We start from the raw sequence: 56,295 nt of genomic DNA on the forward strand, positions 1-56,295 counted from the left end.
GTGCACGCCGATCTCCTTCGGGTCCAGGACGGGGTCCTGGCCGGCACGCCTCTGACGGTCGTAGTCCTTGACCAGGCGGATCGCGATCGGAGACAGCAGCACCAGGGCGAGGATGTTGACCCAGGTGTAGAGGCCCACGCCGAAGTCCGCCATGGCCCACGCGAACGCGGAGGTCTGGGTGGCACCGAAGACCATGGAACCGGCGAGCAGGATGTGGGCGATCGCCTCAAGGACCTTCAGGACCGGCTTGCGCTTGACCAGGTACGCCAGGTTGGTGACGGCGTAGAAGTCGAAGGACAGCAGCGTGGTGAACGCGAACAGGAACACGGCCACGGCCACCAGAGACGGGCCGAAAGCCGGGATCACAGAGTCGATAGCGGTCTGGGTCCAGGCCGGGCCCTCCTCCACACCGGGCAGGTGCTCCACGATCGGCTCGCCGTCCGGGCCCTGCACGTTGAAGCTGTCGGTGGCCAGGATCATCAGACCGGTGATGGTGCAGACGAACAGGGTGTCCACGTACGCGGAGAACCCCTGGGCCAGGCCCTGCTTCACCGGGTGGGTGACGTTCGCGGCGGCCGAGGCCTGGGCGCCGGAGCCGGTGCCGATCTCCGTGGAGTACACGGCGCGGCGGATGCCCCAGGCGATGGCGGCACCCATCATTCCGGCATAGGCCGAGTCCAGGGCGAAGGCGGAGGTGAAGATCAGGGAGAACATCGCCGGGACGTGGGTGATGTTGAAGATCACCACGATCAGGCCGACGAGGATGTAGACGGCGGCCATGAACGGCACGATCAGGCCGACGGTGCGGCCCAGGCGGTGCATGCCGCCGAACACGATGATCAGGAAGAACGCTGCCATGGCCAGGCCGACCCAGAGCGGGTCCCAGCCCCAGGCCTCGGAGGTCGCCGCCGTCACGGCGTTGGCCTGGATCTGCGGGCCGGTGATGGTGGTGGCGAAGACGGTGGCGGCCGCGTAGGCGACGGCGAGCCAGCGCCAGTTCCGGCCGAGGCCCTCCAGGATGTAGAAGGCCGGACCACCGCGGAACTCGCCCTTCACCTTGTGCTTGTACAGCTGGGCGAGGGAGGACTCGGCCACGGCCACGGGGGCGCCGAGGAACGCGGTGACCCACATCCAGAACAGGGCGCCGGGGCCGCCGACGAACATCGCGGCCGCCACACCGGCGATGTTGGCGACGCCGATGCGGCCGCCCAACGCCATCGCGAAGGCCTCGAACGAGCTGATGCCCGCGGAGGTGCGGCCGCCGTGGATCAGCTGCCCCACCATGTCCCCGATCAGCCGGACCTGGGGCACCCCCATGCGGATGGTGTAGTACAGGCCGATGGCCAGGATGATGATCACCATGGGCAGCGCCCACATGATCGCGTTCGCAGATTCGATGAATGACTGCATGGAGTCCTCGGGTCGGTGACAGGGCTCACAGAACCTTAGTGAGAGCTGGGCGGTGACCGCGAGGTCTCATCTGCGGCGGAGGGGAATTCGTTCGGGGCAGGGCCTTCCCGGGACCCTCGTTCGCCTTCACGACGACGGCCGTTCGCCGCCTCGCCTTCTGCACTTCCGCCGAGCCAGCGCCTCCCCTTCCGCCGAGCCAGAGGAAGTGGTCGCTTCACGCACGTGTGTAGTGACCACTTCCTCTGGTTCGGCTCGGAGGGAGTAGCCACCGCCTGCGGATCACCGCGAAAGAGGAGCGTACTTGAGAGATACGAGCGCTCACGCGCATAATTTGTGACAAGCGCCGTCGATTGGATCACCATGCTCTTCTCCACTCCTCCGCTGACGGACGACGACCGCGCCGTACTCGCCGCCATCGACGCGCACCGGGAGGCCATGCGCTACAGCCTGAGCGCTCCGCATCGCTGGGTCGGCACGCTGGCACGCCAGCAGCGCGCCCGCGACACGGTGGGGTCGAATTCGATCGAGGGCATCCACGTCAGCCGTGAACAGGCACTGGCCATCCGGGCAGACTCGGCCGATCTCGTCGAGGTGGACGAAGACTGGCTGGCAGTAAGGGGCTATTCGGACGCCATGACCTATGCACGGATCATGGCGGACGAGGGACGAGACCTCACCCTTCCCGACCTCCTCGCCCTGCACTTCATGACCACGGCCCACGACCTTGGGCAGCGACCCGGGCGTCTCCGCCTGACCGACATCTACGTGCAGCAGGAAGGCAGCGGACGCACGGTCTACACCGGCCCCGCCCCGGAGGAGGTGGACGGCCTGCTGGACGAGCTGCTGTCCTCGCTCGCCTCCAACTCCCCGGACGAGCACCCGCTGGTCTCGGCGGCCATGGCCCACCTGAACCTCGTGATGATCCACCCCTTCAGCGACGGGAACGGACGCATGTCCCGGATCCTCCAGTCCTGGCGGCTCTACTTGGACCGCCTGGCGGAGGCGGCCTTCGTCTCCGTGGAGGAATACCTCGGGCGGAACACGGAGGCCTACTACGCGGTGTTGGCCGAGGTGGGCGCCGGGCGGTGGGCACCTGAGCGGGATGCCTCCCCCTGGCTGGAGTTCATGCTGACCGCCCACTATCGCCAAGCGATGACCATCCGCCGCCGGATCGACGTGATGGAACAGGTGGCACGGCGCGTGGACGAGTTGATCGACACCCTCGCCCTCCCAGAACGCGCCGCCGCACCGCTGGAGTTCGTGCTCACCGACTGGCGCCTCACGAATGCGCTGTACCGCGACGCGGCCGGGGTCACCCGGCCCACCGCCTCGCGGGACCTGAACCTGCTGACGAAGGCCGGGGTGCTGGTCCGTGAAGGGGACAAGCGCGGCGCGGCCTACTCTCCAAGCGCAGAGCTGCAGCAGTGGGTTGAGCTGACACGCCGGTCGGCACGCCAGCGCTTCGACGTCGCCGCCGACCCGTACAGGTCGCTCCGACGGGGCAGGAAGCTGTAGACCGGCAGGGTACGACGACGGCCGCTCGCCGGAGTGAGTCAGATGGCGCTTACCGTGTCCACGTCCTCTGAAAGACTCACCTCATGACTTCACTCGCGGTGGCGCTCCAGGTCCGGCGGCTCGTCCAGGACGACGCAGCCCTCCGCATGCTGCGCATGGACTCGCTGCCGCTGGTTGCCGGGGTCCTCGAGACCCACCTCAGCGCGCCTAACGCCACCATGCCCACCCATCAGCTGCACGACCTCCTGGATGCGGAGCTGGACCCCCTCCGCACCCATCTCGATCTCTCCGACCGCACGGCCAAGGGCTTCTGCGAGGACTGGCGCCAGGCGGGTCTGCTGGAACGCCGGCTTCACGGCGAGTCCCGCGAAGAGGTCTACGCGCTCACCCCGGCGGCCCGCCAGGGTCTGCGCCTGATCGAACAGCTCCTGGAGCCACGGGCCAGCGTCACAGAATCGCGCTTCGTCGCGCTCCTGACCGCGCTGCACCGGCTCGCCGTCGAGACCGATCCGGACGTCGACCGCCGCGTGGCCGCCCTGCAAGCAGAACGCGATCGCTTGGACGAGCGGATCCGGCGCCTGTCCTCCGGCGAGGATGACCTCCTGGACGAACGCCGCGCCCGGGAACGACTGGAGGACTTGCTCGGCCAGGCTGCGGACCTGCCCACGGACTTCGCCCGGGTCCGCGCACGCTTCTCCCAGCTGAACCAGGAGCTGCGTCGGCGCATCCTCACGGACGAGGGCCTGCCTAAGGAGGTGCTGGAGAACGTGTTCCGCGGCGTGGACGTCATCGAGTCCTCGGACGAGGGACAGACCTTTGCCGCATTCTCCCGGCTGGTCCGCGACCCCGCCATGGCCGCGTCGTTCGAGGCGGACGTCCGCGCCGTGCTCGGTCGCGACCTCTTCACCGACCTGCCGGCGTCCGTGCGCAGCACCCTGCGAACCCTGCCGCGCACCCTGGACGACGGCGCCCGTTCCGTGCAGGACAGCCTCACCGAGTTCGCCCGTGGACTGCGTGGGTACGTGCTATCGCAGGAGTATCAGCGCGACCGTCGCCTCCACACCGCCCTCCAGGAGGCCCTCGCGGCCGCCGCCGAGGCGGCCCCTGCCACCCGCCCGTTCCATCGCACCGGCCTGGACATGGAGCTCACCGGCATGTCCCCGCGCTCGCTGGGCACCCTCACTCTGCATGACCCCCGAGAGTTCGACGTCGGGGCTGCGCTCGAGGAGGCCGAGGTCGAGACCGTGGACGTCGAGGCCCTCCGGCTGCTTGCACGGGAGACGGAGATCGACTTCGCCGAACTGCGCGAGAACGTCAACGGCGTCCTTGCCGATCACTCCCCCGTCAGCGTGGCCGAAGTGCTCTCCTTGCACCCGGCCACGCAGGGCGTCGCGAGCGTCGTCGGGTTGCTCTCACTGGCGGCGCGCCACGGGGTGATCGACGACGACGCCACGGACCTCCTTCGCTGGCCCGTGGAGACGGAGAACTCCGAGACACCCGGCTCCGGCCTCCCCCACCGCTCCGCCCGGGTGGTCCGTCACCTGTTCACCGAAAGGCTTCCCTGATGACCTCGATCCCCGAGAACGAGCTCCACGAGACCCCCGAGAACCCGCATGCCCTCTGGGAGGGAGACCTGGGCACGCTCGGCGAGCAGTCGCGCCGCGCCCTGCTCGAGCTGCTGAAGGGGCCGTACCTCTCGGGCCGTCGGCGCCCACAGCTCTGGCAGGCTCTCGTCGCAGACGAGGCGGTCATCCGCTCCCGGCTGCACGAGCTGTTCCTGGACGTGGTGATCGACCGGCAGGACGAGTTCGCGTTCACCCGCCGCGTGGACACCGACGAGCTCACCACGCCCTCGGCCCTGCGCACCGAGGCCATGAGCTTCCTGGACACCGCCATGCTGCTGGTGCTCCGCGGTCACCTGCTGGCCTCCGCCGGCGAGCGCCGTGTGGTGGTCGGCAAGCAGGAGATCTACGAGCAGCTCGCCGTGTACCGGGAAGGAGACGACGCTGCCTGGGCCAAGCGTCTCAACGGCTCGTGGACGAGGATGCTCAACCGCTTCAACGTGCTGCACAAGGTCGAGGAGGATCGCGCGGAGATCTCGCCGGTGCTCAAGGTCGTGATCGGCCCGGAGCAGGCGGCGTCATTCACCGAGCTGTACCGCGGCATCGCTGAGCGAGGAACCTCCACCTCCGACACTGACGACTCTGCCGAGACCGAGGAGGACACCGCATGAGCACCCTGCAGATGACCGACCAGAAGGCCTTCGAGCTCGGTCCCCAGCTGGATGTTCCCCCCGTCGAACCGGCTCCGCCGAGGCAGTGGCGCCTCGCGTCGGTGCAGATCGCCAACTGGGGCACCATGGACGGTCGGATCTACCGGTTCCCCGTGTCCCGCCGGGGCCATCTGATCACCGGCCCGTCGGGGTCAGGCAAGTCTTCGGTGCTGGACGCGATCGCCTCCGTGCTCACCCCGGACAAGTGGCTGAAGTTCAACCAGGCGGCGCAGGCCGGCGGCGAGCGTGCGGCCACCCGCAGTGTCGTCTCGTATGTGCGTGGCGCGTGGACCAGGCAGCAGGACGAGCAGGAGGACCGTGTGGTCTCGGCGTATCTGCGGCCCCGCGCGACCTGGTCCGGCGTCGTGCTGACGTACCGGGACGGAACCGGTGGTGTCGTCTCTCTGGCACGACTGTTCTTCCTGCGGGGCACGTCCATGTCCAGCGCAGACATGCGGGACCTGTGCCTGCTGGAGCGTTCTGAGGTTGACCTGGCGGAGCTGCAGACCCTGATCGACGACGGCATCAAGACCCGCCGCGTGCAGGACCGATGGCCCAAGGCAGTGGTGACCACGAACGGCACGCACGGCAAGTTCTACGCTCGCCTGCGATCGGTGTTCGGCATGCGCGACGACGCCGCGCTGCGGCTTCTGCACCGGACCCAGTCCGCCAAGGGCTTGGACTCCCTGGACCAGCTGTTCCGCCACCACATGCTCGAGGTGCCGCAGACGTTCGAGATGGCGGACAAGGCGGTCGAGGAGTTCGGGGCGCTGCGTACCGCATACGAGCATGTGACGGACCTGCGCCAGCAGCGTGACCACCTGCTTCAGGTGCGCACCGTGGCAGACGAGTACGAGACCGCGCTCTCGGATACGGAGCGTCTGCGGCGACTGCAGGAGGCGATCCACCCCTACCGGCAGAGCCGAGAGCTCGAGAATCTGCGCCGGGAAGTGCAACAGGTGCGCGGTTCCCTGCGCGGCCTGCGGGCACGGCAGGAAGAAGCCCGGGCAGCACTGGAGAGAGCGGAGCAGCGTCGTGCCGGGACCATGCTGGCCCTGCACCAGGCCGGGGGCGGACAGATCGAGGAGCTCGGACGCCAGATCTCGGCTGAGGAGGAGCAGCGACAGGACCGGGAGCGTCGGCACGCCGTGCTGCTGTCCCGGCTGAGCGAGGCAGGGCTGGAGGCCGTGCCGGGGAGCGTCGCAGAGTTCGGCGAGCTCCACGCGATGATCGAGACCGATCTGGCCCGGAACCCGGAGCACGCCGGGCCGACGCACGAACAGTTCGACGAGCGGAGCCGCCTGAAGGAGGCGGTGGCGGAACTCGATGAGGACATCAACGCGCTGCGTCGGGTCCGCAGCTCGGTACCGCGGCGGCTTCTGGACGTCCGCAAGGCCCTTGCAGAGCATCTGTCCGTCCCTTACGAGTCCCTGCCCTTCGCCGCGGAGCTGCTGGAGGTCTCCGAGGAGCATCGGGAATGGACCGGCGCGATCGAGCGCGTGCTCGCACCACTGTCCCTGACACTGCTGGTGCCCACACGGCTGCTGGCGCGGGCGCAGGAATGGATCGACGGCCGGCACCTGGGGGTTCGGCTGCGGTTCGACGAGGTGTCCGCACGCTCCGTGAGCGTTCCCCCGGCACGCAGCCAGGACTCGCTGGTGCACAAGGTGACGGTGAAGCGCGGCGAGTTCCACGACTGGCTGCAGGCCCGCCTGGTCGACCGGTTCGACCTGGCGTGCGTGACCTCGGCTGCGGAGCTGGCACGCCACGAGCGTGCCGTCACGCTCGCCGGTCAGGTCAAGCACGGGCGCGGCCGCTTCGAGAAGGACGACCGTTTCCGGGTGGACGACCGCTCCCGCTGGGTGCTCGGAGATCCAGCGGCCAAGCTGGAGGTCCTCGTGGCGGCCCGGCAGGCTCGCACCGAGGAGCTGTCACGCGCCGAGGAGGCGGTCGATCGAGCCTTGCACCTGGCCGACAGCGAACGTCAACGTCGCGCCGCGCTCAAGGCCGTCCTCGAGACCGAGTGGAAGGACGTGGACCGGGAGGGTCCGACTCGACGCATCGCGGAGCTGCAGGCCAGGATCAAGGAGCTCAGCTCTGTCGATTCGGACCTCGAACAGGCCCGCCTCCGGAACGACGAAGCGGAGGAGGCGTGGCGAGAAGCACGCGAGACTGCGCGAGAGGCCGATGTCGCCGTCGACTTCGCCGAGAAGACCGAACGAGAGCTGACCGGGCAGGTCAAGGAGCTGACCGCGGTCTGCGCGCAGCACGAGCCTCTCGACGACGCCCTCCGGGCCGACCTGGACGCCCGCTTTCGAGCGGTGCGCCGTTCGTCCTCCCCCAATGCCCTCGCTGACGCCGCCGAGTCGGTGCGCCACGAGGTGACCGCCCAGGCAGAGCAGGCGCAGACAGAAGCGGCCAGGGCCGCGCAGCGCTGCACGATGCTCACCACGGAGTTCTCGCGCCAGTGGGCCTCGGCAGCTGCAGACGCCTCCCCCGGGGTCGAGGACCGGGGCTCCTACCTGGCGATCTTGGAACGGATCATCGGCCAGGGCCTGCCGGACCACGAAGGGCGATTCCAGACCCTGCTGCACGACCGCTCCTCCGTGCTCTTCGGTGAGCTGCACAGCGCTATCCGTTCAGCGCCGGGCGACATCACGGACCGGGTGGAGCGGATCAACACATCGCTGCGCCGCTCCCCGTTCGACGAGGGTCGGTTCCTGCGGTTGCGGGTCCGCACGCGGCGCACCGAGACGGTCACGCAGTTCTTGCGGGACCTGTCCACGGCCGCCACGCATGCGTGGGAGGATGACACCCTGGAGGACGCCGAGCGTCGCTACGCCGCCCTGGCATCGATCATGGACCGTCTCGCCTCCTCTGATCACGTGGACCGCTCGTGGCGCCGGCAGTGTCTGGACACGCGGGAGCACGTCACCTTCCTGGCCGAGGAGATCGACGCCGCCGGGGAGGTCCACGCCACCTACGACTCGGGCGCCGCGATGTCCGGCGGGCAGCAGCAGAAGCTGGTCGTCTTCTGTCTCGCGGCGGCGTTGCGCTATCAGCTGGCGGCCCCGGAGGATCCGCTGCCGGTGTACGGCACGGTGGTCCTGGACGAGGCCTTCGACAAGGCAGACGCCCGCTACACGCGTATGGCCATGGACGTGTTCGTGGAGTTCGGCTTCCAGATGGTGCTTGCGACCCCACAGAAGCTACTGCAGACAATCGAGCCCTACGTCGGTGGCATCACCACCGTGGAGAACCCGACCCGCAGGCTCACCCGTCTCGCGGACATCACGTGGGAGGACGACAAGTGAGCGCTTCCCGTCCCATCATGCTGACACCGGCCGATGCACGGGAGTCCGCCCGGGCGAAACTGATCCGTTCCCACCGGTCCTGGACGGTCGGCGAGCGCCCTGATCCGGCCTTCAGTTGCGGTCTGAGGCCGCCCACGGAGCAAGCGGTGCTCGCGGACCTGCCCAGGGCGCAGGCCTGGGTGCGTCAATGGCGGGAAGCCGCACTGCCGGAGGACATCGAGGTGCAGTGGCAGGAGCGCACCTGGCGGAGTGTGGGCCGGCAACAGATCCCGGTCCGTCTCACGGCTCACACGGTGGAGGCTGTGGCGGCATGGGTGGGCGGAGCCCCGGCTCGGGAGCAGCGCGTGTTCGCTCAGCGGGTCGCCACGGTGCGGCGTCATGCAGAAAGGTGGGCACGATCGGCCGCCGCTCACGGTGCGCCCTGTTCCCTCCACCTTCCGGACGACGGCGCGGCTGCCCGTGAGGCATCCCCCGATGACGCAGTGACCCCTGTCCTGCGGCGCCACGCACAGCGGCTGACGGACTTGGACGAGGCGGACTTCCGGGCCGTGGTCGAGGTGCTGGACTGGCTGCAAGAGCATCCGGTGGCGGGCATGCGGCCGCGGCAGCTGCCCATCCGCGGCGTGGACTCGAAGTGGTTCGGCCGGCACCGGAGCCTGCTGGAGGCGTTGGCTGCACCGTTTCGACCATCGGCCTCGGATCCGGTCGTGGGCTCGGCGAGAGGGGTGCTCGGCGTCGTCGATTCCCATGCCCTGGTGCGGCTGCGGATCCTGGATCCGGCGCTGCGGCCGGCGGGGATCCGGGACATGGACGTACCGGTGGAGCAGGCGTCGGAGTGGGCGGTGACACCGGCGCATGTGCTGATAGTGGAGAACAGCGAAACGCTGCTGTGCCTGCCGGATGCGGCCGGGACGATCGCCGTTTGGGGGCACGGTCACGACACCACGCCGGCGTCTCTGCCTTGGTTGTCCGAGGCCGACCTGACGTATTGGGGAGATCTCGATTCGCAGGGTTTCGCGATCCTGCACCGGTATCGCGCTCGCCTGCCGCAGTTGCGCACCGTGCTGATGGACGTAGAGACCCTGGAGCAGTTCAAGGACCTGTGGGTCGCTGAACCAACGCCGTTCCGCGGTTCCCTCAGCACCTTGACCTCTGCTGAGGTCAGGGCATTGGAGCGCCTTCGAACTGCCGGCGATGTCCGCTTGGAACAAGAGCGCATCCCCTGGAGCTATGCGCTGGCTGCGTTGACGTCGCGACTGCGCCTCCTGCCCTGACACTTTGGTGGCCCCGTAGTGAGACCAGGCCGGATAGCCGGTGTAGTTGCCGGTGATCGAGCCGGTGACCACGATCCGACCCCGGCCGGAAGCGCGTCGGCGGAGCCCGGGGCCGCCTCAGACCTCCAGCAGCACCTTGATCTCGCGGCGCTCGTCCATCGCCCGGTACGCCTCGGCGGCGGCGTCGAGCGGCATGCGCGCGGTGAACACGCGGCCGGGCTGGATCTGTCCGGACTGGATGCGCTCGATCAGCTCCGGCAGGAAGCGGCGCACGGGCGCGGGGCCGCCCTCGAGGTGGATCTGCCGGCCGAAGAGGTCGGAGCCGTCGAGGGTCTGGTCGTGGGAGACGCCCACGAACCCCACATACCCGCCGTGGCGGACGGTGGCCAGCGCCTGGTCCATGGACTCCTGGGTGCCCACGGCCTCGATGACACCGTGCGCCCCGAGGCCGTCGGTGAGCTCGCGCACCTGCGCGGCGGGCTCAACGTATACCCGCGCGAGATCGAGGAGGTGCTCTACGAGCACCCGGCCGTCGCGGAGGCCGCCGTGGTGGGGGTGCCCCACCCGGAGCTCGGCCAGGACGTCGCCGCGCACGTGGTGCTCGCCCCCGGCGCGCACGCCACGGAGGACGAACTGATCCAGCACGTGAAGTCCCAGGTGGCGCCGTACAAGTACCCCCGCACCGTGAGCGTGCGGGACGGGCTGCCCAAGACCGCCACCGGCAAGATCCTCAAGCGGGACCTGACGCCAGCGGAGTGAGCTCGATTGACCGCCGGCCGGGCACACTGCTACGAGTCCGGGAGCACGTAGTGCGCTGCGCGCCGCTCCCCCCGCAGTTCGAGGAGACCCTCCTCCGTCATGCCTTTGAGCACCGTTCGCGCGGCCGTGGGCGCGATCTGGCACAGTTCCGCAGCTTTGCTTCGGGTAATGGACCCGAACTCGCGGACGTAATCGGCGATCAGCCGCCGCTGTTGGATTCGGTCGACCGGACGCAGGCGCAGGTAGGCGGCTCGGTCTTCGGCCAGCTCGTAGAACCGCGCGGTCAGCATGTACCGCTGTGCCCGGCCGTTCCCCCGCGATTCCAGGACGCCGGCCTCGACGAGCGCGGTGGCCGCTGCGCGCACGTCCGCCACGGGCAGTCGAAGCCACTCCGCCACATCCGCCGAGCTGGCAGGCCCTCCGTGCTTGATCTCGTGGACCATTCGCAGCTCTGTCAGTGTCAGTGCGCGCTGACCCTCGTTCTGCCTGCGGGCAAGGAAGATCAGCAACTCCCTGTCCTCGTCACCCAAGGGGACGTCGACGATCACGGACCGCTGCGTGGAACGGCCGTAGTCCGGTGCGCCACGGCCGGCGCGGAGCTGCGAGGCGAACATGTCCTGCACGCCTTTTCCCCTGCGCTCGACGAGACCGGCGCGCTTGAACACGTTCGCCAGGGCGGGGCTGCGGGGAGCCGAGCGATTCAGGATGTTGACCGGTGAGACGTCGCGAGGGAACCCGCCAGGGCTCGCGACCGAGAACGTCGCCCCGGTGAAGGTCACCTGAATCGGCCCCACTTCGGCGTAGTCGCGGTGTACCAGTGCATTGGCGATCGACTCGCGTCGCACACTCTCTGACAACAGGGGGACATCCACACGGACGAGACCCACCTCTACGGGTGTGACGGAGTTCCGCAGTGCCAAGCGCGCCTCGATCTCCTCGAATGCACTCAACAGGGGAAGCAGCAGGTCTTCGTTTGCCTCTAGACCATGGGGCCGGGAGTCCTGGAAGAGGACTTCTGCGGTGGGCGCCCACCGGCGCAGGGCCTCTGACGTGCCGAAGACAAGAATCGCGCCGAGGCTGATGCCGCCGTCGGGGGTGAGGAGGTCCAACGCCCGCAGCAGCTCCGCATCGGCGAGCTCCGCCAGCCCTTTGTCGCCGGCGGACTGGGCGGCGAGCCTCCGGAACCGATCGAACTCGCCTGGATCGAGGTGTGCCCACTCTGCTCCGCGCGCTTCCGCCCGGGCATAGTCCAGCCCGATCCCGTCGAACCCGGCCCGCAGGACGTCCATCGGTGTCATCGGCATGCACGCGGGGCGACCGTCCGGCCCCACGAGGCGCTTGACGAACAGCCCCTTGCGCGTACCGACGAACGAGGACTTCGCCTGGGGGACGGTGATGACCGCCACGTTTTTGCCCTCCCAGGGGACCACCTCGACGTCCACGCTCAACGGTGGCTCGATGCCGTTCTGGATGCGTCCAGCCAAGAGGTCTGCGTCCACAGGGCCGCCGTGGTCCCCCGTCGCCCCGACGACGGTGCCGTCGTCATCAACACCGACGAGGATCAGGCCCCCGGTTCCGTTCGCCATGCAGACGACGGCCTGGTAGAGGTCGTCCTTCCCCAGCCGTCGCTTGAACTCGACGTCCAGGGTCTCGCCCGCGGCGAGGAGAGGTCCAAGATCCATGCCATAAGTATCCATAGTTATGGAGCGATGAACCATCGTGCGCTTATGCTTGCCATAACTTTGAGCATCTTTGGTGCGCGAAACGCCCCGTAGCTCCTCTCGCGCCCCCTTTCACCCCGCCGGGCGCAGCCGCTCCGCGGGCAGGGTCAGGGTGATGCTCGCGGCGGGGTCGATGCTCTTGGCGACCTCCCCGACGGCGCCGTCCACCGTGGGTGCGATGGTCACCTGCGTGCGCGTCACCTCCTGGATGCGCACCCGCACGGGTTCGCCGATGCCGTCGGCCGGGTCGAGCAGCCAGTCCTCAGCGAGCGCACGCAAGCCGATCGTGTCGAGGACAGCCTCAGCCTCGTGCAGTTCCATGGGCTCGCCTCGGCGTCGGTGGAGGAGGTCGTGCGGCACGAAGAGGTCACCGACCATCTCGATGTAGCCGACGTGCTCGCCGTCGTCGGAACGCAGGTGGTCGAAGATGGCGGACATGGGGCCAGAGTAGCCGCGGGGATTGAACGTCCGAGGGGAGCCGTTCGCGTCACAACGTGCGCGTCACCCGGGGCGCGCCGTCCTCGTTCCACCGGAACAGGGTCAGGTGCCACAGCCCGGGGGCCGTGCGGGACGGGTCGATCAGCCCGTGTGCGCCGGCCTCCTCCAGGCGGCGGCGGACCGCCCACGACGACGGCTCCTCCCCCACTTCCACGGCCGGCTTCCACGGGGCCATGGCGTCGGTGAGGTCGACGCCGAGGGCCGCGAGCGCCTCGGCGTCGCGCAGATCCACGATCCGTTCGGCATGAACGTCGAAGGTCAGCAGCTCGCGCGGCGGGGTGGTCGCGTCCGTGTGAGCAACCATGGCCGCGTCCACTCCTTCCGGTGAGGAGCTGAGGTAGAGCGTGGGTGCGTCCGGTGGCGAGTACCGACCGGCGGAGCGGGAGCCGCGAAGGGCGCTATCGACGAACCGGGCGTCCACGGCACGGTAGAACGTGCCAGCGACCACGGTGAAGGACGAGAGGGTCATGGGGTCATGATGCCGGGGAGATAAACCGGCTGTAAGCCGGGTTCTGCGCGCCCGCCTCACTCCCCCAGCGGCCGAATGGCATCCTCGAGCCGCTCGGGGCTCATGTGCACCTCGGGAATGAGCAGCAGGCTGGGCTCGTCGGGGTCGATGCACTCGCGCCAGTAGGCGGCGTGGCGCTCGTCGAGCCAGTGGGTGGAGTCGCTGAGCTCGGCGCCGTCCTCGCCCTGGAGGGTGTACCACCACAGATACAGGGCGTCCCCGACGGTCTCGGAGAAGACCGTCTCCACGTACATCCGCTCGGGCTCCAGGGTCTCGCGGAACGCCTCGGGGTTCTCCCGCAGAAACGCGATCCACTCGCGGGCGCGCTCCTCCTTGCCGGCGCGGACGGGGAACCTCCCCATCTCGATCCTCATGGCCGCCAGCCTACGGACCCTCCCGACGACGGCGGCGCGCCGCGTGCCTCTCCCCGGGATGAAGGGCTCCTGCGCAGACCGCGCTCATCGAAGGTGACGAGACCAGAACGGATCCGAGGACCATCCCACCGGAACGCCCATCCCGTGGAGGTTCATCTCGGGCCGGTCATGCAGGAGCTGGTACAGGCGGTCGGCCCAGCGGCTGCGCGGCGAGACCGTGTCCAGAAGGGACTGGAGCGAGGCGAGCACTGGGTACAGACGCTGGCGGGACGCCTCGGGAACGGCCTCGTCACCGGAGAGCCACGAGATGGCGGGTGACTTGGGGATCATGGGGGTCACGCCGAGGCCCACATTCCAGAGGCGGCCGTGGTGGGCGCAGATGTTCCGCACGCGCACGTAGACCTGCAGCCACGAGGTGAGCACCGTGTCGGTCGACCCCACGCTGGCCGCCACCGCCACACGATCTGAGCGACGCGCGAGGTTGCGGTACAGGCCCGCCAGCTGCCCGATGGTCAGAGACTCCATCATGAGCCAGGACGGGGGCAGCTCCGGCTTCCGATAGGTCATCAGGTAGTGCTCCAGCGCCGAGGGGTGGTGGATCCGGTCATGACCGGACTCGGCCAACCCCAGCAGCCGGCTCCGTACCAGACGGCGGACGATGTCTAGGAGGTCAGCGTGCCGCTGTCGGTCGCGGAAGTGCGCGGCGTCGATGTACCAGTGGGCGTCGTCATAGGTCGTGGACATGTGGTCGGTCAGGGCTGCGCGGACCGCGACTTCCACACGCTCGAGGGCGTCGAGGCAATGAAGCCGCAGCTTGCGATCGAAGACGTACAGGTCCAGGACGTCATCGAACTCGGCACCGGGGGCGAAGGTGTGAGTGGAACGCTCCGCCTGGAAGGGGATCGTGTAGGGGGAGAGCCGGTAGTACCCGAGGTGTCGCAGGTATCGGAGAGCGCGGTCCCGGTCCGGAACCACGAGCCCCCGGCTCTCAAGCTGCTCGAGCATCCGCTCGTGGGAGAGCGGAGGCTTTGCGAAGGTCTCCGACCCCCGTGCCCGCATGGTCCGTCCCACTTCACCCTCCCGTTCCGGCACAAAGCGGCGCCAGGCAAAGAAAAATCCCCCAAGTGCGCATCGTGGAGAGGCGTGGGGGATGTAGTGAGTTCAGTGTAGCACCTGAGAACTCCGTGTCGCTGCCAGGCCGATGGAACGGTCTGGGCACCCGGCCGCGCCCCTCGCAACGCCAGGATCCAGCGGTCCTCGGGGCCAAAGACATGGAGGTCATCGCACGTGAAGCCGCGCAGCCTCGGGACGTGGTCCACCACGCGCAGGTACAGGCCGCGGTACATGCCGGGCTCGTCGCCGAGGGACGGGCTGAGCACATGCGCGGAGCCGTCGGGCGCGCGGCCGTGACGGAGCACCGAGTCCGGCGCGTTCGCCTGGCCCAGGGTGGCCATGCGCAGCAGCGGGGCGACGGTGGGCGGACACTCCCGCAGTCCCGCCGCCTCAACCGCTCGCCGCAGCTCGGGGAGCGTGGCGCCGTCGGGCAAGCCGAGCTCGGCGAGCGTGCGCTCGACGACGGTCACCCGGATCGGCGCGTCGACGCGCACCCACGCGTCGGTGATCAAGCGCTCGGCGGACGCGTTCATCTCGACGCCAACTGCGCGCAGGCGGGCGAGGAGGTCGGCAGGGTCCTCCGGTGCAAGGTCGAGCGTGAGGGAGTCCCCCGAGAGCAGGCGCGTCATGGGGCCATCCTGCCTGGAGGGGGAACCGACTGTCAGCCGGGTTCCGTACGGGTCAGACGCGGGATTCCCCCGCAAACGGAGAGGGGAACTGCTCCAGGCACTCGGCCAGTGCCGCCTGCAGCATGGTCCCACCCAACCAGCAGTCCCACGGGAAGTCCGAGCCCACCACGTCCCCGGCCACCACGACGTCGACCATGCCTCCGCCACTGAGCCGCACCTCCAGTGAGGAGCCGGGCCCGCCGTGCCCCGGGAGCAGGCCCAGCCGTCGATGGGAACCGCCGCCGACAGCCCGCAGCCAGGCCACGCGTCAGCCAGTGCCGCGTCGAGCATGCGGCACGCCCACCTCTGCCGGCCGACACTCCGGCGGGCGGGGCTTCATGCCTCGTCGGGCGCCCGATCCTCCGCGTCGGCGACGACGTCCTCCAGAGCCTGCAGGTGGGGCTCGGCGTCATCCCCGGCGCCCAGGTCGGCCAGCGCGAGGCGGAGGGCCTCGAGCAGCTCGCCGGCCTCCGGGTCCGCGGCGACGGAACTCCAGCTCTCCCGCCAGTGCTCCTGGGTGGCGTCCTGCTGCTGGAGGAAGATGAGCCGCTCGACGTCGTCGGCCGGGATCTTGAGTTCCTCACCCCACGCCTGCATGGTCTCCACGTACGTGGCGTACTTGCGGGGGTAGGTCCAGCCGCCGCCGATCCGGACGTCGATATCCTTCGCGTGCTCGTCGAACCAGGCGCGCACCACGGAGTCGAGGACGGGGGCGATGTCGGACTCCCGGTGGGCCTTGGTGAGGAAGTAGAGGTACTTGGTGCCGAAGGCCGCGCCGAGGTGCTTGAGGCAGCCGGCCCCGCTCTTGCGCTGCTGCCGGATGTGCTCGAAGGCCGCGGGCCCGCCCTGCTCGAGGGTGATGCGGGTGACGTCGGCGAGCTGCTCCTCGAACCCGGGCTGCGCCATGATGCGCTCCACCCGGGAGGGACCGTAACCGACCCGCCCGTACCCCCACACCATCGCGGCGATGAAGGCGTCCCGCTGCACGGCGCGGTCCTCGGCGGTCACCTTCGCGGCGTAGCCGGTGACGACGGCGCGGGTCAGCGGCTCGCGCTCGAGGCAGGCGGGCAGGTCGGGTACATGGGCCGCCCAGTGGTCGAAGGACCAGCGCGTGGGCTCGTCGGCGGGCCTGCCGGCGGCAGCCCACGCGTCGAATGAGCGCTGGAGGGCAGGGGGTACGGCGGCAGCGGGAGTACTCGTCATGGCCACACCGTAGGCCAAGAACCGGCACGAGAGGCATATGCCTTCAGTTCCGGCCCGGCCCGTCGCTCCCCTGCGCGATGGCGGTCAGACGGCCCACGTGGGCGGCCCAGCGGTCGGCGTCCCACGGGGGCAGGTTGTTCCCCGGGGCGCGCAGGCCGGCCTGCCCGTCGATCTGCTCCCGCAGGATGTCCGCGTGGCCGGCGTGCCGGGCCTCGTCCAGGGCAACATGCGCGATGATCTGCGCGAGCGTGACCTCCGCCTTGTCGTCGGGCCACCACGCCACCCGCCCGGGGGCGTCGACGCCGAGGGCCGTGATGGTCGCGTCCGCGTGGGCGAAGCAGCGGCAGGCGAACTCGAGGACGTCCTCGAGGGACTCACCCTCGGCGGCGAACATGTCCACGTTGTCCTCCTCCGGCTGCCCCGCCGCCGCCCAGGGCAGCTGCACCTCGGCGGGGCGGCCGAACGTCTCGCCGAAGTACTCCAGCTCGATGACGGCGGCGTGCTTGACCAGTCCCAGCAGGTTGGTGCCGGTGGGAGTGCGCGGCAGGCGGGCGTCGCGTTCGCTGAGGCCCTCGAGCTTCTGCAGGAGGGCCGCACGCTGGCGGCGCAGCCCGCCGTGGAGGATCTGCTTGTGGTCCATGGGGTGATCCTACCCCAGATCAATCAGGCCGCGAACCCCCGCACGAGCTCAGCCACCCGCTTCGGCGCCTCCAGGTGCATGTCGTGCCCCGCGCCGGGCACCTGCACGTGCCGCACATCCGGGCGCCGCCGCATCTCGTCCAGCTCCCCCAGGACAACGAAGTCCGTTCAGTTCATTGAGTCCCTGATAGTGGTGTCACCCTCCCTGGTCGCCAGCACCGGCCCCCACACTCCACCCCGTGCTTGGATAAGCTGCGGACGCGCCCCGCACGGCACCGAGGAGACACCACCATGCCCGTGGAGATGAAGATGTGGCGGATGGGCGAGGGTGGAATGCCCCAGCCCCTGATGCATACCCGCATGCCCTCCGAGGCCGAGCTGCAGCGGTTCCTTGTGGAAGACCCCACGCTGCTGGGCGATCCCCTGCTGGTGATCGGCCGCGAGGTACCGACACCGCACGGAACCCGCATCGACATCCTCGCGATGGACAGCGAGGGCAACCTGCACGTCCTCGAGCTGAAGCGCGATCGCACTCCCCGCGAGGTGGTGGCCCAGGTCCTGGACTACGCCTCCTGGACGGGGCAGCTCCCGCGGGAGGAGATCCGGGAGATCGCCGCGCGGCACCTGGGCAGAGAGCTGGAGACCGCGTTCGACGAGACCTTCGGCGTGCCGCTGCCGGACGAACTCAACGAGGAGCAGCGCCTGACGATCGTGGCCTCCTCCCTGGACAGCAGTTCGGAGCGGATCGTCGCTTATCTGCGGACGTTCGGCGTCCCCATCAATGCCGTGTTCTTCACCTATCTCGAGGATGAGGACCGCCGCTACCTCGCGCGTTCGTGGCTCGTCAGCTCCGAGGAGACGACGACGGCGACCTCGTCCGGCAGCGACCGACGCAAGCGGGCTCCATGGAACGGCGTCGACTGGTATGTGGCCTTCGACCGCGGCTGGGAGGACGCCCGCCGGTACGGCTTCGTCTCCGCCGGCGGCGGGCGGTTTCACACGCGGACCCTCCGGTCCGTGCCCGAGGGCGCCCGCATCTGGGTCCACATCCCGCAGACCGGTTACGTGGGGGTCGGGACGACGACGGGCCCGGCCGTGCGGTTCGACTCAGCCGCCGTCCCGACGTCGGGCGGGGTGCGCCGGCTCGCGGACCTCCCCCTGGTGCACGACTACCCCGACGCCCGGAACCAGGACGACGACGAGACCGAGTGGGTGCTGCCGGTGCGGTGGATCGACACCCGGCCCGAAAGTGAGGCGTACTGGGAGAAGGGCATGTTCGGCAACCAGAACAGCGCGTGCAAACTGCGTCAGGAGTTCACGCTGGCGCGACTGGCGGAGCACTTCGACACGGAAAGTGACAGATCAGACTGACACATCGACATTGCCGGTGTCACTTTGCTGCCTCAATGGACACGACGCCACTGATCGCCGTCGATTTCTTGGGGATCTGATTCTTGGGGATCTGAGTTGTCAATGTGAAAGTGACACAGTGACACGAGCGGAACAGACGCGTCACCCGCGGGCCAACGACCCCGACGTCATCACCCCCGCCCGCGATGCTCCGAAGCGAGCATGGCGTAGGTGACGCCGTCGATCCACCCGCGGGAGAGGTGCAGCGACTCCTCCCGGAACGTGGCCTCGTGGCGCAGCCCCACCTTCTCCATCACCCGCCGGCTGGCCGCGTTGTCTGCGAACGCATGGGCCTCCACGCGGCGCACCCCCAGCCCGGTGAAGGCGATCTCCAGTAGGGCGCCGGCGAGCTCGGTGCCGTAGCCCTGCCCCGCGCGGTCCGGATCGATGGTCCAGCCGATCTCGGCCAGCGCGTCCTGACCCTCCGCCCGCGGCCCGCCCTGACTCCACGCGTCCAGCACCTGCAGCTTCCCGACGCCGACGATCGTCTCCCCCGCTTGCACGGTGAGTCGGTTCCCCGCGGCGAGGTAGTCCTCACACAGCTGCTCCGCGGAGCCCGGTCGCCCGGAGGTCCACGTCCAGACCTCCTCGCGGCGGTTGAATCGCCAGACTGCGTCGGTGTCCTCGGCGGTGAAGGGCGTCAGGCTCAGCCGCTCGGTGTGCACGGGAAAGGCGACGCCGCGGCGTGCAGCGAGCTCGAACAAGGGCGTGGACATGCGTTCACGATAGTGGGCGGCCCCTGACCTCGCCGCGCGGCGGCCTCACCCGACCCCGCCGTTCGCGCTGCGCGTCAGCCTGCGGGCAAGCCGCGCCACGGCGTCGACCACCTCCTGATCCCCCACCACGGTGAAGTCGTGCTCCAGCATGGCGAGCCAGCGGGCGGCGCCGTCGGGGTCGTCCGCCCCGGTCCGGAACTCCGTCTTTCCGTCCTCGAGGGGGCGGAGATGCCCGGCCAGGCGCGGCAGGTGGGCGGCCACCTCCTCGAACGGGGCGTGGATCCGGACGGTGACCTCGTGCCGCCACGCCGACGGCGGGGCGGGCTCGTCGAGCCGGGCGAGGACCTCCTCTGCCCCGGGCCGCGGGACGAACCGCCACGTCCCCAGCGCCGGTTCACGCAGCCGATCCAGCCGGAACGTGCGCCAGTCCTCCCGGTCCAGGTCGAACGCCACCAACACCCACCGGCCGTGCACGGGGACCAACCAGTGCGACTCCACCCGCCGCTGCGTCGAAGCCCCGTGCCGGTCCGTGTAGGCGAAGGTGAGGCGGAGCGTCCTGCGGATGGCGTCGGCGCAGGTCAGCAGGTCCGCCGGATCCAGGGACTCGGCCGCATCGGGACCGGGCGGGGTGCCCGCCTCGAAGGCCGCTCGCAGGCCCCGCAGTCGTTCCCGGATGCGGGCGGGGGTGACGGCGTCGATGGTGCGCAACGCCCTCAACGCGGCCTCAGCGTGGGGACTGCCGCCGTCGCCGGCCACGCGGGTCAGCGCGAGCGTGACTGCCACAGCCTGCTCCTCGTCCAGGGTGAGCGGGGGCAGCGCCCCGCCGCGGCCCAGGCTGTACCCGCCACCGGAGCCGGCGCCGGCGTCCACGGTGTACCCGAGCTGCCGTAGGCGGCCGACGTCGCGGCGCAGCGTCCGGGCGGTCACACCGAGTTCGGAGGCGAGGTCCTCGCCGCGCCAGACGGGGCGGGCCTGCAGGAGGCTGAGCAGGGAGAGTGCTCGGGTGGTCGGATCGGTCACGGGACCATCCTCACTCAAGATCGCGGACAGGATCCGTCCTCGGAACCCGGGACGCTGGAGTCATCGCCCGGGCCCGCCGGGTGCCGACCTTCCCAGGAGGAATCACCATGGGTTTCCTGACCCCGAACGCTGCGGGAGAGCATGCCGTGCTGCGCACCTTCGCCCTGCAGCAGCTCACCCAGATGCGGACCACCGTCGCCGGTCTCACCGACGATCAGGCTCACGCCGCTCCCACCGTCTCAGGGCTGAACCTCTCCGGCCTGCTGCTGCACACCGCCGCCGTGGGTGTCTATTGGTCAGCCAGTGCGGCGGCGGCGCCCGGGCAGCCGGAGCTGCCGGAGGAGATGCGCGAGGACCTGTCCCTGGACGCGATGATCGCGGACCTCCGGCCCCTGGTCGACGTCGTCGCCCACTTCGACCGGTGCGTGGCGCTCACGGAGGCCAACATCGACGACGTCACGGACCTGGACGCGCTGGTCCCCGTGCCGCCGGCGCCCTGGCACCCCGAGGACCTCACGCACTGGGAGGCGCGCTGGTGCCTGGCGCACATCGCCGCGGAGGTCGCCCGCCATGCCGGTCACGCGGACATCATCCGGGAGACGTTGGACGGCAAGGGCGCGTTCGAGCTGAACGGAGACGCCGGCCATGACTGAGCAGGCTCAGGGGCCGCCGGCCAGAGCGGCGATGACCAGCATCGCCGGGATCCCGAAGATCGCGACTGTCAGGGCCGCGGCCGCCGAGGCGATCACGGCGACGGCGCGCACGCTCAGATGCCCTCGAGAGCCGCGGGCTCCTCAGGAAGGATCTGCCCGCCGTCGACGACGATGCCCTGACCGGTGACATAGCGGGCACCGTCCGAGGCGAGGAACGCGACGGCGGCACCGATGTCCTTCGGCTCACCCAGGAAGCCGGCGGGCACGGACTTGGCCATGTCGTCCAGGTACTCCTGACCCATGGCCTCCAGGCCCGGGGTGACGATGTTGCCCGGCAGCACTGCGTTGACGGTGACGCCCTTGCGGGCGAGCTCGATCGCGGCGGAGCGGACGAAGCCCATCTGAGCGGCCTTGGTGGCGCCGTAGTGGGACCAGGCCGGGTAGCCGGTGTAGTTGCCGGTGATGGAGCTGGTGACCACGATGCGACCGCGACCGGACTTGATCAGCTCCGGCAGGGCGGCCTGCACGGCGTGGATGGTGCCCTTGACGTTGATGTCGAAGATGAGGTCAATGTCCTCGTCGGTCATCTGCTCGATGGAGGACTGCGGGTAGACGCCGGCGTTGGAGGCGAGCACGTCCAGCCCGCCGAACTCCGCGACGACGTCGGCGACGACCTGCGTGCACGCCTCGCGGTCGCGGACGTCCAGGACGTGGGTGGAGAACCCGGCCTCTCGGGCCTGGGCGCACTCCTGTTCGGTGAGTCCGGTGACGGCGACCTTCGCGCCGTTTTCCCTGAGCTGGGTGGCGATGCCGAAGCCGATGCCCAGCGTGCCTCCGGTGACGAGGGCGGTGCGGCCGGCGAGCAGTGCGGTGGCGGTCATGGCAAGGGTCCTCCAGGACGTCGGTGCGGGTGCGGGCGGGGCGACGCGCGCCGACGGGGCGCCGGTGCTGCTCCGCCGCTGTCAAGCCTAAGCCGGGGTCCGCGGAATGCCCAGGCCGATCCTGTCCTGTTCTCAGGAGGCCACCGCATGTTCTGCTGCCGTTCACACCAGGGCCCTACGGTGCCACGTGTTGCCCGCCCGGGTTGCTCGAGACGCACGGATGAAAGGCCACGATGTCCTCTCCTTCACCGACCCTCAGCCGCCGCCGCCTGCTCGGCCTCAGCGGAGCGAGCGCCGCCGTCCTCGCCCTCGGGGTCAACGCGCCGGACGTCGCCTCCGCGGACCCACTGCCGCACCGGGAGAACCTGTTCGGTCTCGGGGTGGCCAGCGGCTATCCACGGGAGGACGGTGCAGTTCTGTGGACCCGGTTGGCGCCAGAGCCGCTCGCGGAGGACGGGCACGGCGGCATGCCGCTGCGGTCCGCTCCGGTGAAGTGGGAGGTTTCCGAGACCCGGGATTTCCGGCGGATCGTCAAGCGCGGCACGGCACTGGCGCAGCCGGAGTTGGCCCACTCCGTGCACCCCCGGGTCGAGGGGCTGAAGGCCGCAACGGACTATTTCTACCGCTTCACGGTGGGGCCGCAGAGGAGCCCGGTGGGGCGCTTCCGCACCCTTCCGGCTGCCGGGGCAGCGACCGAGCGCTTCACCGTCGGGATGATCTCCTGCCAGGCCTGGTACCACGGCCACTTCGCCGCGCACCGGCACCTGGCGCAGGAGGAGGACCTGGACCTCACCGTCTTCCTCGGCGACTACATCTACGAGTACGGCATCACCGCCGCGAACCTGTGGCGTCAGGGGGCCGAGGTCACGCCCGCGCACGCCGTGGAGATCGAGACCCTCGAGCAGTACCGGCTGCGGTACGCCCTGACGAAGTCGGACCCGCATCTGCAGGCGCTGCACGCCCGAGCGGCCGCCGTCGCCATCTGGGACGACCACGAGGTGCAGAACAACTACGTGGGCGCAGCCTCCTCCACCGGCATCCCCGAGGAGCTGTTCGCGCACCGCATCGCCGTCGCCTACCGGGCCTTCTACGAGAACCTGCCCGTGGACATCGACGCCCTGCCGGAGGGGCCGGAGTCGGACATCGTGGCGGGGCTCGACGTCGGCGCGCTGGCCCGCATCTCCCTGCTGGACACCCGCCAGTTCCGAGACGCCCCGCCGGCCGACTCCGCGGACCGCGAGCGCGAGGACCGCACCATGCTGGGCGCGGCCCAGGAGCGGTGGGTCACCGAGCGGCTGCGCACGTCGCAGAGTCAGTGGAACGTGCTGGCCGGCGGCGTCGTGCTCGCGCCGATCTCCGACGACCGCACCGACCAGTGGGACGGCTACCCGGCCGCCCGCCGTCGCCTGCTGACGGAGATGAAGCGCGCGGGCAACGCCGTGATGCTCACCGGCGACATCCACAAGCACGTGGCCGCCGAGCTCCACGGCGAGTCGGCGGGCCTGCCTGCCGGGCCGGCCGGCGTCGAACTGGTGACGACGTCCGCGGCCTCCGACGGCGACGGCGCGAAGACGGACAAGTACACGCCGGACTGGGTGCGGCACGACTACGTGCGCCACTACGACGGGCGGCGCGGCTACCTGCACCTGCGGTTCACGCCGGCGCAGCTGACGTCCTCGTTCTGGGTGGTGCCCTGGGTGGAGTCGGACGACACCGCGCCCAAGGAGCTCAGCGCCCGCTTCACCACCCCCGCCGGCAGCAGCCGCTTGATCGAGGCCTGAGGAGAGCACCGATGAGCAAGAACCCGCAGACCGTCACCGGCGTGGTCGCCACCGGCGCCATCTCCCGCGTCGAGCTGACCTGGACGCCCCTGCCGTGGGAGCCGCTGATCGACCACTATCGCGTGTACGCCCTGCCGACATCCGGCAGGGGCGCGACGCCCGACGAGACGCACCTGGTGGGCAAGACCGTGTATCCGCGCTTCGTGCACCACGGCCTCGACCCCGCCGGGGAGGACTTCCGGTACGTCATCGTCGCGGTGTCCGACGCGGGCCGGCGCGGCCGTCCGTCGTCGGCGGTGGTGGGCGGATCCCAGGCGTCCGTGACCGCGACCGGCCGTGAGCTGGCGCGGATCGGCGAGTTCGACGGGAAGTCCCTCGAGCTGCGCTTCTCCCCCGCCCAGTACGCGCAGATCCCGAAGGCCCACCCCACAGCCGTGATCGACTACGTCCAGGGCGTGGACACCCCCGCCGCGGCGTGGCCGTACCTGCTGCCGGGTCCGGGCGACGCCTGGGCCGGTCGGAAGGCCTACCGCGCCCGCTGGACGGTGACCCTCGACGCCGCCCCGCAGCGGGACGTGGACCTGGCGCTGTGGTTCGTGGACACCACGCGCCTGGGCGGTCGTCTCGACGTAGCGGTGAACGGGCGGGACGTGCAGTCCGTGGAGCTGGCGAAGGGGGCGACGCGCGGCTCCCGCGAGGGCGACGCGACGCTGCCCGGGTCCACGCTGCTGCGCTCGTACCACGAGTTCACCCTGCCGACCGGGGCGCTGGCCGCAGGCGAGAACGTCGTGGAGTTCACCGTCGCCGAGGGTGGCTGGGTGGCCTGGGACGCGCTGGGCCTGTACGAGCGGAGGTCCTGAGGCGGCCGGGGAGACGTCCTTGGCCGTGCGGGGCTCACCTGATGCCGTTCCACACCGACGGGATCAAGTCGGGCTCATCCCGGTCGCGCGGTGCTCACGCCGGCCGGTCCATGGAGTGGCCGATCGGTACGGACTCATCCCCGCTCGCGCGGGGCTCACACGGGTCTGGTGACGGTGAAGTGAAGCGTCCTGACCTCGGAACGAAACCCAGGGCGCTTCAGCACGAAGCAGCGGAGACAACGGGTCCCGGTTCACGACGGTCGCGACTTCTGCCGAGCCTCAACGAAGTCCGCTGCACGAAGCAGCGGAGACTGGCACTCATCGGCTCAAGATGCCGACTCAACGCGGCCTCAACGAAGTCCGCTGCACGAAGCAGCGGAGACACACCCTTGCCACGGACAACCAGACCCGGTTCTCCGCCTCAACGAAGTCCGCTGCACGAAGCAGCGGAGACTGCAGACCCCGACCGGCATGGTCGCCTGCGTCCCGCCTCAACGAAGTCCGCTGCACGAAGCAGCGGAGACTCGGGTCCCGTACTTCCGCGTACACGCGCCGCCGGCCTCAACGAAGTCCGCTGCACGAAGCAGCGGAGACCGCGCTGGAACTTCACCCATGCGGCCTTGTCTGGTCCTCAACGAAGTCCGCTGCACGAAGCAGCGGAGACTTCTCGGACAAGGTGACCACGTGCCGGTGCAGGGTGCCTCAACGAAGTCCGCTGCACGAAGCAGCGGAGACATCATCGCCTTCACCACCGACGACCGCACCACCCGGCCTCAACGAAGTCCGCTGCACGAAGCAGCGGAGACAGGCCGGTAGCGTCACCCCGCAGGCTCGCACTGACGAGCCTCAACGAAGTCCGCTGCACGAAGCAGCGGAGACCTAAGAACACTGCCCTGATCGAGGAAGCCTCCAAGCGGCCTCAACGAAGTCCGCTGCACGAAGCAGCGGAGACGCGGTCGTGAAGGTGACGGGACTGCTGCACGAATAGGTGACATCTGATCTGTGACGCTGTGAGGCGTTGCTGGAAGGATGAACACCGTGCCCAAGCCCTACCCCCAGGAGTTCCGCGACGACGTCGTGCGCGTCGTCCGTGACCGTGAACCCGGCCAGACCATCAAGCAGATCGCCGCGGATTTCGGCATCGCCGAGTCCTGTGTGCGCAACTGGATACGCCAGGCCGACGTCGAGGACGGCGCCAAGCCCGGAACGGGTGCCCCCGAGCACGCCGAGCTCAGGGAGGCCAAGAAGCGCATCCGGCTGCGTGAGCAGGAGAACGAGGTGCTGCGCCGCGCCGCGGCCTACCTGTCGCAGGCCAACCTGCCGTCAAAAGGCTCTACCCGCTCGTGAAGGAGCTCGCCGCCGACGGTATCCCCGTCACGGTGACGTGTCGGGTCCTGAAGCTCTCCCGCCAGCCCTACTACCGCTGGCTCGCCACCCCGGTCACCGACGCCGAACTCACCGAGGCCTACCGCGCCAACGCCTTGTTCGACGCCCACACCGATGACCGGGAGTTCGGCTACCGGTACCTGGTCGAGGAAGCGCGCGACGCCGGTGAACCGATGGCCGAGCGCACCGCCTGGCGGATCTGCTCGACCAACGGCTGGTGGTCTGCGTTCGGCAAGAAGCGCGGCAAGAACGGCACCAAGCCCGGCCCGCCGGTCCACGACGACCTATGCGCCTACCTCGACGAGCACGGCGCGAGGCGTCACCGCTTCGCCGCCCAGGGGCCGAACGAGCTGTGGCTGTCCGACATCACCGAACACCGCACCACAGAAGGCAAGCTCTACCTCTGCGCGATCAAGGACGTGTACTCCAACCGGATCGTGGGCTACTCCATCAGCGACCGGATGAAGTCCCAGCTCGCGGTCGCGGCGCTCAACAACGCCGTCGCCCGCCGCGGTGACGTGGCCGGCTGCGTGGTCCACACGGACCGAGGGTCTCAATTTCGATCCCGGAAATTCGTGCGCGCCCTGCACCGCCACGCCATGGTCGGCTCCATGGGCCGGGTCGGAGCGGCCGGGGACAACGCCGCGATGGAGAGCTTCTTCGCGCTCCTGCAGAAGAACGTCCTGGACCGCCGCCAGTGGAAGACCCGCCAGGAGCTGCGGATCGGGATCGTCACCTGGATCGAACGGACCTACCACCGTCGCCGCCGGCAAACAGCCCTGGGCCGCTTGACCCCCATCGAATACGAGACCATCATGACCACACCGGCCGCTCAGGCAGCCTAACCCACCCTGTCACCTATCGGTGCAGCAGTCCCGATTGCACACGGCCCGCGGTGACCTCTTCATAGTGCGGGCCAGACTCGTGGGGCACGAGCAGCAGAGGGTGGTGCGATCCCTTAGTCTCGAACGGCTTCGATCCACCCATGCCGACGTACGCCCGGGTCCTGGCGCGTGCCATGGTCGGTCACGGTGAACCCCGCTGCTGTCAGCAGCCGTGCGAGCTCCTGGTGCGGCCAGTACCAGGCCGTGGTCACGGCATGGTCGAAGGGCTCCACTCGGTCTCCAGCGAAGAAGCCCACCAGCAACGATCCGCCCGGGGACAGCGCCCGGTGAGCGTGCTCGAGCAGTTGCGGCAGCTCCCGGGGAGGCGTGTGGATGATCGAGTACCAGGCAAGGATCCCGTCAAAGGCGGCGGTGGGGAGGGTTTCGAAAGAGCCAGACTCCAGACGCACTCCGGGGTGAGTGCGGCGAGCGTGGGCTATGAACTCCTCCGCCGGATCTATACCCGTCACGTCATAACCCAGGGCATCCAGGTGGGCGGTCCAATGGGCCGGGCCGCAGCCGACATCCGCCAGAGCCCCGCCAACCCGCCTGGCCCACGCCTCGACCTGCGCTCTGTCCGCGTCTGCCACCACGGTCATGGCCCCAAGTAGCTTGGCGTATTCGGCGGCCCGGGTCCCGTATGCCTCCCGGATGGAAGGGCTGTGCTGCTGCACTCCTTCGGATTCTGCGGTCATCGTTGGCCCCGGTCGGCGCTCCGCTCGCCGTGAACAAGTCCCAGCGCTGTGCAGCGGTAAGGCAGGGGAACGAGGAAGGACTGCTCCCCGGTCACCAGGGCCGCCCCGGGAGGTCGATCTCCCCAGCCGGCCAGAGCTGTCCGGCCCCGCGCAACGGCATGACCAGCAGAGGGTCCCCCTGAGTGCTCCGCGTCGGTTGTCCGTCGCGCCCGATGCAGCGTTCGGCTGCAGTAATGCGCCGCCATCCGCACGAGGCGTAGAAAGGCACCACGGACTCGTCGCAGCCGAGATAACCGAAGTCCGCGGCGGAGTGGGCGCGCATGGAATCGACGGCGGCCCGCATCAGCCGTTGGCCCAGGTAGTGGCCGCGGCCGTTCGGGGCGACCAGCACACCTCCGACGCCGGCGATCTTGACCGTGTGACCGCCCACAGTGATCGAGCGTCGGGCCCATCCGATGTGCCCAACGGTCTGTGCGTCCAGGGTGGCGATGACATGCATGTCATGGGGTGCGTACCCGTAGGGCTGGTCGGGATCCCACTCCCCGAAGTCCTCGCGGTACTCGGCAGCGAAGAGGCGGCTCAGGTCATCCAGCTGATCAGGCGTCAGGTCGGTATGCCAGCTCAGCCCGATCTTGGGCGAAGACGAAGGGTCCAGATCCATGCGCGAATTCTGGCACGTGGCTTGGATACAGGGCCGCGCACAGTGGCTATCGAGTTGCGCTTCCCATAGGAGGGCCATCATGTCAAGGGGCTAGACGCTCAAACCGGTATTGTCGAGCTGCAGCGAAGATTGCACGACCGTGTCATCCCGCAAGCTCCATCACGGCGTCGGTTGGCCCCCCGCTCGCACGGACTCGTCTCACCGGGCAGGCGAAGGCAGTCCACGTCCTAGGTCGAACTGCGTATCTGCCGTTTCCAAGATCTGTGCCCACTCCCCGGGCGTTGGATGGTGACCCATCCCGGCGACCTCGAACAGTGCGCTTGCCGGGGCGGCGCCGGCGAGTCTGCGCCCCTGATCAGGTGGCGTCATGGTGTCTTCTGTTCCGACCACGACCAGCAGCGGATGGACTAGCTGATCCGCGTGATGCAGCGGGGACGAGTCTTGCCACTGCCGTGGCTGCAGGGTCTTTTCCAGATAGCGACGGACCCCGCCGAAAGCCGTGTCCTGCGCGAAGGAGGACAGCTCCGTTGGGGCGTTGACCAGGACCACGCCGTCGAGGGCCCCTGCAGGCTGATCCGCCGCGGCCAGGGCTGCCATCAGCCCGCCCATGGAAAACCCCACCAGCACGATGCCCGACACCTCCGGCTGCCAGCGGATCCAGGCCAGGACCCGTGAGATGTCAAGGGAGGCGCTGAGCCCGTAGTCGTCGACACCGGTGGAACCGTGCCAGCCGCGCAGGGAGATGCCCACCGCGTGCCATCCACGATCGAGCACCTGGCGTGCGACCGGGGCCATGGTCGAAGCATCCTCACCCCACCCGTGCAACAACAGGATTGCTGGCGCCTGCCGGTCACACCACCAGGCGTACCCGCCCAGCTGCACGTCCTCGAACTCCAACAACACCGGGACTGCGCCGGGAAGACGGGGCAGCACCGTGGTGCCGGTTGGGTGTGGGGTCAGCGGGCTCTCCATGAACCCATGGCAGTCCCGTGGTGCGCGGACGTCAAGATTCCCAGCGGGTTTTTCGGGTGGCGAGCAGGGCGTGGTCCATGGCCCGACGACACCGACTGTGTTGTCGAGATGCGGCGAAGACAGCGCACCACAAGCATCCAACTCCTGGCAGATCGGCACGCTCCGCGTCGTTGGGAGGAGTGGAAGCATAGAGGAGGCTGCCACTCGGCTGACGGGGCTAAGCGCCGTGCAGGATGCGAGTGGCGATCTGGTCCGGTGGCTCAGTCGCGGTGATGCGATGTTCATCGACAAAGGGCAGTGGCTGCCAGCCGTGGTACCACGCCGCCATCTCGTCAGCGGAGAACTCTGCGGCCTTGGGACGCATCGCGTGCCGGCGGGCAGTCTCCTCGAAGGTCAGGTCGAAGGCGTAGAACCGAGCATCGTCACTGGCCGCCGCAACTCGTTCCAACATCGGCCCGTACCGCCCTGCGTGGAAGATCCCGTCGAGGATCACGTGATGTCCGCGCTCGAGGCAGTGCAGTGCGGCGGCTTCGAGCAGGTCGGCGTGCGCGAGGCTGTCCTGCTCACGTTCGGCGTAGATGCCCCGTCGGAAGTGGTCCTGGCTCAGGAGGGCAGCGGGACCATCCAGGCGTTCCTGGAGGAGACGCGCGACCGTGGTTTTCCCGGAGGCTGCGTTGCCGCGAAGCACGATAAGCATGATGCCAGGGTAGATGCGAGAGCTGGCCGAAGATGGGCTCCGTGTGCGCGCCACAGCGTGTGTAGAGATGCAGCGAAGATTTCACACGACACGCGGTGAACCCTTCTCGGAGCAAAACCTTCAGCGGGGTCTGTGAAATGTACCCCTCGGCCGCCGAGAGAGTCATCAACGCCCAGGGTCAGTACATCTAGCCGACCACCCTGACCGCTGCGTCGCGGACATGTCCCAGGCGCGCGCCTGACAGTGCGCTCATGCCGGGAAGGCGATTCTGAGGCCGTGCCACCTGCCGCTCGACTTCCGCCTCAGGCACCGGGTGCAGAGGAGTCACCTCTCGTGGTCGACGGCGGGCTATCAGTCGGGGATGCTCTCGCGTGCAGCCTTGCGAATCTGTGCTGAAGCGTGCTGCGAGGCAAAGGTCAGCAGTTGAGAAACAGCTGGCGGGCGTGAAGCAGGAACTGGTGACAGCTGATCGTTAGTGCCGGGAGGCTGAGGATGAGTCGTTGGCGGCCGTGCATCCGGTGAGCAGGAAAGCACCGACCACGACGGTGATTGCAGCGGTTTTCGTTCCGCCGTACTTCGGGAATGGCCTGAAGTTTTTCATGGGATTCCTTCCCGTGTCTGCCCGTGGCGCCAATTGGCCTTACTACCCCATAGGGGTAGTGCCTACCTGCGTGACGCGGAAGCGCCCCCGCCCGGAACGAGCCCGGGAGGGGCACTGCGTTCAGTCGTGCTTGCTGATTTCCGGTTCATGTTCGGCAATGTGCTCGGTCTCGATCTGGAAGGTCGAGTGATGGATGGAGACCTCGAAGTGTCCTGCGACGCAATCTTTGATCTCGTGGAGCGTCTGCGCGGCACGACCGTCGGTGAAACACTCGTCCTCGACGACGACGTGGGCGGTCAGGATCGGCAGGCCGGTCGCCACAGTGGAGGCGTGCAGGTCATGGACATCTTTGACATGGTCAAGTTCGAGGATGTGCGAACGCACCTTGTCGAGGTCGAGGCCCTTGGGAGTGAACTCCATAAGGACGCCAGTGGTCTCGCGCATGAGCTTGAACGCGCGAGGCACGATCAATGCGGCGATAAGCAGTCCGGCGATGGCATCGGCCTGCATGAACCCGGTCGTGGCGATGACGATCGCCGCGATGATCACTCCGAGCGACCCGAGGGCATCATTGAGAACTTCGAGGAACGCGGCACGCATGTTGAAGTTCGAGCCGCGGCTGGAGGCGAGGATGGTGATGGCGATGATGTTCGCGACCAGGCCGATGATGCCGAATATCAGCAGTTCGCTTGCGGGCACCTCCGGCGGCTCGAACAGTCGCCGGATGCCTTCGATGGCGGCGTAGGTGCCCACCGCCAGCAGCAGTGCCGACTGTCCGAGGGCTGCGATCACTTCAATACGCCGGAACCCCCAGGTGCGCTTGGAGTTGGCGGGCTTGAGCATCAGCGTCGCGGCGATCAGTGCGACCAGCAGGCCGGACGCATCGGTAATGGCATGGGCGGTGTCGGTCAGCAATGCGAGGCTGCCGGTGATGACCGAGCCCATGGCCTGGGCAACGACGATCGTCGCGGTGATCGAGAATGCGATCCAGAGTTTCTTGCGGAAATCTCCGGGGTGACCGGTCTCGCTGGCGGCGGGGCCGTGATTGTGTCCTGCGCCCATGTCTACTTCTTGTCCGTATCTGACGCGTGGTGGGTATGTGGGAGTCGCAGGTGCGTGCAGAGCAGGGCCTGCGTGCCGGTGGCATCGAGGAGGCGTTCGGCAGCGGCGATGAGGGTACGCAGGAGCTCGGACTGTGCCAGCGAGTACCAGGTGGAGCGCCCTTCCGGGCGCATCGTCGCCAGGCCGCACTCGACGAGGAAGCCGACATGCTTGCTCACCGTGGACTGGGCCAGGCCCATGTGCTCGACCAGGTCCCGGACCCGGTGCTCCCCGGAGGCGAGGTGCTGCACGATCGCTAACCTCGTCGGCTCCGCAAATGCCTGGAACAGGTGGGCGTACGCTACCGTCGCCACTTCGTCGAGGGTTGCCCCCTTCTCTTGAATCATCGCCATAAGCCGATCATATCGCTCTAGAGCGATATTGTCGAGTGTGATATGTCGCTCCGACGCGGAATGAAGCTCAGGGGTCCCGTCGCACCCGAGGATGGGCTACCTGGGGGATGGTCGGTCGCATAGCTGCAGTGGGAAGCTACGCCAGCTGACCATCGGCCCCGGTGGAGAGCAGGCGGGGTGGGGAGCCGATGTCGATGAGTCGGGTGAAGTAGTCCTGTGCGCAGGTGGCGACGACCCCCACCTGCGGGTGGCTCCTCCTCTGCCCTGGCCAGGTCAGCGCCACGGTCACCGGTGGGGCATCCTCGATGGGCAGATAGACCACCTCCGGCGCGCGGTGATTGTGCGTTGTCGCCTCTGCAGTGATGCCGATGGCGTCGCCGACAGCGATGCGGGTTAACCACTCGCCCGTGTTCGCCACCGAGATCGTGCGCGGCATGTGAGCAGTCGTACTCCACAGCTCCCCGGTGGCCGTCGGAGCGGTCGCGCAGACCGCCACCGGCCCGTCAGCGAGATCGGCTAGGGTCACCGACTCCTGCCGGGCACGGGAGTCGCTGCTCGTCACCGATACAACCAGGCGTTCGGTGAACAGCGGTAACCGCTCCAAACCCGGACCAATGGCACGTTTGGGTGGAGAAGAGCGGATGAGTGCGGCATCGATCGCCCCCGTCGCGCAGCGCCCAGATCGGGTCCGTCGGGCGACTGTATTCGATGAGCTCAGCGTGCCCGCGCTTCCATTCCTGGAACAGAGGCAAGGTGTGACGGCCAAAGCCGGCCCAGGCGCAACGGCACCAGGATGCGCAGTGAGGCCGTGGTGCGATCTTCCAGGTGAAAAGGCAGGTTTGAATCCGGTTCCGAGAAGGGCACATGGGCCTGGGTCCGACGATCAGACTCTGTTGTGAGCCGCGGCCCGCCCTCGCCCTCGCAACGTTCAAGTGAGTAGATCCTGGAACGGCCGAACTTCAGACGGATGCCGTAGCCGCCGTTGGGTCCGTCAGGCAGAAACTCTGCCCCCAATTCTTCGAGGGCGGCCCGCACACGCTCCTGCTTCTTCTCCGACAAGTCGTGTCGCCCCTTCTCGAAGTCGCGCAACTCTTCCTTGGTCACGTTGGCTTCGCGGGCGATATATTGGGCGCTCACCTTCACGAGGATGCGCGCGGCGCGTGTCATGTCCCCGTTGGAGATGTGCTGGCTCTCCATCACTCGCCTCCTGCGACGTGTGTCCTATTGGGCTCAGCGGGAAGTGGAGGTGCCTACGGGATTCGAACCCGTGTAAACGGTTTTGCAGGCCGCTGCCTATCCTCTCGGCCAAGGCACCAAGTCGCCGGCGAAGTCAGTCGCCCGGCGTGAGGCCAGCAACCAGGTTGAAGGCGCCGGTGAGAATGTTCAGCGACACGACCCCGACGACATCAGAGATCTCACGGTCGCTGTACCCGTATCCCCGAAGCTCGTCAATCTGCTCGTCGGTGATCGACGTAGGCTCACGGTAGACCTGGAGGCCGAGCGCGATCATCGCCGCGACCGGGCTGGTCATCGCCGTACCCTGCTGGGCGAGTGCGATCTCGTCATCGCTGACCCCGAGCGATCGTGCCGCGCTGATGTGCGAGGCCAGGCACATTCCGCATCCCTGCTTCGACTGCACGGCGATCGAAACGAGCTCGCTGACTTTACGGTCGAGCTTGGCGCGACGCATGGCTTTGCTCAGGTCGAGATAACCGCCGAGCACCGCCGGGGAGTGCGCCATCGTCGAGACCATGTCTCCGACCTGGCCGTGCCGCTCGACGAGATCGCCGAGCAAGTCTCGTGAGGCCCCCACTGCGGTCTCAGGGGTTAATCGGGAAAAACGGGGCATGATGCCTCCTCTGTCAGTTCGGTCGCAAGTTCGAGGTGGGAGAACCTGCACGAGTGCGTTCCTGCTGCTGATGTTCGGCATGGAAGATCGCAGCCTCAGCCAGCGCCCCGGCATGCACACCGTTCAATAGGTAGAAGTCGCGGGACTCGCGTCGCTGCCGACTCACGATCCCGGCCGACTCCAGGCGGTGAAGCTCGTGGGAGGTCTGGTCGACGGGAAGGTCGACGATGTCCGCCAGATGATTGGCAGAGACCTCGATGTCGCGAATGGCGAGGATCATCTTCACACTCACCAGATTCGCCAGCAACGCGAAGACTCCGACCGCCGCATTCAGATGCGGTGTGTCATACGTGGCGTGCGCGTGCTCAACCTCTTTCATAGTCATTAATACTACCCTATACCCCTATAGGGTATCAAGGGTTATTCAATCGATGTGACGGACTTGGAGACGCGTGGCCGGGTGCGGCGGATCGGGGTGAGGCCAGAGGCGACGGGTCCGCGCAGGAGCACGTGTCCAGTCGGGAGGGTCAACCGCGTCCAACGGCCGGCGGTTGAGATCGTGGCCCCGTTTCCTCGGCTGAGGAACCCGAAGACGTAGGCGGCGAACGCAACGCCTTGTGGCAGCGATGCGAGTGCCGTGTCCGGGGTGCCCCAGACCGTGCCCCGGATCTTGCGGACGACATCGTCGCCGGGTTTGTCGGGAAGTGCTTGGGCGACGGCCTCGATGCCGGCACGGGCGCTGCGCATCAGCGTCAGGCTGGTCACATCGGCAATAAGTCTCCACCCGTGTTGCGGGGGTTCGACGCTGGTCCAGGCGGGTGCCAGCGCGGTCTCCGGCAGCGCCAGGGTCAGGGGGTCGGCGGTCGCGGTCAGGGTGTCGACGGTGACGTCGCACTGCAGCTCGGGGTCGGAGCGGAGCGTGCGAAGGACGAGGATCGTAGGAGTGCGGTCGAGCGGGCCACGGGGCGTTAGCGCGGCTGCGGCCTGCAAGCGCACGCCATGGGCACCGGCCTGCGCGGCCCGCTGAGCGAAGGTGAGCGCGTCGCGGGCGGGCGGCGCGTCGGCGAGGATCAAGCGCGCTGGCATCCTGAGGGTTTGTGCCCGCCGTGTCCTGGAACGCGGTGGTCAGGGGCCGGGTTCAGGAGCGAACGAGCCGGTTGATGGCGTCGGTGGCTTCCTGGATCTTCTCGACGGCCGCCTCGTCGCTGAGCTTGGCGGCATCAAGCACGCAGTGCTTGAGATGGTCGTCGAGCAGACCAGTCGCGACCCCCTGGAGGGCACGGGTCAGGGCGGAGACCTGGGTGAGGATGTCGATGCAGTACTTCTCCTCATCGATCATCTTCGCGATCCCACGCGCCTGTCCTTCGATGCGCTTCATGCGGCCGAGATAGCGCTCCTTGTCGCTGATGTAGCCGTGCTGGTGGGAATCGTTATCGACAGACATGGGCATGTCCTTACTTCTGGCGCTCCAGGACGGAACGCGTGCTAGCTTCGGGTGTAAGGTCGATGCGCCGCAGCAGCTGGGCGTTGAGCGCGACAACCACGGTGGAGGCTGACATCAGGATCGCGCCGATCGACATTGGCAGGACGAGTCCCACCGGTGCGAGGATACCGGCCGCCAACGGCACCGAAAGAAGGTTGTAGCCGGCGGCCCACCACAGGTTCTGCTTCATCTTGCCGTATGCGCGTCGCGACAGCTGGATGATCGAGAGCACGCTGCGTGGGTCGGAACTGGCCAGGATCACCCCGGCCGAGGCGATGGCGACATCGGTGCCAGCGCCGATCGCGATGCCGACATCGGCCTGCGCCAGAGCCGGGGCGTCGTTGACGCCGTCGCCGACCATCGCGACCCTCTTGCCCTCTTCCTGCAGCTGGGAGACCTTCGCGGACTTGTCCTCCGGGCGCACGCCGGCGAAGACGCGGTCGATGCCGAGCTCCTTGCCGACCTCGTTCGCGACCGCCTCGGCATCGCCGGTGATCATGACGACCTCGACGCCGAGGGCGTGGAGGGCGTCGACGGCGTAGCGGGATTCTGGCCGGACCTCGTCGGCGAGCCTCAGCCCGCCGACCACCTGGCCGCCGCGGAGAACGTGCAGAATGATCGCGCCCTCGGAGCGCCATGCCTCGGCCGTGCCGACCTCGTGCTGACCGGTCTCCTCGAGCAGCCGGGGCCCGCCGACGCGGACCTCCTGGCCGGAGACGGTCGCAGTGACGCCGACGGCGGGCGAGGATGAGAAGCCGCTGGCCTGCTGGAGGGCAAAACCCTTGTCCTTGGCGGCGGTGACGATGGCCTTGGCGAGCGGGTGCTCGCTGTCGGCCTCGGCCGAGGCAGCGAGGGCGAGGACCTGGTCGGCGTCGAGTTCGCCGGTCGGCTCGACGCCGGTGACGGTGGGCTCGCCCTTGGTCAGCGTGCCGGTCTTGTCGAACAGGACCGCGTCGACCTGCCGCATGGACTCCAGCGCCAGGCGGTCCTTCACTAGGACGCCGCCGCGGGCGGCTCGCTCGGTGGCGATGGAGACGACCAGCGGGATCGCCAGGCCGAGGGCGTGGGGGCAGGCGATGACGAGCACGGTGATGGTGCGCACGACGGCCTCGTCGGGCATGCCGATGAGCGTCCAGACGACCGCAGTGACCAGCGCCGCGCCAAGAGCGAACCAGAACAGCCAGGCCGCGGCCTTGTCGGCGATCCGCTGGGCGCGGGAGGATGAGTTCTGCGCCTCGGCGACGAGCCGGTTGATGCCGGCCAGGGCGGTGTCGTCACCGGTGGCGGTGATCTCCACCCGCAGGCCGGAGTCGGTGGCGACGGTGCCGGCGGTGACGGTCTGGCCCTCGCCGCGAGAGACCGGGCGGGACTCGCCGGTGATCATGGACTCGTCCATCTCGGCGCGGCCGTCGACGATGGTTCCGTCAGCCGGGACGCTGCCGCCGGGGCGCACGAGGACCACGTCGCCCACGTCGAGGTCGGCTGGGGCCACCTTGACGACGTTCTCGCCCTCGACGCGCTCGGCCTCGTCTGGCAGCAGTGCCGCCAACGAGTCGAGCGCCGAGGTGGTCTGGGCCAGGGAGCGCATCTCGATCCAATGGCCCAGCAGCATGATTACGATCAGCAGCGCCAGTTCCCACCAGAATTCGAGCTCATGATGGACGAGCCCGAGCGTGGCGGCCCAGGAAGCGAAGAAGGCCACCGTGATCGCCAGAGCGATGAGCAGCATCATCCCGGGCTTGCGGGACTTCAACTCGCTGACGGCACCGGTGAGGAAGGGCCTGCCGCCCCAGACGTACATGACGGTGCCCAGTGCCGCGGCGACCCAGCCCGCCCAGCCGGGGACCTCGTAGCCCAGCAGCATGGCGAACATCGGTGAGAGGGCGACCGCGGGGATGGCGATGACGAGGTTGATCCAAAACAGTCGGCGGAACTGGCCAACGTGGTCCCCGTGCCCGCCATGGCCGCTGTGATCTCCGTACCCACCGTGCTGGGCATGCTCATCGTGGCCGCCGTGCTCGTCGAGGCCCGTGTGGCCTGAGTGCTGCCCGTGGTCCATGGCGTGGCCCTGATGCCCGGTGTGCTGACCCTCGCGCGTGCCGTGCGCATCCGCCGAGGCGTGCGCGGACACAGACCCGTGGTGATGCTCGCCGTGGGCGGGTGTATCGGTTTCGTGACCGTGATGCTGTTGTGAGTTCGGGTCCGTCATGATTCCTCTCCTCCGTCATCGAGCCAGGCCGATTGCCGCTCACCCGGTGGCCGGGCAAGCGAACGTCGGCTCAGGACGCTGGTTGGATCTCGCTCTCGACGACCCACTTGTGGTTCGTCATCTTCATGCCGTCCGTCTCGTAGTCGACCATGTAGACCGTCTCATCGGTGGACGAAGCAATGATGGCCTTTACGCCTTCCATGCCTTCCATGTGCTCGGCGAGCAGAGTCACCTCTGTGCCGTCGGCCAGGCGCGCGTCGCCGGCATCCTCAATTTCTTCCTGCACGACCCACTTGTGATCAGTGACGGGGTCGCCGCCACCTGCGGGCGTGTAGTTCACGGAGTACGTGTACGTGTCGAATGCGCCGGAAATCGTTGCTGTAGCCCCTTCCATGCCTTCCATGTGGTCGGCCGTGAGCTGCACCTCGGTACCGACAGGGTAGGTGGGCTCACTGGCTTCGGCGATACCCTCGGGTGCCGGTCCGCCGTCCATCGGGTGCTCCATCTCTTCATCACCGCTTTCTGCGTTGTTGCCGCCGTGGCCCTGATGCTCCTCAGTAGCCGAGGGGTCGGTCTGCTGGTTGTCGTCTGCTCCGCTGGCGCAACCGGCGAGCACGAGCGCCACTCCGAGGGCTCCCGCTGCCAGTCCTGTTCGCAGTCTCCTCTGCATGTCATTTCCTTTCATCAATATGCCTACCCTATACCCCTAGGGGGTACTAGTCAAGACTTGTGTGTTGTGTCGGTATGGATCAATCGGAAACCCCTTCTCAGAGGGTCTGCTCGTGTTGGATGGGCAATGCGGCGATGAGGGGATGGTCGAAGCCCGTCGGTCCGGTCTTCGCGGCTCCTCCGGGAGAACCCAACTCGTCGAAGAACTCGACGTTGGCCTTGGAGTAGTCAGACCATTCGTCGGGCAGGTCGTCTTCGTAGTAGATGGCCTCGACGGGGCAGACCGGTTCGCAGGCTCCGCAGTCGACGCATTCGTCGGGGTGGATGTAGAGCGAGCGTTCGCCCTCGTAGATGCAGTCGACAGGACATTCGTCGATGCAGGCGCGGTCCTTGACGTCCACGCAGGGAAGCGCGATCACGTAGGTCATGGCTGCTCCTCTCGGTCGGGTGCGGATCGGCGGTGAGAGCCGGTGGGAGGCTCGGGGAAGTCGTCAGCCTCTGCCGGGCCTGCGGCCGGGTGCGGGATGCGCAGGCGCAGGACGGTGGCGACGAGGCTGAGGGCGATGATGATCGCACCGAGGATCGTCATCGTCCTCGACAGGGTGAGCACCGGCACGAGCAATCCGGCGACGATGGTGGGCACGCCGAATGCCAGGTAGGCAACTGTGTAGATCACAGCCATCACGGCGGCGCGTTCCGACGATGCCGTGTGGGGCATGAGTGTGCGCAGTACCCCGAGGAACGCTGTGCCGAACCCGGAACCGACGATCGCGACCGAGGCGACATAGGCTGGGTAGGAACCGAGTGCGAGGGCGCCGATGCTCACTGCGGTGCCGAACGCCAGGGCACTGGTCGCATACAGGCTGATGGTGCGGGCGGAACGCCGCTGTAGGACGGAGGAGGCGGTGACTCCGGAGATCGCCAGTGCGAAGAGGACGATCCCAGCTTGGGTGTGCGTGGAGCCCCCAAGCTCACTGCCGACGAGGTCGGCTCCGAGCGCAAGGAAGAGTCCGTTGGTCGCCCACCCGGCGATGATCACGGGCACTCCGACGGTGAACATGCGGCGTAGGTGCGGTGGCACGGTGAACCGCGGACGGAGGTCGCCACGTCGTATCTGGGTCTTCGGGACCAGTTCCGGTGTGCTCCACACGACCGTTGCCACGATGAGGAAGGCAAGCACGAGCGACCCGAAGACGGCAGTTGTCGGTTCGGAGGTGAGATCGAGGAGAAGTGCAGCACCGAGAGCCCCGGCCCCAAGGCCAATCATCGGGCCGATCGTGTTCCACAGGGCTGCGATGTTCCGATGTGACGGGGACTCGAAGTCGATCATCATCGCCGACAGCGCCGGGATCAGCAGACCCGCTGCGAGCCCTTGCAAGGCTCGGGCGACCAGGAGCGCCGCGAGGCTACCGGCGAACCAGAACATGGCCACGCTCAGCGCCAGCGCCAAAGAACCGGCGGCCACGACCGGACGTCGGCCGACGTGGTCGGAGAGTGGTCCGAGGTAGAGCAGCGCGGCCAGGAGGGTGAAGGTGTAGACCGCGAACACGAGTGTGGTGGCGACGGGGATGAGTCCGAGCCGTTCGGCGATCTGGGGATAGAACAAGGACGGCGCGCTGGCAGCGGCCATCATGAGAATGGTCGCTGCCAGCGAGAGCACGAAGCCCCACCGTGGGATCTGCCTAATACAGTCTCCCGCCATTGCCTATGCCCGCACGCCGTGGAGCTGCTGCCCCCACTGGTAGACGGTGCCGACTGCGTCGATGCCAGTGACGCCGACGACGATGCCGTCGATCTCGTGGCGGACGATGAACTCCTCACCCGCTTCCAGGTGGGCGTCTGCGCCGGCTGTGTACCCGACTCCGGAGATCATCTGACCGTAGACCATTGCCATGTAAGGGCTGCGTGGCAGGTAGGCGCCCGGATCGTCGCTAACGCCGAGGTCGTGCAATGCGGCCCGCGCGGCATGCGCACCCTGTGCGGCGGCGTCTTCCCAATGGTCGATGCGCCAGGCGTCCAGTGCTTCGTCGTGGTGCGTGGCCACGCCTCCGGCTGCGTAGACGTGGTCTGCCGCGGCGCGGAGGTGATCGTCGACGTCGATACCGTTCGTCCACGGTGACGGGGCTGCGGGCGTCGTGCCGAGCGCGAGGAGAAGGAAGTCAGCCACGACGGGATTTCCGTCGTTGAGGGTGATGGTGACACCGGATTCTGTTTCGTCGACATGCTGGAGAGTGCGACCGAATCGGGCCTGCACCTTGGCGGCATGGTCGGCGGCGAGGCGCTCAGCCACGGGCGCCCCAAACGCTCCGACGCCGGGAACTGAACTGCGGGAGACCAGCGTGACCATGTGTCCGTCGGCTTGCAGAGACGAGGCCGTCTCGGCTGCGATGATTCCACCGCCGTAGATCGCTACCCGCGCGGGTCGCCCCAGTCCGGTCAGCAGCTTTCGGATGCCCAGGGCATCCCCCACGGAGTGAAGAGCGGTGACCCGCCCTTGTCCGGCGTCGTCGCCGCCGAACACGTCAGCGGGCAGGGAGCGGGGCATGCTCCCGGTCGCGACGATGAGCGCGTCGTAGGAGACTTGTGCGCCGGAGGTCAACTGGGCCTGCTTCGCCGAGGTATCGACTTTAAGCACGGTGTCGGCGATGACCTCGATCTGAGGCAGCGGGAGCTTGATCATCTCCGGCGGTGTCTGACCGAACGCGATTCCCTTGATGAGCATCCGCGTATAGGGCGTCTCCCCGGTGCGGGTCACCAGCGTCACCCGGACATCGTCGCGTGAGGCGAGAGTGCGGGCGGCTGCGGCCCCGGCTGCTCCCGATCCGAGGATGAGGACGTGCTGTGGGGTCATAGAAGAACTCCTGGATGCTGGTCGTGATCGAACTGATGCGCCGGCGTCAGGAGCGCACGAGGCGGGCGATGGCCTCGGACGCCTCGCCGAGCCTCTGCTCGCTGACTGGTCCGCCGGCGAGTGCGGCGTCGAGGACGCAATGCTTGAGGTGATCGTCGAGCAGGCCGAGGGCGACGTTTTCGAGTGCCCTGGTGACTGCGGAGATCTGGGTGAGGATGTCGATGCAGTAGCGGTCCTCGTCGACCATCCGATCGATGCCGCGGATTTGGCCTTCCAGGCGGCGCAGGCGATTGCGGTACTTCGTCTTATCGCTGATGTATCCGTGGACGGACGCGTCGCCGTCGCCTCCTGCGGGGCAGGTGTCGAGATGGGTTTCGGTGGTGGGAGTCGTAGTGGTCATGTCGGCTCGCTCCGATCAGGTGGCGGGGTGCCGCAGCGGTGCCGCGGCACCCCGCACGCTGGTGGATTACGCCATGTTGGCGGCGTACTTGGCTGGGTCCGAATCGAACGCGGGCCCACAGCCAGCGCAGCAGAAGTAGTAGCGCTCATCCTCGAAGTCGCGGTAGAGGCCGGCGGCCTCGGCGGTCTTCTTGCTGACCGGGGTGCCGACCATGACCGGGCAGGTAGTCATGTCATCGGCGCCCCCGCCAAGAAGGTTCTCGCGTCCACCGTTCTCCACGGCCGGGTTGGTCTCGTTCGTGCTGCAGCAGCTGCTCATTCTCTGGTGTTCCTTCGTTATTGGATTCGTGTGGATGGGTGGGTTCTCGTACGTCACTTCGAGGCGACGCTCGTGAACCCGCGCAGGCGGAGGCTGTTGCCGACGACGAAGACGCTGGAGAACGCCATCGCCGCACCTGCGAGCATGGGGTTGAGCATGCCGAGCGCAGCGACCGGGATCGCGGCGGTGTTGTAAGCGAATGCCCAGAACAGGTTGGTCTTGATCGTCGACAGGGTCTTCCTGGACAGGCGGATCGCGTCGACGGCGGCCCGCAGGTCACCGCGCACGAGCGTGATGTCGGAGGCCTCGATCGCGACGTCCGTGCCGGTGCCCATCGCGAGGCCCAGGTCGGCCTGCGCGAGCGCGGGGGCGTCGTTGACGCCGTCGCCGACCATCGCGACGATCTTGCCCTCTTCCTGGAGGCGGGTGACGACGTCGACCTTGTCCTTGGGTAGCACTTCGGCGATGACCTCGTCGATGCCGACCTCGGACGCGATCTGGCGGGCCACGGCCTCGTTGTCACCGGTGAGCAGCACCGGGGTCAGGCCGATCTCCTTGAGCCCGCGGATCGCCTCGGCGCTCGTGGGCTTGACGGTGTCGGCGACGACCAGGATGCCACGCGCAGCACCGTCCCAGCCGATCGCGACGACCGTCTTGCCCTCGCCCTCGGCCTGGGCCTTCGCCTGTGCGACCTCCGGAGAGAGCTTCTGCGACCAGTCCGCCAGCAGAGACTCGCGGCCGACGACGACCGGGGTCCCCTCGACGATGCCCTGCACGCCCTTGCCCTCGACATTGGCGAAGTCCTCTGGAGTAGGCAGCTGGCCGACTTCCTGGGTCGCGCCCTTGGCGATCGCCTGCGCAATCGGATGCTCGGAAGAGTCTTCCAGTGCACCGGCGAAACGCAGCAGCTCCGCACGATCCACACCGGGCTCAGTGATCACGTCGGTCAGAGTCATCTTGCCGCTGGTGACGGTGCCGGTCTTATCGAGCACGACGGTGTCGACCTTGCGAGTGGACTCCAGCACCTCCGGACCCTTGATGAGGACGCCCATCTGCGCACCGCGCCCGGTGCCGACGAGCAGCGCGGTCGGGGTTGCCAGACCCAGCGCGCAGGGGCAGGCGATGACGAGCACGGCGACCGCTGCGGTGAACGCGGCGGCGACGGGGAACCCGCCTCCCAGCCAGGCGCCGAGGGTGATGAACGCGACGACGATGACGATCGGCACGAAGATGCCGGAGATGCGATCGGCCAGACGCTGCACCTCGGCCTTGCCGGTCTGCGCGTCCTCGACGAGCTTCGCCATCTGTGCGAGCTGTGTGTCCGAACCCACACGAGTCGCCCGCACGACCAGGCGGCCGCCGGCGTTGACGGTGGCACCGGTGACCGAGTCGCCCTCGCGGACCTCGACCGGCACGGACTCGCCGGTGAGCATCGAGGCGTCCACCGCGGAGGAGCCGGAGGTCACGAGACCGTCGGTGGCGATCTTCTCGCCTGGACGGACGATGAACTCGTCGCCGACCGCCAGCTCAGAGGTGGGGATCTTCACCTCTACGCCGTCGCGGAGTACGGCGACTTCCTTCGCGCCCAGCTCCAGGAGGGCGCGCAGCGCGGCCCCGGCCTGGCGCTTGGATCGCTTCTCGAAGTAGCGGCCGGCGAGGATGAACATCGTCACGCCCGCGCCGACTTCGAGGTAGATGTTCGCCGCGCCATCCGACGGAGCGATCGTGAACTCGAAGGGGTGCGTCATGCCGGGAGTGCCGGCAGTGCCGAGGAAGAGCGCGTAGAGCGACCAGAGCAGTGCGACGGAGGTGCCCATCGAGATGAGCGTGTCCATCGTCGCCGCACCGTGCTTGAGGTTTGTCCACGCCGCCTTGTGGAACGGCCAAGCTCCCCAGATGATCACCGGTGCGGCCAGGGCGAGTGAGGCCCACTGCCAATACGTGAACTGCAGCGCGGGGATCATCGCCATCGCGATTACGGGAACAGTGAGCACGATCGCGCCGATCAGCCGATGCCGCAGCGAGGTGAGCTCACTGTCTTCCTCCTCCCCGGCCTCGGTCTCCGACGTGTTCGCCGTAGTGTCCTTGGGCTTGGGCAGTGCGGCCGTGTACCCGGTCTTCTCGACCTCGGCGACCAGCAGTGACGGATCGTAGCCGGCAGGCACGGTGACCTTAGCCTTCTCAGTGGCGTAGTTGACGGTGGCCGCGACGCCATCGAGCTTGTTCAGCTTCTTCTCGATCCGGTTCGCGCAGGAGGCGCAGGTCATCCCGCCGATCTCCAACTCGATGTCCGGCCCACCCGTTGGGGGCGCTGATGTGCTCATCCTCTTCCTTCTTTCTCAGCTCTCGTGCGACGCCGGGCCCTGCGGGTCAGTGGCCGTCGGAATGCGAATCGTCTGTCTTCGTGCCGTCACCATGCTCGGCGTCGATCACGAACTCGGCGGTGTGCACCTGCCCGTCGACCTGGAAGTCCAGGTAGAGCAGGTAACGGTCGGCGGTCGGGGCCTCCGCTGCGAATCCGATGTCGGGTCCGGCCGTGTCCCCGGCCTGGGGCTGGTCGCCCTCGGCGTGGACGTGCAGGTAGGCGAGGTCACCCTCGCGCAGCGCCACTAAGTGGCCGAACGCGCCCAGGTAAGGCTCCAGCGTGGTCACCGGCTGACCGTCACGCTCGACCGAGATGGTGAGCTCGCTTGAGGTGCCCGCAGTGAGGTCGCCGTTGAGGGAGACGGTGTATCCGTCGACCTCGTCGGTGGGCTGCGCCTCGGTCTCGACAGGGGTGAAGTCGCCCGCGACCTCGATTGCGCGGGTGAGAGTGATGCCTTCGGCTTCCTCGCCCGCGGGTGTGAAGTCGGCGTACACGCGGTAGGTGCCCGCCTCGTACCAGGTCCACGGCACCGACCAGGTGCCTGTGCTCGTGTCGAGTTCGGGGTGCACGTGCTGGAAGCCGGCGCCGTCGGTGCGCACGGCGATCAGGTGCAGGTCCTTCTCGTGCGCGGTGGTGTATTCGGTCACCGGTTCGCCGGACTCGTCGAGGATCTGGAAGCTCAGGTCTCCATCCTCGCCTGCGGCCGTGGGGGCCTGGACCGGAGAGAGCACGAAGCCGTCCGCGCTTGCGGAGACCCCGTTCAGAGCGGGCTCCGCGGTTTCCTGCGCAGCGTCGCCGTGCCCTTCACCGTGTGCGTTCACGCCGCTTCCTTCTGCCCATGCTGCTGCGAAGCTATCGGGAATGACGGCGCCGGCGAGGCCGAAGGCCCCGCCGAACGCCACCACCAACCCGGCCCCGTAGAGCGCGAGCCGTCCTCCGGCCTTCATCAGACGCGCACCGCCGAGTAGCCGGCCTCCTCGACCGCCGCGAGGACCTTGGCGTCGTCGATCTCGCCCTCGGCGGTGACGTTGAGCTTGCCGGTCTGCGCGCTGACTTGGATGTCCTGGACGCCGGGGATCTCGCTGACCTCCTCGCGGATCGACATCTCGCAGTGGCCGCAGGTCATGCCCGTCACCTGGTAATCGTTCGAAGCCATCAGGTGTCCTCCTTGTATGTCGGGTTGTACGTCGGGAGTACCCCTACCGGGTACGTGTACTAGTCAAACGTATACCCATGTCAGGTATTCCGCAAGGAGGGAGGCGATCGTGTGAGCTGCATTGCGCAAGTGCTGCAAACAATGGTTGGAGCGTCCGAGGTGTGCCTTGTGGTGCACCGATGCTGCGGGGCGATCCGCTGGGTTCTGGCGCTGCGCGTCGGAGAGTAGTGACCCCTCGGCTCATCAGAACCGTGGACTGCCTTGCCGCATCGACGAAGGCAGCGAAGACTGGTACGAAACCGACTCGCGCCCAGACCCGTCAGTGAGTGGGGTCAACGCTCGGGAAGCGCGGTGCCGGAGACCCCAGGCAGGGGTCTCTGACGGTGACCCTGGTGAAGGCGCGCGGGCGCAGCAGCACGGGGACAGTCAGTGGCCGGGCCGATCCCGTGGAGGACGTCGTCACCCTCGGGGTTGTCGAGATGCAGCAAAGACTGCACGCGACTCGCCGTGAACCGTTCGGAGAGGGGGCGGGATCCGGTGTGTGAGGGAGCCTGGCCGGACGCCCCTGCCGTGCTGGGGCGGGGAGCAGGCTGGGGTATCGAGTCGACAACTCTAGGCTGTCACCGTGACCACTGTTTTAGATCACCTCCGCGCTGATGACCGCGAGCACGTCGGGTACATCGAGATGACCGACGAAGGCCTCTTCATCCCCTACGACCTCCTGCGTCGGCGATGCGGTGAACCCATGGAGTCGACCGAGGCCGAAGAACTGCTTGACACCGTCGGTTTGCAGGCGTTGGGCGAACAGTGGCTGCTTCGCACCGAGGGTGACGCATGGGTGCCCGTGGGCATCCAGGAGTTCTCACGAGAGGCCGTCACAGTGGCGCCGCGGCTCGATGACAGGGCGGTGGCCAAGGCGCCGGATCTCACCGCGACGGTGATGTTGTCGTTGCCGACGGATCGGCTCCGTTCCGCCGAATGAGGCTGGGCGGTTCCCTTCTCAGGCGAAGATCTCCCGCAAGGGTGTCCACCCCACGGGAAGCGGCCCGCAGATGGCGGCTCGTTGCCTGTCTGCCTCATGGGACCAGCCCTGAGCTTGTCCCGGGCTGCCGACCAGACCCCGGGCCAGGCGGAGTCCCACGTCCTCCAGGACGGCGTCCGGGGCGCTGCCCCGGCGCACTGAGGCGCGCACGCTCCAGGGTTCATCCGCCCAGCCACCCCCGCGCAGACTGCGGTAGTCGCCGTAGCGGGCGGGATCGGCGTAGTCCCAGCACCATTCCCAGATGTTGCCGAGCATGTCGTGCAGACCGTGCGGGTTGGCTTTCTTCATGCCGACGGGCTGGGGGCCCTCAAGGTGGTCGAGGCTGGTCCAGGCGATGTCTTCAAGCGGCCCGTAGGTGGGCGAGGTCGTTCCGGCGCGGCAGGCGTACTCCCACTCGGCCTCGGTGGGCAATCGGTACCCGTCAGCGCTCGTGTTCCAGGTGACGGAGCGTCCGTCCCCAGCATGCGTGTAGGCCGGCTGCAGCTCTTCAGCATTGGATAGCTCGTTGCAGAGGTTGATGGTCTCGAACCATGTCAGAGGCGTGAGCGGGCGTCCGGTGCTCCGGTCACGGAGGGGGTGCACGGCCATCTCGAAGGGCTCCAGTTCCACATCCCGTGTGGTCCCGCGACGGGCGTCACGCAGGGTGATTTTTCCCGAAGACAGGGTGGCCATGGAGGGCTGGTTCATGGCGTCAGCGTCGCACACGGGCTGACTGGAGAACCACGAGCTGCACCCGGACAGGGTTCAACTGTCAATACCTAAGTGGCTCGTGGTCGTATGAAACATATTTGCGCGTTTGTGAAATCTTCGCTGCATCTCGACAGCGTGACAGGTGTCAAGCCTTCAGGCGCCGAGGCGGGTATGCAGCATATTGGCGCGTTTGTGCAATCTTCGCTGCATCTCGACAGGTATGCAGCATATTCACGCGTTTGTGCAATCTTCGCTGCATCTCGACAGTGCCTCCGTCAGAACCCCCCACCAACCCCGGCGTCCTCGGCGAGGTTGCTGAACCGCGAGTAGTGCCCCTGGAACCCCACCACAATGGTCTTCGTCGGGCCGTTCCTGTGCTTCGCCACGATCAGGTCCGCCTCGCCGGCGCGCGGGGACTCCTTGTCGTAGACGTCCTCGCGGTGCAGCAGGATCACCATGTCCGCGTCCTGCTCAATGGACCCGGACTCACGCAGGTCGGACACCTGCGGCCGCTTGTCCGTCCTCTGTTCACTTCCACGGTTCAGCTGGGACAGCGCGATCACCGGCACCTCGAGCTCCTTGGCCAGCAGCTTGAGCGCACGGGAGAACTCGGCGACCTCCTGCTGACGGGACTCCACCTTCTTGCCGGAGCTCATCAGCTGCAGGTAGTCCAGCACCACCATCTTGAGGTTGTTCTTCTGCTTCAGGCGCCGGCACTTCGCGCGGATCTCCATCATGGACATGTTCGGGGAGTCGTCGATGAAGAACGGGGCGTCGTTCAGCCGGCCCACGGTGGCGGCGATATTGGACCACTGGTCGTCCCGGATGGTGCCCTTGCGCAGGTCCTGCAGGGCGATCGTCGCCTCCGCGGACAGCAGGCGCATGGCGATCTCGTTCTTGCCCATCTCGAGGCTGAAGAACACGGTGGCCATGTTGTGGTGCAGTGCCGCCGCGCGCGCGAAGTCCAGCGCCAGCGTGGACTTGCCGACCGCCGGGCGGGCCGCGATCACGATCATCTGACCCGGATGCAGGCCCTGGGTGAGCTCGTCAAAGTCGTAGAAGTCCGTGGGCACACCGGTCATGCCCTCGCCCTGGTTGCCCGCGGCCTCGATCTCGTCGACCGTGTGCTCCATGATCTCGGACAGCCGCACATAGTCCTCGGACTGGCGGTTCTCCGCCACCTTGTAGATCTCGGACTGCGCCTCGTTGACGATCTCCTCGACCTCACCGTCTCCGGTGTAGCCCATCTGGGTGATCTTCGTGCCCGCCGTCACCAGACGGCGCAGCACCGCCTTCTCGGCCACGATCTCCGCGTAGAAGCTCGCGTTGGCGGCGGTCGGCACGGACTGGATCAGCTCATGCAGGTACGCCGGGCCGCCGGCGCGGGTCAGCTCCTGGCGCTTGTTCAGCAGGTCTGCCACGGTGACGGCATCGGCCGGCTCGCCGCGGCCGTAGAGGTCGATGACCGCCTCATAGATCATCTCGTGGCTGGGGCGGTAGAAGTCGTGGCCCCGAAGGATCTCCACCACGTCCGCGATGGCGTCCTTGGAGAGCATCATGCCGCCGAGGACCGAGCGCTCCGCCTCGAGGTCCTGGGGCGGCAGCACGCCGCGGTCAGAGGAGCGGCCGCCGTCGTCGTAGGCGCCGGAGTCTCCGTACTCATCAGACATCTTCCGGATTCTCCCTTCCCACGGCGCGGCACGACGGCGGCCTCCGGACCGGCCGAGCCAGCCCGTATTCCTCTGTGACACCCCCGGCCGTCGCAGGTGCCGCACTAGTCCGCCGCACCGGCGTGCAGGACGTCGATGCGGCGGAGGACACCTCCAGTCACGGGGGCGGCGGATGGACGCCGACGTAGTGGTCACCTGCCGGCCAATACCCACCGCCTGCGACGTGGGGATAGCACGGGACACTACCTGTGGCGTGGAACCTGCGACAACCGCGTGTTCCACAGGTCCTGTGGACAGCATGTGGACGGCGCGGCGTGTCGTGTGGATTCCACGGCGTGGCGCTGGGGACAAGACTGTGGGGCAAACCCACAGGAGCTCACCAATCTCGGCCTGACCAGGGATGATGCCAGTCCACGCCTGTGGGGGAAGATTTCTTCCTGGGAGATCCCTGACCCTACCTACACCCCCTCAGACCACGTTTGACCCCCGTCTCACCCGGGTGTTATAAACCCCTATCCACATCGCAATCCACAACGTCCACATCTGTGGACAACTCGTGTGGACAAGCCGCCGTGACCTGGGGACATCCAGATTGACAGCCCCCTTCAGGCGACCCGGCCCACAGCCTGCAGCAGCTCATCCACGCACTCCGCGGCCCGCTCCAGCGCAGCCAGGAACCGCTCCGGTTCGGCCGCCCCGCCGGCCCAGTGGCTGACCGTGAACTCCAACCAGTCCTCCCCCGGCGTGTAGGCCACCCCGAACCCGTCCTCCACGGAGGGCACGAACGCGTAGCGGACCACCTGGTCGGCCGAGCCGATCGACGTGGTGGACAGGAAATCCTCCCGCGCCTGCCGCACCGCCGGATGCCCGGTCAGCTCGTCCAGCGCCTCGGACTTCTCCTGCACAGCCTCAGCCGCCAGCCCCAGCCCGAACAGGTGCCGGTCCACCCCGTGGCCGGCCTTGCAGGCCTTCACCCAGTCCCGGTGGGCATCCAACGCCGCCACGAGCAGCTCCCGCCACTGCACAGCCGCCCGGCCCTCCACAGGCCCCGCGGCGAGCGCCTCCACCAGTGCGACGAGCTCCGGGGTCACCGGCCGCAGGCACTCGGTGCGCCCGGCCTGGTACTCGCGCATGTCCACGGACTCGTAGTGCCCGCGCACCCGCCCGAACGCGATCCGCTGCGCCAGCGCCATCACCAGCTGCTGCACCGCATCCAGGCTCACCTTCATCCCGGCCGCCTGCACGTCCGGCTTCCGCGTGCGCACCACGTCCACCCGCAGCTCGGCGGCCCGCTCCGCCGCCTCGTCCAGCAGCGTGGTCGCCCTCTCGCGCAGCTGCTCCGGCCACACCCAGGCCAGCTCCGTCCCGACGACGTCCGCCTCCCCCGCCTGTCCGCTCACCCCGGCCACAGGGCCGGGGGCAGGGCGTGCCTCCTGCGAGGTCTCCTCCACAGCGACCTGCTGCATGCGACGCACGGCCTCCACAAGCGTCGCCCCGTCCACAGTGGAGTGCTCCACATGCATCGCGGTCCACCCGTCGGTCAGGCGGTGCAGGTAGGAGATCGGCCGGTAGACCCAGGCCAGGCTGGGATCCGTCAGGCCCTGCAGGAGCGCCGCGGCATCCTGGCCGGCCACAACGCCGGGTCCGCCGTCCGCGCCATCAGCATTGCCCTCTTCGCCCACGCCCGTGCCCGCGCCCATGCCCGTCACACCGTCCAGAAGGCTGACCGTGAAGAGCATCTGCCGCAGTCGCTCAGAGACGGCCGCGTTGGCCGCGTCCTGCAGCAGCACGGGCAGCAGTTCCGCCAGGTGCGCCGAACCCAGGGCGGACAGCGCACCGAACGGCAGCTCGCCGCGGCCGACGCCCCCTCCGTCAATGGCCCCGCTGACGCCACCGCCGCCATCGCCACCGGTACCGCCCCGCGTCAGCTCCACCACCTGCGCCACGGCGGAGGCGAGCTCTGCCCTGCCGAGGAGGCGGCCGTCGTCGTGGGTCAGGGGCACCGCGAACAGCCGACCGCGCACGAACAACCCCACCTCACACCGGGCCGCGCCCGGCTCTGCCGCACGGAAGGCATCCACGTCCTGTCCGGGCTCGCGCAGGCCACCGTTGAGGCAGACGAACTGGGCGGGGTCGATCGCCGAACCGCGCGCGTCCACCGGCGGCTCGGTCTCCCCGCGGACCTCGGCCAGGTGCACCGCGGCCGCCCGCCGGATCACGTCCGCCGCCCGCTCGAACGAGTCCTCCACAGCACCGCCGGGCTGGTCGCGGCCGAGAGCCACCTGGAACACCACATTCGTGGACAGCGGCAGCGGCCGGCGCTCCGCCAGGTACCCCTGCAGCCACGGCACGGACATCCAGTTCCGGCCCGCCGCGTCCTCCGCCTCCGCACGGGCCACCAGCGCCTCACGCAGGGCGGGGCCGTCCTCGGCGAGGAGACGGTCGGCGAGCGCCCGGACCTCGCCCGCGTCCTGCGGCCTCACGGCGGCCACCATGCGGACCAACCGGTCCAGCACCGGGGCGGTCTCGGCCACGGGCAGGTGCTTCAGGGCAGGGTGCGGATGCGCAGAAAGGGTCATGGCTCCATGCTGTCAGGCAGCAGCGCCGCCCCTACTGCCCACCGTCTGTACTCCGGGTTGTTCTGTCGGGGACGCCTCCAGATGCACCCATTCCGTGTCCGTGCGATAGAAGATAGACACAGAACTGGCCCTTTCGTGTTCATCTTCTGGTGAATGCACACATGTGTTGCCCTAGTGTGTGCGTGTGGACCTCACTCGTTTCAACGCCCCACAGATGGGTAACCTCGTCGAGATCACCGGCCAGGAGCCGGACGGTCGCCCATGGCGACACAAGGCGTTCCTTCCCGCACCACTGCCGGACTCTATGCCTGCCTTGACCACCGATGTCATCCTGCGGTTGGGCGAAGCTCGCGCAGCCTTGGCCGCTCTCGACAGCACCGCTTCCCAACTGCCGGACCCCCGCCTCTTCCGCGACCCACTCCTCCGTCTCGAGGCACAGAGCACCTCAGCGCTGGAAGGCACCTATGCACCAGTGCCCGACGTCGTCGCGGCGGATGAGGAACACGTCTCCACCAAAGAGATGCGCGAAGTCCTCAACTATGTACGTATGGCGTCGACGGGCTTCCGCTGGCAGACCGAAGGCCGCCAGCTGACTTCATCACTCCTCACCGCCCTCCAGGGCCAGCTCATGGAGGGGACACCACTGGCACATGAGTCCGGCCGGCTGCGCACCATGCAAGTGGTCGTCGGACGCCGGGACGACCGGCGAGCTGATGCACCTCTCGCACACCAAGCCCGTTTCATCCCCGCTCCTCCGGGCGATCAACTCCATGCCGGCGTCGAAGAGTTCCTGGGGTGGAAGTCTGCCAACCACTCAGGATCCCTCGATCCCCTCATCGCCACAGCCATGTCCCACTACCAATTCGAGACACTGCATCCTTTTCGGGACGGCAACGGTCGCCTCGGCCGCTACCTCATCGTCTGGGATCTGCATGCGCTCGGGGTCCTGCAGGAACCGACTCTGACCGTGTCTCCGTGGTTCGAGCAACGCCGAACCGAGTACTACGACCGACTGTTCGATGTCAGCGCCATCGGTGATTGGAATTCTTACTTCCAGTTCTTCCTCACCGGACTCGCTTCCTCGGCACAAGACACCCGAACTCGCATGCTTCGGCTCATCGCAGCTCGCGAGAAGTTGAGCGATCAGCTGAGGGAATCCAACATCCGCGGCGAGAGCGCCTTCCGCCTCCTCGAGCACGCCACTGCGCGACCGGTCTTCACCGTCCCCCAGGCATCGGCCGCCCTCGACCTCTCGCCCGCAGGAGCACGACGAGTCGTCGAGCAATTGGTCCGCAAAGAGATCCTTGCGCCACTCGACCCTGACGGTACCTACCGACGCCGGTACTTCGTCCCGCTGCTCTGGAACGCACTCATCGGTGAATAAGCGAGGGGAGCCACCTGCCCTCTTGGCTGCCACACCCCTCACGCCTCCTTGTCCGCCGGAGCCTCCTCCACCACGGGCTCGATGATCGGGTTCTTCGGCAGCTTCCGCACGCGCTTGGGACGCTTGGAGCGGGCCGGGATGAGCGAGCGCATGTTCTCATGCTTGCCGAAGCAGAGGAGGCGGTCGTTCTCCTCCAGCTCCTTCGCCGCGCTCGGGTTCGGGAACACCTTGGTGCCGCGGTGCAGGGTGAGGACCTGGATGTCCTTCTCCCAGAGCCCGGACTCGCCGATGGTCTTTCCGATCATGTCCGCGCCCATGTTCACGGCGATCTCGGCCACCCCGTACCCGGTGGACACGGCCAGGCGCTGGCGGACGTCGATGTCCGGGAACCCGGCCTGGTCCGCGATGTAGTCCACGATCGCACCGGCCACATCCAGCTTGGTGGCGCGCTCGATGCCCTCCAGGCCCGGGGAGGAGTTGACCTCCATGACCAGCGCGCCGTTCTCCCCCTCCAGCATGTCCACACCGGCCACGCGCAGACCCATGATGTGGGCGGCACGCACGGCGGTCTCCTCGAACTCCGGGGACAGGTCCACCTTCTCCACGGTGCCGCCGCGGTGCACGTTGGAGCGGAACTCGTCCCCCTGGGCCACCCGGCGCATGGCGGCCACCACGCGGTCCCCCACCACGAGCGCACGGACGTCCTTGCCTTTGGACTCCTTCACGAACCGCTGGATCAGCACCTGCTGGTCAGTGCCGTGCAGCGTCTCGATGATCGCCTCGGCCACCTTCTTGGTCGGCGCCAGGATCACACCGATGCCCTGGGTGCCCTCCAGCAGCTTGATCACCACGGGCGCCCCGCCCACTATGTCGATCGCCGTGGACACCTCGCCGCGGTTGCGGACGAACACGGTGGCGGGCATGTCGATCTCGTGGCGGGACATGATCTGGGTGGCCCGCAGCTTGTCCCGGGAGTTCATGATCCCGGCGGCCGTGTTCGGGGTGTACACGTCCATCTGCTCGAACTGGCGCACCACCGCGGTGCCGAAGTAGGTCACCGAATTGCCGATGCGCGGCAGGATCGCGTCGTAGGAGGACAGCGGCCGGCCGCGGAACAGCAGGTCCGGCTCCTCGGTGGACAGGTCGATGCCGAAGCGCAGGGTGTCCAGGACCTTCACCTGGTGGCCGCGCTCGAGGGCGGCCGACTTCAGGCGCTGCGTGGAGTAGGCGCGCAGCGACCGGGACAGAATGGCGAGCTTCACCAGGGATCTCCTGACAGGATAGGGGGCGTGTCAGAGTCTAAGCAGGTCACCCCGGAGACGTCAGTCGAGGCCGTCACGGTCGGATGGCGCGAATGGGTCTGCCTCCCCGGCGCCGGTGTCCCCTGGATGAAGGCCAAGATCGACACCGGGGCCCGCACCTCCGCCCTCCACGCCTTCGACGTGCAGGAGTTCCGCCGCGAGGGCCACCTCTGGGTCCGCTTCGAGGTCCACCCCTGGCAGACCTCCGCCCGGGACGCCGTCACCGTGGAACTGCCCGTGGCGGACGAGCGCACCATCCGCTCCTCCAACGGCCGCGCCGAAATCCGCCGCGTGGTGGTCATGCCGGTCACCGTGGGCGGCCGCACCCTGGACGCCGAGGTCACCCTCACCGACCGGGACGAGATGGGCTTCCGCATGCTGGTGGGCCGCGAAGTCCTCGCCCGCGGCTTCCTGGTGGACTCGTCCCGCTCCTACGCCGGCGGCGTCCCGCCCCGCGCCGTCCGCCGCCGCAACTGGGGCAAGCGGTGAGCGTGGAGACGCGCCGTCGTCGTCCCCGTCCGTCGTTCGCGTTCGGCAACGTGAGGGTGCGCGCCGGGCACCGGCGGGAGGTGTCCCTGCCGATCTCCCGCACCATCACCGGCGCGGACGTCACCCTGCCGGTGCACGTGCTGCATGGCCGCGAGGACGGGCCCACCGTGTGGGTGTCCGCGGCGATCCACGGTGACGAGGTGGTGGGCATCGAGGTCATCCGCCGCGTGCTGTCCGTGCTGAACCCGAAGCAGATGCGGGGCACGCTGATCGCGGTGCCGATCGTCAACGTGCTCGGTGTGCTCACGGGCGACCGCTACCTGCCGGACCGCCGGGACCTGAACCGGTCCTTCCCCGGCTCGGCGCGCGGCTCGCTGGCGGCACGGATCGCGCACCTGATGATGACCGAGGTGATCAGCCGCTGCGAGGTGGGCATCGACCTGCACACCGGCGCGGACCGCCGTTCGAACCTGCCGCAGATCCGCTGCGACCTGGAGGACGCGCGGACCCGCGAGCTGGCCGAGGCCTTCGACGCCCCGGTGATGTACCACGCCCGGCTGCGGGACGGCTCCCTGCGCGCCGCCGCCCGCGAGGCCGGGGCGCGGGTGCTGCTCTACGAGGCCGGCGAGGGCTGGCGTTTCGACGAGTACGCGATCGCACCCGGCGTGGACGGCGTGCTCCGCGTTCTGGCAGCCATGGACATGGTGGACCTCGCGCCGCTGGGCGTGGACCCGGCCCCGGACCGCGGCGAGGAGTACGAGGTGGACGTCCCCGCCCTGGTGGACGCCATGGGGGACGAGGCCGAGCCGGTGGCCCCCGACCTTCCCGAGCGGCACGTGGTGTGGCGCTCCGGCTGGGTGCGTGCCCGCAAGGACGGCATCCTGCACTCCGAGGTGGTGCTGGGCCAGCTCGTGGAGGAGGGACAGCGCATCGGCACCCTCTACGACTCCTTCGGCCGGACGGTCTCCGCCGTGAAGGCCGACCGCGCCGGCGTGGTCATCGGGCGGGCCGAGGCGCCCCTGGTGAACCGCGGCGACGCGTTGGTGCACATCGGCGAGACCGGCCCGCAGGGCGGCTGAGCCGAGCCCTGCGGCGGGCGTTGCGACGGGCGTTGCCCGTTCCCCTGGCTTACTGGTGAGGACTCACCGTCAAAGACCGCTGTCAGAACGTCGTGACGGTGCGTCCTCACCAGTTGACGGGTGTGTTCTCACCAGTTGTCGCACGGGGACACCACGCCGCCGGCCTGCGGGTCAGCCCAGCGGGATGCGGCCCTTGAGCTGCTCCGGGTCCTCCACGGGCTCGTCCTTGGTCTGCCTCATCAGCTCCTCGGCCTTCGGCACCGAGTCCCAGACGTTCCAGAGCAGGACGCCGCGGACCGTGCCGCCGTCCACGTAGTAGACGACCGCCGTGGAGGTGTCCGGCTTGCCGGAGGCGTCCTCGGCCAGGTCCACCACGGTGGTGTGGTCCGTGCTGATCTCGCCGATGGCCTCGTAGCCGGCGTCGAACAGGTCGCCCCAGAAGAACGGGGTGTGCGTGTAGGCCTCCCCCTGGCCGGCCATCGCCCTGCCGGCGGCCAGGCCCTGGGTCTCGGCGGCATCGGCGTGCTCCACACGGCGGGTGCCGAGCAGGGCGTCCGGGTAGGAGGCGATGTCTCCGGCGGCGTAGACGTCCTGCGCGGAGGTCTGGAGCATCTGGTCCACCACCACGCCGTCATCCACCGTGATCCCGGCGAACTCGGCGAGCTCCGTGCGCGGCTGAACGCCCAGCGACAGGACCAGGCGATCCGCGTTCAGCTCCGTGCCGTCCTCCAACGTCACCGTGAGCACGCCGGGGGCACGCAGGCCGTAGTCCGACGGGCGGGAGAGGTTCTCCTCCTGCTCCCCGGTCTCCTCGGCCGCGGC

At 68.3% G+C, this 56,295-nt stretch carries 53 protein-coding genes, 1 tRNA gene, 2 pseudogenes and 1 CRISPR repeat array (2 of these 57 only partly in view); of the genes and pseudogenes, 15 read left to right on the top strand and 41 right to left on the bottom strand.

The features are described from left to right. Positions 1–1,410 carry the 5' portion of a sodium:alanine symporter family protein gene (locus tag CEQ11_RS01355; protein ID WP_088477505.1) on the bottom strand. Its footprint begins 141 nt before the window's first position, so the window shows 1,410 of its 1,551 coding nt (coding positions 1–1,410); its start codon is at positions 1,408–1,410; its stop codon lies beyond the left edge, outside the window. A gap of 360 nt (positions 1,411–1,770) precedes the next feature. On the opposite strand from CEQ11_RS01355, the gene CEQ11_RS01360 reads away from it, so the two are divergent. The 5 genes from CEQ11_RS01360 (at position 1,771) to CEQ11_RS01380 (ending at position 9,785) form a co-directional block, all read left to right on the top strand. Further along, positions 1,771–2,925 (top strand): Fic family protein, encoded by a 1,155-nt coding sequence (locus tag CEQ11_RS01360; RefSeq protein WP_087134430.1) that lies wholly within the window; start codon positions 1,771–1,773, stop codon positions 2,923–2,925. An 83-nt stretch (positions 2,926–3,008) separates the two neighbouring features. Continuing rightward, positions 3,009–4,490 (top strand): DUF3375 domain-containing protein, encoded by a 1,482-nt coding sequence (locus tag CEQ11_RS01365; RefSeq protein WP_102957467.1) that lies wholly within the window; start codon positions 3,009–3,011, stop codon positions 4,488–4,490. After that, positions 4,490–5,158, top strand: a complete 669-nt coding sequence (locus CEQ11_RS01370) for a DUF4194 domain-containing protein (RefSeq protein ID WP_067192175.1) — start codon at positions 4,490–4,492, stop codon at positions 5,156–5,158. Before CEQ11_RS01365 ends, CEQ11_RS01370 begins: the two co-directional genes overlap by 1 nt. Next, complete coding sequence (locus CEQ11_RS01375; protein WP_227718672.1) at positions 5,155–8,511, top strand: ATP-binding protein; 3,357 nt, start codon at positions 5,155–5,157, stop codon at positions 8,509–8,511. Before CEQ11_RS01370 ends, CEQ11_RS01375 begins: the two co-directional genes overlap by 4 nt. Next, positions 8,508–9,785 carry a Wadjet anti-phage system protein JetD domain-containing protein gene (locus CEQ11_RS01380; protein WP_227718673.1) on the top strand — a complete coding sequence of 426 codons (1,278 nt, stop codon included), beginning with the start codon at positions 8,508–8,510 and terminating at the stop codon, positions 9,783–9,785. The genes CEQ11_RS01375 and CEQ11_RS01380 overlap by 4 nt, the downstream gene beginning before the upstream one ends. Positions 9,786–9,902: 117 nt before the next feature. Here the strand turns inward: CEQ11_RS01380 and CEQ11_RS01390 are convergent. Then, positions 9,903–10,268, bottom strand: a pseudogene (locus tag CEQ11_RS01390) (zinc-binding dehydrogenase); the annotation flags it as partial. On the opposite strand from CEQ11_RS01390, the pseudogene CEQ11_RS01395 reads away from it, so the two are divergent. Further along, positions 10,254–10,544 (top strand): annotated as a pseudogene (locus CEQ11_RS01395) (long-chain fatty acid--CoA ligase); the annotation flags it as partial. The pseudogenes CEQ11_RS01390 and CEQ11_RS01395 overlap by 15 nt on opposite strands. Before the next feature lie 29 nt (positions 10,545–10,573). Here the strand turns inward: CEQ11_RS01395 and CEQ11_RS01400 are convergent. The 8 genes from CEQ11_RS01400 to CEQ11_RS01430 form a co-directional block, all read right to left on the bottom strand. Then, positions 10,574–12,226, bottom strand: coding sequence for an RNA-binding domain-containing protein (locus CEQ11_RS01400; protein WP_088477506.1), 1,653 nt, complete (start codon positions 12,224–12,226; stop codon positions 10,574–10,576). A 111-nt stretch (positions 12,227–12,337) separates the two neighbouring features. Further along, positions 12,338–12,703 carry a serine/threonine protein phosphatase gene (locus tag CEQ11_RS01405; RefSeq protein ID WP_088477507.1) on the bottom strand — a complete coding sequence of 122 codons (366 nt, stop codon included), beginning with the start codon at positions 12,701–12,703 and terminating at the stop codon, positions 12,338–12,340. A gap of 49 nt (positions 12,704–12,752) precedes the next feature. Continuing rightward, a complete protein-coding gene (locus tag CEQ11_RS01410; RefSeq protein ID WP_088477508.1) occupies positions 12,753–13,232 on the bottom strand; it encodes an RES family NAD+ phosphorylase in 480 nt (159 codons plus the stop codon). A 56-nt stretch (positions 13,233–13,288) separates the two neighbouring features. Next, entirely contained in the window at positions 13,289–13,645 is a 357-nt protein-coding gene (locus CEQ11_RS01415) for a DUF6176 family protein (protein WP_088477509.1), read from the bottom strand. Between the two features lie 84 nt (positions 13,646–13,729). Continuing rightward, positions 13,730–14,650: an Abi family protein gene (locus CEQ11_RS01420; protein WP_227718674.1), complete on the bottom strand. Its 921-nt coding sequence runs from the start codon at positions 14,648–14,650 to the stop codon at positions 13,730–13,732. A 789-nt stretch (positions 14,651–15,439) separates the two neighbouring features. After that, positions 15,440–15,583 carry a hypothetical protein gene (locus CEQ11_RS12835; RefSeq protein ID WP_193762963.1) on the bottom strand — a complete coding sequence of 48 codons (144 nt, stop codon included), beginning with the start codon at positions 15,581–15,583 and terminating at the stop codon, positions 15,440–15,442. A 179-nt stretch (positions 15,584–15,762) separates the two neighbouring features. Further along, entirely contained in the window at positions 15,763–16,629 is an 867-nt protein-coding gene (locus tag CEQ11_RS01425) for a hypothetical protein (protein ID WP_127913433.1), read from the bottom strand. Between the two features lie 43 nt (positions 16,630–16,672). Next, a complete protein-coding gene (locus CEQ11_RS01430) occupies positions 16,673–17,269 on the bottom strand; it encodes a DinB family protein (protein WP_088477512.1) in 597 nt (198 codons plus the stop codon). 290 nt (positions 17,270–17,559) lie between these two features. Between CEQ11_RS01430 and CEQ11_RS01435 the strand changes: the two genes are divergently transcribed. Further along, positions 17,560–18,639: an endonuclease NucS domain-containing protein gene (locus CEQ11_RS01435; RefSeq protein ID WP_088477513.1), complete on the top strand. Its 1,080-nt coding sequence runs from the start codon at positions 17,560–17,562 to the stop codon at positions 18,637–18,639. 170 nt (positions 18,640–18,809) lie between these two features. On the opposite strand, the gene CEQ11_RS01440 is transcribed toward CEQ11_RS01435, so the two are convergent. Beyond that, positions 18,810–19,394: a GNAT family N-acetyltransferase gene (locus CEQ11_RS01440; RefSeq protein WP_088477514.1), complete on the bottom strand. Its 585-nt coding sequence runs from the start codon at positions 19,392–19,394 to the stop codon at positions 18,810–18,812. A 45-nt stretch (positions 19,395–19,439) separates the two neighbouring features. Beyond that, on the bottom strand, positions 19,440–20,414 hold the full coding sequence (locus CEQ11_RS01445; RefSeq protein WP_088477515.1) for a YafY family protein: 975 nt from the start codon (positions 20,412–20,414) through the stop codon (positions 19,440–19,442). 107 nt (positions 20,415–20,521) lie between these two features. On the opposite strand from CEQ11_RS01445, the gene CEQ11_RS01450 reads away from it, so the two are divergent. Continuing rightward, complete coding sequence (locus tag CEQ11_RS01450) at positions 20,522–21,067, top strand: DUF664 domain-containing protein (protein ID WP_088477516.1); 546 nt, start codon at positions 20,522–20,524, stop codon at positions 21,065–21,067. Between the two features lie 113 nt (positions 21,068–21,180). Here CEQ11_RS01450 and fabG read toward each other — a convergent pair whose 3' ends face one another. After that, on the bottom strand, positions 21,181–21,948 hold the full coding sequence (gene fabG / locus CEQ11_RS01455; protein WP_088477517.1) for a 3-oxoacyl-ACP reductase FabG: 768 nt from the start codon (positions 21,946–21,948) through the stop codon (positions 21,181–21,183). Positions 21,949–22,181: 233 nt separating this feature from the next. Between fabG and CEQ11_RS01460 the strand changes: the two genes are divergently transcribed. The 3 genes from CEQ11_RS01460 to CEQ11_RS01470 all read left to right on the top strand — a co-directional run bounded on the left by CEQ11_RS01460 (position 22,182) and on the right by CEQ11_RS01470 (position 26,820). Then, positions 22,182–23,729, top strand: coding sequence for an alkaline phosphatase (locus tag CEQ11_RS01460; protein WP_088477518.1), 1,548 nt, complete (start codon positions 22,182–22,184; stop codon positions 23,727–23,729). 11 nt (positions 23,730–23,740) lie between these two features. Then, a complete protein-coding gene (locus CEQ11_RS01465) occupies positions 23,741–24,589 on the top strand; it encodes a polysaccharide lyase family protein (protein ID WP_088477519.1) in 849 nt (282 codons plus the stop codon). Positions 24,590–24,791: 202 nt separating this feature from the next. Further along, a CRISPR array of direct repeats spans positions 24,792–25,541; the repeat unit is 36 nt; unit sequence GCCTCAACGAAGTCCGCTGCACGAAGCAGCGGAGAC. 86 nt (positions 25,542–25,627) lie between these two features. Continuing rightward, positions 25,628–26,820 (top strand): IS3 family transposase gene (locus tag CEQ11_RS01470; RefSeq protein WP_088478838.1). Its coding sequence is split into 2 segments (ribosomal slippage): positions 25,628–25,912 and positions 25,915–26,820, totalling 1,191 coding nucleotides; the frame shifts between segments, so codons are not numbered across the junction. Between the two features lie 113 nt (positions 26,821–26,933). On the opposite strand, the gene CEQ11_RS01475 is transcribed toward CEQ11_RS01470, so the two are convergent. The 23 genes from CEQ11_RS01475 to CEQ11_RS01585 form a co-directional block, all read right to left on the bottom strand. Next, complete coding sequence (locus tag CEQ11_RS01475; protein WP_227718675.1) at positions 26,934–27,458, bottom strand: class I SAM-dependent methyltransferase; 525 nt, start codon at positions 27,456–27,458, stop codon at positions 26,934–26,936. 187 nt (positions 27,459–27,645) lie between these two features. Beyond that, positions 27,646–28,215, bottom strand: a complete 570-nt coding sequence (locus tag CEQ11_RS01480) for a GNAT family N-acetyltransferase (RefSeq protein ID WP_088477521.1) — start codon at positions 28,213–28,215, stop codon at positions 27,646–27,648. Between the two features lie 198 nt (positions 28,216–28,413). Continuing rightward, the gene (locus tag CEQ11_RS01485) at positions 28,414–29,187 is read right to left on the bottom strand and encodes a S9 family peptidase (protein WP_186306097.1); all 774 of its coding nucleotides are present in this window, start codon (positions 29,185–29,187) and stop codon (positions 28,414–28,416) included. Positions 29,188–29,404: 217 nt separating this feature from the next. Then, on the bottom strand, positions 29,405–29,884 hold the full coding sequence (locus CEQ11_RS01490; RefSeq protein ID WP_088477523.1) for an AAA family ATPase: 480 nt from the start codon (positions 29,882–29,884) through the stop codon (positions 29,405–29,407). Between the two features lie 721 nt (positions 29,885–30,605). Then, positions 30,606–31,547, bottom strand: coding sequence for a cation diffusion facilitator family transporter (locus CEQ11_RS01495; protein WP_088477524.1), 942 nt, complete (start codon positions 31,545–31,547; stop codon positions 30,606–30,608). A 2-nt stretch (positions 31,548–31,549) separates the two neighbouring features. Next, on the bottom strand, positions 31,550–31,900 hold the full coding sequence (locus tag CEQ11_RS01500; RefSeq protein ID WP_224356246.1) for a helix-turn-helix transcriptional regulator: 351 nt from the start codon (positions 31,898–31,900) through the stop codon (positions 31,550–31,552). 175 nt (positions 31,901–32,075) lie between these two features. Continuing rightward, on the bottom strand, positions 32,076–32,705 hold the full coding sequence (locus tag CEQ11_RS01505; RefSeq protein ID WP_088477526.1) for a LysR substrate-binding domain-containing protein: 630 nt from the start codon (positions 32,703–32,705) through the stop codon (positions 32,076–32,078). Beyond that, entirely contained in the window at positions 32,654–33,136 is a 483-nt protein-coding gene (locus CEQ11_RS12840; protein ID WP_180971856.1) for a hypothetical protein, read from the bottom strand. Before CEQ11_RS12840 ends, CEQ11_RS01505 begins: the two co-directional genes overlap by 52 nt. A 44-nt stretch (positions 33,137–33,180) precedes the next feature. Then, positions 33,181–33,254, bottom strand: a tRNA-Cys gene (locus tag CEQ11_RS01515). A 15-nt stretch (positions 33,255–33,269) separates the two neighbouring features. Then, positions 33,270–33,788, bottom strand: coding sequence for a carboxymuconolactone decarboxylase family protein (locus CEQ11_RS01520; protein WP_088477527.1), 519 nt, complete (start codon positions 33,786–33,788; stop codon positions 33,270–33,272). Positions 33,789–33,801: 13 nt separating this feature from the next. Then, positions 33,802–34,173: a helix-turn-helix transcriptional regulator gene (locus CEQ11_RS01525; RefSeq protein ID WP_102708274.1), complete on the bottom strand. Its 372-nt coding sequence runs from the start codon at positions 34,171–34,173 to the stop codon at positions 33,802–33,804. A gap of 35 nt (positions 34,174–34,208) precedes the next feature. Further along, positions 34,209–34,862, bottom strand: coding sequence for a hypothetical protein (locus tag CEQ11_RS01530; RefSeq protein ID WP_224356247.1), 654 nt, complete (start codon positions 34,860–34,862; stop codon positions 34,209–34,211). Positions 34,863–34,926: 64 nt separating this feature from the next. After that, positions 34,927–35,232, bottom strand: a complete 306-nt coding sequence (locus tag CEQ11_RS01535; protein WP_088477530.1) for a metal-sensitive transcriptional regulator — start codon at positions 35,230–35,232, stop codon at positions 34,927–34,929. A gap of 10 nt (positions 35,233–35,242) precedes the next feature. After that, positions 35,243–37,144, bottom strand: coding sequence for a heavy metal translocating P-type ATPase (locus CEQ11_RS01540; RefSeq protein ID WP_227718676.1), 1,902 nt, complete (start codon positions 37,142–37,144; stop codon positions 35,243–35,245). A gap of 406 nt (positions 37,145–37,550) precedes the next feature. Continuing rightward, on the bottom strand, positions 37,551–38,150 hold the full coding sequence (locus CEQ11_RS01545; RefSeq protein WP_088477531.1) for a YdhK family protein: 600 nt from the start codon (positions 38,148–38,150) through the stop codon (positions 37,551–37,553). 97 nt (positions 38,151–38,247) lie between these two features. Next, entirely contained in the window at positions 38,248–38,577 is a 330-nt protein-coding gene (fdxA, locus tag CEQ11_RS01550; RefSeq protein ID WP_088477532.1) for a ferredoxin, read from the bottom strand. Beyond that, positions 38,574–39,809, bottom strand: a complete 1,236-nt coding sequence (locus tag CEQ11_RS01555) for an MFS transporter (protein ID WP_088477533.1) — start codon at positions 39,807–39,809, stop codon at positions 38,574–38,576. The genes fdxA and CEQ11_RS01555 overlap by 4 nt, the downstream gene beginning before the upstream one ends. A gap of 45 nt (positions 39,810–39,854) precedes the next feature. Beyond that, the gene (locus CEQ11_RS01560; protein ID WP_088477534.1) at positions 39,855–41,000 is read right to left on the bottom strand and encodes an FAD-dependent oxidoreductase; all 1,146 of its coding nucleotides are present in this window, start codon (positions 40,998–41,000) and stop codon (positions 39,855–39,857) included. Positions 41,001–41,046: 46 nt separating this feature from the next. Further along, positions 41,047–41,400, bottom strand: coding sequence for a metal-sensitive transcriptional regulator (locus tag CEQ11_RS01565; RefSeq protein WP_006214162.1), 354 nt, complete (start codon positions 41,398–41,400; stop codon positions 41,047–41,049). A gap of 66 nt (positions 41,401–41,466) precedes the next feature. Further along, positions 41,467–41,631: a hypothetical protein gene (locus tag CEQ11_RS01570; protein ID WP_306462451.1), complete on the bottom strand. Its 165-nt coding sequence runs from the start codon at positions 41,629–41,631 to the stop codon at positions 41,467–41,469. A 140-nt stretch (positions 41,632–41,771) separates the two neighbouring features. Beyond that, positions 41,772–44,042: a cation-translocating P-type ATPase gene (locus tag CEQ11_RS01575; RefSeq protein ID WP_061873202.1), complete on the bottom strand. Its 2,271-nt coding sequence runs from the start codon at positions 44,040–44,042 to the stop codon at positions 41,772–41,774. 46 nt (positions 44,043–44,088) lie between these two features. After that, entirely contained in the window at positions 44,089–45,030 is a 942-nt protein-coding gene (locus CEQ11_RS01580) for a hypothetical protein (protein WP_193762964.1), read from the bottom strand. Beyond that, entirely contained in the window at positions 45,030–45,239 is a 210-nt protein-coding gene (locus tag CEQ11_RS01585; protein WP_006213359.1) for a heavy-metal-associated domain-containing protein, read from the bottom strand. Before CEQ11_RS01585 ends, CEQ11_RS01580 begins: the two co-directional genes overlap by 1 nt. Before the next feature lie 625 nt (positions 45,240–45,864). Between CEQ11_RS01585 and CEQ11_RS01590 the strand changes: the two genes are divergently transcribed. Beyond that, positions 45,865–46,221, top strand: a complete 357-nt coding sequence (locus tag CEQ11_RS01590) for a hypothetical protein (protein ID WP_061873204.1) — start codon at positions 45,865–45,867, stop codon at positions 46,219–46,221. A gap of 18 nt (positions 46,222–46,239) precedes the next feature. Here the strand turns inward: CEQ11_RS01590 and CEQ11_RS01595 are convergent, their stop codons facing one another. The 3 genes from CEQ11_RS01595 to CEQ11_RS01605 all read right to left on the bottom strand — a co-directional run bounded on the left by CEQ11_RS01595 (position 46,240) and on the right by CEQ11_RS01605 (position 51,220). After that, on the bottom strand, positions 46,240–46,968 hold the full coding sequence (locus CEQ11_RS01595; RefSeq protein ID WP_223246359.1) for an SUMF1/EgtB/PvdO family nonheme iron enzyme: 729 nt from the start codon (positions 46,966–46,968) through the stop codon (positions 46,240–46,242). Between the two features lie 278 nt (positions 46,969–47,246). Continuing rightward, on the bottom strand, positions 47,247–48,641 hold the full coding sequence (dnaB, locus tag CEQ11_RS01600; protein ID WP_088477535.1) for a replicative DNA helicase: 1,395 nt from the start codon (positions 48,639–48,641) through the stop codon (positions 47,247–47,249). Between the two features lie 605 nt (positions 48,642–49,246). Then, positions 49,247–51,220: a choline/carnitine O-acyltransferase gene (locus tag CEQ11_RS01605; protein WP_088477536.1), complete on the bottom strand. Its 1,974-nt coding sequence runs from the start codon at positions 51,218–51,220 to the stop codon at positions 49,247–49,249. A gap of 184 nt (positions 51,221–51,404) precedes the next feature. Between CEQ11_RS01605 and CEQ11_RS01610 the strand changes: the two genes are divergently transcribed. Continuing rightward, positions 51,405–52,604 carry a Fic family protein gene (locus CEQ11_RS01610; protein WP_227718677.1) on the top strand — a complete coding sequence of 400 codons (1,200 nt, stop codon included), beginning with the start codon at positions 51,405–51,407 and terminating at the stop codon, positions 52,602–52,604. Positions 52,605–52,642: 38 nt separating this feature from the next. Here the strand turns inward: CEQ11_RS01610 and CEQ11_RS01615 are convergent, their stop codons facing one another. After that, complete coding sequence (locus CEQ11_RS01615; protein ID WP_088477538.1) at positions 52,643–53,866, bottom strand: RimK family alpha-L-glutamate ligase; 1,224 nt, start codon at positions 53,864–53,866, stop codon at positions 52,643–52,645. Positions 53,867–53,893: 27 nt separating this feature from the next. On the opposite strand from CEQ11_RS01615, the gene CEQ11_RS01620 reads away from it, so the two are divergent. Together CEQ11_RS01620 and CEQ11_RS01625 are read left to right on the top strand one after the other, a co-directional pair. Further along, positions 53,894–54,394, top strand: coding sequence for a RimK/LysX family protein (locus CEQ11_RS01620; RefSeq protein ID WP_174520653.1), 501 nt, complete (start codon positions 53,894–53,896; stop codon positions 54,392–54,394). Then, positions 54,391–55,473, top strand: a complete 1,083-nt coding sequence (locus tag CEQ11_RS01625; RefSeq protein WP_227718678.1) for a succinylglutamate desuccinylase/aspartoacylase family protein — start codon at positions 54,391–54,393, stop codon at positions 55,471–55,473. The genes CEQ11_RS01620 and CEQ11_RS01625 overlap by 4 nt, the downstream gene beginning before the upstream one ends. A gap of 171 nt (positions 55,474–55,644) precedes the next feature. On the opposite strand, the gene CEQ11_RS01630 is transcribed toward CEQ11_RS01625, so the two are convergent. Beyond that, a protein-coding gene (locus CEQ11_RS01630) for an NAD(P)/FAD-dependent oxidoreductase (RefSeq protein ID WP_088477540.1) crosses the window boundary here: on the bottom strand, positions 55,645–56,295 show its 3' portion. It continues 801 nt past the right edge of the window; only the last 651 of its 1,452 coding nucleotides appear in the window; the start codon falls outside the window, past its right edge; the stop codon is at positions 55,645–55,647.

The organism is Micrococcus sp. FDAARGOS_333, from assembly GCF_002206575.2.
Lineage (GTDB): Bacteria > Actinomycetota > Actinomycetes > Actinomycetales > Micrococcaceae > Micrococcus > Micrococcus lylae.

Bases quoted from the DNA above. Each gene is read 5' to 3' on its own strand.
- CEQ11_RS01360 (WP_087134430.1), top strand. From the start codon at position 1,771: ATGCTCTTCTCCACTCCTCCGCTGACGGACGACGACCGCGCCGTACTC.
- CEQ11_RS01365 (WP_102957467.1), top strand. From the start codon at position 3,009: ATGACTTCACTCGCGGTGGCGCTCCAGGTCCGGCGGCTCGTCCAGGAC.
- CEQ11_RS01370 (WP_067192175.1), top strand. From the start codon at position 4,490: ATGACCTCGATCCCCGAGAACGAGCTCCACGAGACCCCCGAGAACCCG.
- CEQ11_RS01375 (WP_227718672.1), top strand. From the start codon at position 5,155: ATGAGCACCCTGCAGATGACCGACCAGAAGGCCTTCGAGCTCGGTCCC.
- CEQ11_RS01400 (WP_088477506.1), bottom strand. From the start codon at position 12,226: ATGGATCTTGGACCTCTCCTCGCCGCGGGCGAGACCCTGGACGTCGAG.
- CEQ11_RS01405 (WP_088477507.1), bottom strand. From the start codon at position 12,703: ATGTCCGCCATCTTCGACCACCTGCGTTCCGACGACGGCGAGCACGTC.
- CEQ11_RS01410 (WP_088477508.1), bottom strand. From the start codon at position 13,232: ATGACCCTCTCGTCCTTCACCGTGGTCGCTGGCACGTTCTACCGTGCC.
- CEQ11_RS01415 (WP_088477509.1), bottom strand. From the start codon at position 13,645: ATGAGGATCGAGATGGGGAGGTTCCCCGTCCGCGCCGGCAAGGAGGAG.
- CEQ11_RS01420 (WP_227718674.1), bottom strand. From the start codon at position 14,650: ATGCTCGAGCAGCTTGAGAGCCGGGGGCTCGTGGTTCCGGACCGGGAC.
- CEQ11_RS12835 (WP_193762963.1), bottom strand. From the start codon at position 15,583: ATGGTCGACGTCGTGGTGGCCGGGGACGTGGTGGGCTCGGACTTCCCG.
- CEQ11_RS01425 (WP_127913433.1), bottom strand. From the start codon at position 16,629: ATGACGAGTACTCCCGCTGCCGCCGTACCCCCTGCCCTCCAGCGCTCA.
- CEQ11_RS01430 (WP_088477512.1), bottom strand. From the start codon at position 17,269: ATGGACCACAAGCAGATCCTCCACGGCGGGCTGCGCCGCCAGCGTGCG.
- CEQ11_RS01435 (WP_088477513.1), top strand. From the start codon at position 17,560: ATGCCCGTGGAGATGAAGATGTGGCGGATGGGCGAGGGTGGAATGCCC.
- CEQ11_RS01440 (WP_088477514.1), bottom strand. From the start codon at position 19,394: ATGTCCACGCCCTTGTTCGAGCTCGCTGCACGCCGCGGCGTCGCCTTT.
- CEQ11_RS01450 (WP_088477516.1), top strand. From the start codon at position 20,522: ATGGGTTTCCTGACCCCGAACGCTGCGGGAGAGCATGCCGTGCTGCGC.
- fabG (WP_088477517.1), bottom strand. From the start codon at position 21,948: ATGACCGCCACCGCACTGCTCGCCGGCCGCACCGCCCTCGTCACCGGA.
- CEQ11_RS01460 (WP_088477518.1), top strand. From the start codon at position 22,182: ATGTCCTCTCCTTCACCGACCCTCAGCCGCCGCCGCCTGCTCGGCCTC.
- CEQ11_RS01465 (WP_088477519.1), top strand. From the start codon at position 23,741: ATGAGCAAGAACCCGCAGACCGTCACCGGCGTGGTCGCCACCGGCGCC.
- CEQ11_RS01475 (WP_227718675.1), bottom strand. From the start codon at position 27,458: ATGACCGTGGTGGCAGACGCGGACAGAGCGCAGGTCGAGGCGTGGGCC.
- CEQ11_RS01480 (WP_088477521.1), bottom strand. From the start codon at position 28,215: ATGGATCTGGACCCTTCGTCTTCGCCCAAGATCGGGCTGAGCTGGCAT.
- CEQ11_RS01485 (WP_186306097.1), bottom strand. From the start codon at position 29,187: ATGGAGAGCCCGCTGACCCCACACCCAACCGGCACCACGGTGCTGCCC.
- CEQ11_RS01490 (WP_088477523.1), bottom strand. From the start codon at position 29,884: ATGCTTATCGTGCTTCGCGGCAACGCAGCCTCCGGGAAAACCACGGTC.
- CEQ11_RS01495 (WP_088477524.1), bottom strand. From the start codon at position 31,547: ATGGGCGCAGGACACAATCACGGCCCCGCCGCCAGCGAGACCGGTCAC.
- CEQ11_RS12840 (WP_180971856.1), bottom strand. From the start codon at position 33,136: ATGGAGAGCCAGCACATCTCCAACGGGGACATGACACGCGCCGCGCGC.
- CEQ11_RS01520 (WP_088477527.1), bottom strand. From the start codon at position 33,788: ATGCCCCGTTTTTCCCGATTAACCCCTGAGACCGCAGTGGGGGCCTCA.
- CEQ11_RS01525 (WP_102708274.1), bottom strand. From the start codon at position 34,173: ATGACTATGAAAGAGGTTGAGCACGCGCACGCCACGTATGACACACCG.
- CEQ11_RS01535 (WP_088477530.1), bottom strand. From the start codon at position 35,232: ATGTCTGTCGATAACGATTCCCACCAGCACGGCTACATCAGCGACAAG.
- CEQ11_RS01540 (WP_227718676.1), bottom strand. From the start codon at position 37,144: ATGTTCGCCATGCTGCTGGGCTACGAGGTCCCCGGCTGGGCGGGCTGG.
- CEQ11_RS01545 (WP_088477531.1), bottom strand. From the start codon at position 38,150: ATGCAGAGGAGACTGCGAACAGGACTGGCAGCGGGAGCCCTCGGAGTG.
- fdxA (WP_088477532.1), bottom strand. From the start codon at position 38,577: ATGACCTACGTGATCGCGCTTCCCTGCGTGGACGTCAAGGACCGCGCC.
- CEQ11_RS01560 (WP_088477534.1), bottom strand. From the start codon at position 41,000: ATGACCCCACAGCACGTCCTCATCCTCGGATCGGGAGCAGCCGGGGCC.
- CEQ11_RS01565 (WP_006214162.1), bottom strand. From the start codon at position 41,400: ATGACCACTACGACTCCCACCACCGAAACCCATCTCGACACCTGCCCC.
- CEQ11_RS01570 (WP_306462451.1), bottom strand. From the start codon at position 41,631: ATGACTACCTGCCCGGTCATGGTCGGCACCCCGGTCAGCAAGAAGACC.
- CEQ11_RS01575 (WP_061873202.1), bottom strand. From the start codon at position 44,042: ATGAGCACATCAGCGCCCCCAACGGGTGGGCCGGACATCGAGTTGGAG.
- CEQ11_RS01580 (WP_193762964.1), bottom strand. From the start codon at position 45,030: ATGAAGGCCGGAGGACGGCTCGCGCTCTACGGGGCCGGGTTGGTGGTG.
- CEQ11_RS01585 (WP_006213359.1), bottom strand. From the start codon at position 45,239: ATGGCTTCGAACGATTACCAGGTGACGGGCATGACCTGCGGCCACTGC.
- CEQ11_RS01595 (WP_223246359.1), bottom strand. From the start codon at position 46,968: ATGAACCAGCCCTCCATGGCCACCCTGTCTTCGGGAAAAATCACCCTG.
- dnaB (WP_088477535.1), bottom strand. From the start codon at position 48,641: ATGTCTGATGAGTACGGAGACTCCGGCGCCTACGACGACGGCGGCCGC.
- CEQ11_RS01605 (WP_088477536.1), bottom strand. From the start codon at position 51,220: ATGACCCTTTCTGCGCATCCGCACCCTGCCCTGAAGCACCTGCCCGTG.